Source organism: Pseudomonas sp. PSB11 (assembly GCF_014596605.1).
Classification (GTDB): Bacteria; Pseudomonadota; Gammaproteobacteria; order Pseudomonadales; family Pseudomonadaceae; genus Aquipseudomonas; species Aquipseudomonas umsongensis.
Genome location: NZ_NOIO01000038.1, coordinates 1 through 44539 on the forward strand (window position 1 = coordinate 1; position 44539 = coordinate 44539).

Below are 44539 nucleotides of genomic sequence, written 5' to 3' on the forward strand. Positions count from 1 at the left end.
GACTACATCCACTATTACAATCACCAACGCATCAAACTGAAGCTAAACGGACTGAGCCCTGTTGAATACAGGGCTCGATCTGTTCAGGTATAGATTTACGATCGTCCAACATTTCGGGGTCAGTCCACACCGCGTGGGAACGATCAATTTACTGCCTCTTCGCGAGCAAGCCCGCTTCCACATTCGACCGCGATCTCATGTTGAAACCGGTCTAATGTGGGAGCGGGCTTGCTCGCGAATAGGGCCTATGGGCGATACAAATGTGCATGCCCCGCACGATACAGCGACGACTCGCTGAAATGATCGCTACCCAGCACACGACCCACCAGAATCAGCGCTGTACGGCGAAACCCCTTCTCTGAAACCTTTTCAGCTATGTCTGCCAGCGTTCCCACCACCCAATCCTGATCCGGCCAGGTCGCCCGGTGAATCACCGCGATCGGGCAATCCTCGCCGTAATGCGGCAACAATTCAGCAAGGATTTTCTCCAAATGGTTGACTCCCAGGTGGATCGCCATGGTCGCCCCATGCTGCGCCAGGCTGCCCAGTTCTTCGCCCGCGGGCATCTCGGTCTTGTCGGCATAGCGGGTCAGGATCACGCTCTGCGACACGTCCGGTAAGGTCAGTTCCGCGCCCAGAAGCGCAGCGCAGGCGGCCGTGGCAGTCACGCCGGGGACTATTTCAAAAGGAATGCCGAGTTCTCGCAGGTGGCGTATCTGCTCGCCTATTGCGCCATACAGGCTTGGGTCACCGGAGTGCACGCGCGCCACGTCCTGGCCATGGGCATGGGCCGTCTTGATCAGTTCGATGATCTGTTCCAGGTGCAGTTCGGCGCTGTTGACCACCTGTTCGGCGCAGTGCCCTTCCAACACGGCGGCGGGCACCAGCGAGCCGGCATAGATGATCACAGGGCAGCTACGAACCAACCGCTGGCCTTTCACGGTGATCAGTTCGGGGTCGCCGGGACCTGCGCCAATGAAGTAGACCGTCATTAAGAATTCCTGTTGAAAAGAGACGCTGGGCAAGGCTTCAGATGAAGAATGCTCATGATCGAATGCGCAGATTATCGGGGATTTTACGCGGCGCCAGCCAATGCGAGGGTGGCCTGGGCATATTTTTGGCGCGGGATCAGCAATGTAGCCGGGCCATTGGCCAGTTGCTCGGCCAGTGCCAGGGCGGCACTTTCCGCTACGCCATAGCACCCGGTACGCTCAAAGGCGATGTCCGAATGATGGCTCAGTCGGGGTTGATAGCTCGCCAGTTGTTCACTGCTGAAATACATCATCTGTAACCCAAGCTGTTCGGCCAGCTCGTTCAGCGCCGGTTCGTCGCGCTTCAAGTCGATGCTGGCCAGGGCCTTGATCCGATGCAGTTCGATCTGGTGCGCCTGCAGCGCCTGGTCAAGCAGTGCCCGCAACGTGCTGACGGGGCAGCCACGTTGGCAGCCCAGGCCGACCACCAGGGTCGGCGCTGCGCTGAGGCCTGTCATGCGGGGTATTGACCATCGCTTTTGCGGCGGAACAACCAGGCACTGATCAGGCCCAGGGCCAGCCAGAACGCCACGTTGGTCAGCTGCGAAGCGATCTTGAACTGAGTTTCCAGCGCCTCTGGAGCGAGCATCGAGTGCACTTGCGGTTGCGGAGCGCCAATCACATGAGGCACCGCAAGGATCGCCACGCCAAGGACTTTCATCAGCCAGTGACGGCTGAACACGATCAGCGCGATACCGACAGCGGTGGAGGCGGCAGTGCCGATCCACCAGAGTTGGCGTTGCGCCAGATCGGCAGCCGCGGTGCCCGGCAACTCAGGTGGCAGGCCAAGCGTCGGCGCCAGCACGAATGTCGCGTAGCCAGCCAGGCCCCAGAGCAGACCCTGGGAGGTTTTGGTCGGCGCGCGCAGGGTGTAGAGACCGGCGAGCATCAGGGCAAAACCGACCGCCACTACCAGGTTACCGCCAGTGGTCGACAGCACGCGCTGCCAGCCGTCTTCCGGTTCCCAGGCTTCGGCATCGTGGGTATGAGCGGCAACACCAGCGGCGTGTTCGTGAACCTCAACTGCTGCTGGTCCTGATTGTTCGTAGGTTTCGGCCTGCAAAATCAGCGGTGAAACCCACAGGCTTTGCAGCAGGGTCAGCAGCAGGGCGGCCAGCAACCCGGTGAAACCTGCGGTTTGCGCAATACGCTTGATCATGTCGGCAGGTCTCAATGGCACGGGAACGCGGAACTGTGGCGTGTATCGTGCGCAGCGTTGTGAACGGCTTCGATGTGCGAGAAACCGGCGAAGTACACCAGGCTGGCGCCGAGGATCGACGCAAAAATCGCAGCGCTCAGGCGTTGGGACAGGGTAGTGGTGCTGCTGGCGGCATTGCTGTGGCCGGTGCTGCTGATAATCGACATGGCGCTTCCCTCTGTTCGGTCAGCGGGGAATAAGAGCGCAAGCAGAGCTCTGCACGACCGAGCGCGCAGAAGTCCGAACAGCGCCCGCCCACCGCGGGTTTGTTGATTGAAGTGATGGTGATGGTCACTTTGTGTTGCGGGCCGGTCTCCGGGCTCACGAGGGGCGCAGGCGTTAGCCTGGACCTTCCAGCGTCACCTTCCCATGCCGCATTGGCACAGTGGATCTGACACCTCACTCGCTTACCGTTGCGGGGGCAGCACCGGACTGACATGGCCTGAAGTAAAGCACATGATTCACCGGTTTCCCGTTTCACCCTGTGAAGGGCACCCGTAACAAGATGCGTAGGAGAGCATGGGCGGGGGGCGGGCGTCAATTGGCAAGGGTTCTCGTTTGAACATCGAGTCGTTCCCTTCGCGAGCAAGCCCGCTCCCACATTTGACCGAGTTCCTTCAGGGCAGATCCGGTCGAGCGTGGGAGCGGGCTTGCTCGCGAAGGGCGCACCGCAGGAATCATGTGAACATTGACCGGCCCCGATACCATGCGTAGCCTTGCGCTTTCGAGGTTCTTCGGCGTTTGTCGAAGCTAAGAAGGGAACGCGGTCAATGCCGCGGCTGCCCCCGCAACTGTGAACGGTTCAGTTTCTGCCATGCCACTGCATGCGCCAGCCATGGCGCGCGCGGGAAGGCGCAGCAACCGCCAGTCCAACGACTGGCCAGCCGTCAGCCAGGAGACCTGCCTCGATACAGATTCTCACTACAACCGGGCGGGGTGATCCGGTGGCGAACGCTTCCTGCGCGCGTGTGCGTTGCCGGTTCTCGTCCCGTATGCCCGCCACCTTGCCAAAGGGCATCCGATGAAAACACTGGCCAAACTCCCCGTCACCATCGTCACCGGCTTCCTCGGCTCGGGCAAAACCACCTTGCTGCGGCACATGCTCGACAACGCCCAGGGTCGCCGCATCGCGGTGATCGTCAACGAGTTCGGCGAGCTGGGCATTGACGGCGAAATCCTCAAGCAGTGCTCCATCGGTTGCACCGAAGAAGAGGCCAACGGACGCGTCTACGAACTGGCCAACGGCTGCCTGTGCTGCACCGTACAGGAAGAGTTCTTCCCGGTAATGCGCGAACTGGTGGCCCGTCGTGGCGACCTCGACCACATCCTGATCGAAACGTCCGGCCTGGCCCTGCCAAAACCTTTGGTCCAGGCCTTCCAGTGGCCGGAAATTCGCAGTGCCTGCACCGTTGACGCGGTGATCACCGTGGTCGATAGCCCGGCCGTCGCGGCTGGCACGTTCGCCGCGTTCCCGGATCAAGTCGACGCCATGCGCAAACTCGACCCGAACCTGGATCACGAATCGCCTTTGCACGAGCTGTTCGCCGACCAGTTGGCCAGCGCCGACCTGGTGATCCTCAACAAGGCCGACCTGATCAGCCCTGAAGACCTGGCCCGCGTACGCCTGGAAGTCGCCGAGGAACTGCCGCCAGCGGTGAAAGTCATCGAAGCCAGTAGCGGGCGCCTGCCGCTGGACGTGCTGATCGGCCTCGGTGCCGGGTCCGAAGAACACATCGACAGCCGTCACAGCCATCACGATCACCACCATGAAGGCGAAGACGATCACGACCACGATGCCTTCGATTCGATCTCCATCGAACTGCCGGCATCCGACGAAAGCCTGTTGATGGATGCGCTGACCCAACTGGTGGTGCAGCACGGCATCCTGCGCGTCAAAGGGTTCGCCGCGGTCCCGAACAAACCGATGCGCTTGCTGATCCAGGGCGTGGGCACCCGATTCGACAAGCATTTCGACCGAAAGTGGAGCGCTGAAGAAGCACGCACCACCCGTCTGGTGTTGATTGGCCAGGCGCTGGACGCCACGACGCTCGAAGCGCAATTGCGCGCCGCGCTTAGCGTGTAACCCATGCACCTGCTCAGGACCCAGCCCGGCGGATTCGTGTCGGATGACAACATTGCCGACCTGGGGCAAACCCCCGCCGAGCTGGTTATCCTGTGCAGCGGCGACTCCAGCCTGGCGCTGCTTGCCGAGGCGGCGCAGCAGTTGCCCGACGACTACCCAAGCGTGCGCCTGGCCAACCCGATGCAGGTGCAGAACCATGCATCAGTTGATCTGTATGTCGACGAAGTCCTGCGCCACGCCAAGGTCATCCTGATTTCGCTGCACGGCGGCATTGCCTATTGGCGCTATGGCGTCGAGCGGCTGGTGGAGTTGTCGCAGCGGGGTGTGCGGTTGATCCTGGTGCCGGGCGATGATCGACCGGACCCGGAGCTCAGTGATCTGAGCACCGTGGACGCTGGGGATCGCGACCGGCTGTGGCAATTCCTGCGTCAGGGTGGCATGGGCAATGCCCTCGACTTTTTCCGTTGCCTGGCCAATCGTTGGCTCGATCGCGACTACGCCTGGGCAGAGCCGCACACCTTGCCGCGTACGGCGATTTACCACCCACAAAAAAGCCCTGCAACGCTGGGCGACTGGCGGGCCCAATGGCAGAGCGGTCAGCCAGTGGCGGCGGTGCTGTTCTATCGCTCGCATTTGCAAGCGGCGAATACCGCTTTCATTGATGTTTTCTGTCAGCGCTTGCAGGCGGCGGGGCTTAACCCGTTGCCAATTGCGCTGGCCAGCCTGAAAGAGCCGGGCTGCCTTGCCGTGGTCGAGGACTGGCTGGATGAAGTCGAGGCGGGGGTGATTCTCAACACCACCGGTTTCGCCCAATCCAGCCCGGAAGCGCCGCACTTGCGGCCATTTCGCCGCAATATCCCGGTGATCCAGGCCATTTGCGCCCAAGACAACGAACCGGGTTGGCGAGCCAGCGAACAAGGCCTCGGCCCCCGCGATCTGGCGATGCACATTGCGCTGCCGGAACTGGACGGGCGCATCATCAGCCGGCCGATCAGCTTCAAGGACCTGGCCTGGCGCAGCGAGCGCAGTCAGTCCGACGTGGTCTGCTATCGCGCTCAGCCGGAACGCATGGACTTTGTCGCACAGCTGGCGCGGCGCTGGATCGATCTGGCGCGGTTGCCCAATGGCGAAAAACGCATAGCGCTGATTCTGGCAAATTACCCGACCCGTGATGGTCGGATAGGCAACGGCGTCGGGCTCGATACACCGGCCGCGGCTTTGAATATCCTGCGTGCGCTGCATAAAGAAGGCTATCCGCTGCCAGCCGATCTGCCTGCCAGCGGCACGGCGTTGATTCAGCAATTGTTGGGCGGTGTCAGCAACGACCTCGATACCCTCGATCAACGCCCGTGCCAGCAAAGCCTGGCCATGGACGATTACCTGCTGATGTTCAACGCGTTGCCGCAAGTCAATCGCCAGGCCGTTCTGGAGCGCTGGGGCGCGCCCGACAGTGATCCGATGTGTCGTGGCGGGCGGATGATGATCGCCGGGTTGCGCTTTGGCCTGACCTTCGTTGGCATCCAGCCGGCGCGGGGTTACCAGGTCGATCCAAGTGCGGTGTATCACGACCCGGACCTGGTGCCGCCCCATGGCTACCTGGCGTTCTATTTCTGGTTGCGCAATACCTACGGCGCCCACGGCGTGATCCATGTGGGCAAGCACGGCAACCTGGAATGGCTGCCGGGCAAGGGCGTAGGGTTGTCGGAGCACTGCTGGCCGGATGCGCTGCTCGGGCCGTTGCCGAACATCTATCCGTTCATCGTCAACGACCCGGGCGAAGGCGCCCAGGCCAAGCGCCGCACGCAAGCGGTGATCATCGACCACCTGATGCCGCCACTGACCCGCGCCGAGACCTACGGCCCGCTGCGTAATCTCGAGTTGCTGGCCGACGAATACTACGATGCGCAATTGCTCGATCCACGGCGTGCGCGGGAACTGCAGCGCGACATCCTGCAATTGGTCCGGGACACCCACATCGACCGCGAGCTGCAACTGGACGATCAGCTCGACAGCGATGCCGATGCGGCGATCTGGCTACCGCGCCTGGACACTTACCTGTGCGACTTGAAAGAGTCGCAGATCCGCGATGGCTTGCACGTGTTTGGCGAGTCACCGGCCGGAAGGCTGCGCATCGATACGTTGCTGGCGCTGCTGCGCATTCCCCGGGGCGATGGCCGTGGCGCGCAATCGAGTGTGCTGCGAGCCTTGGCCAAGGCGTTCGCGCTGGGCTTCGACCCACTGGATTGCGCGTTGGCCGAGCCGTGGAGCGGACCGCGTCCCGGCGAATTATTGTCGATCAGCGGTGAACCCTGGCGCACCACGGGCGATACCCGTGAACGCCTCGAACTGTTCGCCGCACAGCTTATTTCTCAGGTGTTGAATGCCCCCTGTGAGAACCTCCCACAGGACGCGTGCTGGTCTGAAGTGAACGCTATCCTCGAGCATTTGCGCGAAGTGGTCGCACCCAGGCTGGATGCCTGTGGGCCCGCAGAAATGCGCGGCCTGCTCGACGCCCTCGGCGGCCGGTTCGTCCCGGCAGGCCCCAGTGGCGCGCCGAGTCGCGGTCGCCTGGACGTGCTGCCCACCGGGCGCAACTTCTATTCGGTGGACGTACGCAACCTGCCCACCACCACCGCGTGGCGCATCGGTTTCCAGTCCGCCAACCTGATTCTTGAACGACACCTGCAAGACCATGGTGATCATTTGCGCCAGCTCGGCCTGTCGGTCTGGGGCACCGCGACCATGCGCACCGGCGGCGACGATATCGCCCAGGCCATGGCGTTGATGGGCGTGCGGCCGGTTTGGGCCACCGGCAGTCAACGGGTGGACGACTTTGAAATTCTGCCGCTGAGCCTGCTCGATCGTCCGCGGGTGGACGTGACCTTGCGTGTATCGGGTTTCTTCCGCGATGCCTTCGCCAACCTCATCCGCCTGTTCGATGCGGCCGTGCAAGCGGTCGCCGCGCTCGATGAGCCGGATGACTTGAATCCGCTGGCAGCCAAGGTGCGCGCCGAGCGTGAAGCGTTGTTGCAATCGGGACTGGATGAAGACGCGGCGCGGCGGCAGGCCGGCTGGCGCATTTTCGGTGCCAAGCCCGGCGCGTATGGCGCAGGCGTGCAGGGCGCCATTGATGGTCGCCTGTGGCAAAGCCGCGAGGACCTGGCCGAGGTTTACCTGAATTGGGGTGGCTACGCGTACGGCGGGTCGGATGAAGGCACCGTGGCCCGTGAACAGTTTTCCCAGCGCCTGAGCCAGGTACAGGCGGTGCTGCAAAACCAGGATAACCGTGAGCACGACCTGCTCGATTCCAATGATTACTACCAATTCCAGGGTGGCATGCTGGCTGCCGTGGAAAGCCTGAGTGGCGAGGCGGCGGCCAGTTATCACGGCGATCACAGCCAGCCGGACCTGCCGAAGATCCGCACCCTGAAGGAAGAACTGAACCGGGTGATCCGCTCCCGGGCAGCCAATCCAAAGTGGATCGACGGGGTCAAGCGGCACGGCTACAAAGGCGCATTCGAAATGGCCGCGACGGTGGACAATCTGTTCGCCTTCGACGCCACCACCCGCTTGATCGACGATCACCAGTACGCATTGCTGGCCGATGCCTATCTACTTGACCCGGGTACTCGGGATTTCGTGCGCGAGCATAACCCCCATGCCTTGCGCGACATGACCGAGCGTATGCTCGAAGCGCAACAGCGGGGGATGTGGAAAGAACCGGGTTCGTATCGCGAAGCCTTGGAAAATTTGCTGCTGGATATAGAAGAAGACAGCTAGTGCAATACCCCTGTGGGAGCGAGCCTGCTCGCGAAGAGGCCAGCACAATCAACATCATCGTTGACTGACAAACCGCTTTCGCGAGCAGACTCGCTCCCACAGGGGAACGATCATTGACCCCGACCATGACCGAGTACTGATGATGACCGACACCCCCCATTTCCCGCTTTCCGCCGTGGTCGGCGCCGACGATTTGAAACTCGCGCTGTACCTGACCGCCATCGACCCGAAGATCGGTGGTGTGCTGATCGAAGGCCCGCGCGGCATGGCCAAGTCGACCCTGGCCCGTGGTCTTGCGGACCTGCTGGCCAGCGGCCAATTCGTCACCTTGCCCCTGGGGGCAACAGAAGAGCGCCTGGTCGGCACCCTCGACCTCGACGCGGCCCTGAGTGAAGGTCGGGCGCAATTTTCCCCCGGCGTGCTGGCCAAGGCTGACGGCGGCGTGCTCTATGTCGATGAAGTGAATCTACTGCCCGATCACCTCGTCGATCTGCTGCTCGACGTGGCCGCCAGCGGCACCAATCTGGTTGAGCGTGACGGTATTTCCCATCGGCATTCGGCGAAGTTCGTGCTGATCGGCACCATGAATCCGGAAGAGGGCGAGTTGCGTCCGCAACTGCTCGATCGCTTTGGCTTGAACGTCGCCCTCAGTGGTCATACCGCACCAACCGAACGTGGACAAATCATTCGTCGACGCCTCGATTTCGACAGTGATCCGCAACAGTTCTGCGCCGAGTGGGAGAGCCAGCAGCAGTCGTTGCGTGAGCGTTGCCAAACAGCACGCAGTGCATTGGCGAGCATTCCCCTCGACGACGACGCGTTGGCGCAGATCACCGAGCGTTGCTTTGCCGCCGGTGTCGATGGCTTGCGCGCCGATTTGGTCTGGTTGCGCGCGGCGCGTGCCCATGCTGCCTGGCGCGGTGCAACAGCCATTGGCGAAGAGGATATCGACGCGGTCGCCGAGTTTGCCTTGCGCCATCGTCGTCGCGAGCACACGCCATCGGCACCACAATCCAACAATTCCCCATCCAGCCAACAGCCCAATCCGAGCGAAGGCCAGGGCCAGTGGGGCGAGATGCCCGCCCAAGCGTTGCCGGTCGGCGCGCGGCGAGAGGTGCCGACCTGGCCAAAAAAGCCCTAGGCATTCGCCCTCGATCGGACGCGGGGGCGAATGCCAGACCTCGTGCAGGACGCCTCGATCACGGTAAACAGGGTAAACGTCACGCGTCCCATGGCGGCTCGATCAATTGGCCAGGCACGTTACTCAACGGACGGCCACGCCAGCGCCAGGATGTGTTGTTCCAGCAGCGCACGCGCGCGGCGCATGAGCTGTGGCTGGTGATTGTCGACGCGTCGGCTTCGACCCGCCGCCACCAGGCATTGAGTGATGCCAAGGGCCTGTTGGCGCAGTTGTTCGACGATGCCTACCGCCAGCGCGCACGCCTGGCATTGCTGACGGCCAGCGGTGCAGTGCCGAAGTGGCAGGTGCAGGGACTGAAGGCATCCAGCGGTTTGCGCCATTGGCTCGACGAACTTGGTGCGGGCGGCGGCACGCCGTTGCTGGCGGCGCTGGGTGATGCGGCACTGTGGCTTGCCGCGCGGCAAAAGCGCTTGCCGGCCGAACAGCAGCGCTTGCTGGTGATAACCGATGGCCGCTTGAAAGAGTGGCCGTCGTTGCCCGCCCTCGAGTGTCCAGGATTGGTGATCGACATCGAACGCGGGCCGATTCGCCTTGGGCGCAGCAAGGTGTTGGCGGCGCAGTTGCAAACCGGGTATCGGCATATCGACGAGCTGTGAGCCATGAGTTGCCTGTGCTGGCCTATTCGCGAGCAGGCTCGCTCCCACAGGTGAAATCTGTGCCTCACCGGGATCATTGTGGGAGCGAGCCTGCTCGCGAAGGCGGCTGTCCATTCAAAGATGAAATCGCCAGTTACGCATCATTCAACCGCCAAGGCAGTGCGGGGTGCTGGAATCGGATTGCGCATCAGTGTCCCGACCACCAGTGCGCCCAGCAACCCCGCCAGGCCCGCGACCCAAAGCAACAAACTGAACCCACCCACGAACGCCTGTCGCGCCAGCGGCTCCACCAGCGGCCGCGCAGCTTCCGGCAACAGGCTTAGCGCCGCCGGCATGTCACCGGCCACCACCCGCGAGGCGACACCCTGGCTGTGTTCGAGCCATTGACCGCCCTGTGCCGCCAGATGATCGTGCAGCAGCCGTTCGCTGTGTCCCGACAGCAATGCTCCATACACGCCGATCGCCAGCATTACCGCGCTGAAGCGCATGGTCGTACTCATGCCCGAGGCCATGCCGGTACGCTCCCGAGGCACACAGGCCATGATGTTTTTTTGCGTATCGCCGTTGAGCAGCCCGGCGCCGGCACCCGTGACTGCAATCGCCAGGGCGAAGGGCAGGTATCCGCCGCTGTTGACCGCCCAGGCGCTGAGCAAATTACCGCTGCCCACCAGGGTAAGTCCGATGGCCATCATGTTCGCCGGTGTAACGCGTCCCGCCAGGCGTGCCCCGATGCGCGGGAAAACCAGCATGGTCACGGCAAACGGCAGCATGCCCAGCCCTGCGCAGATGGCGGTGAAACCCAGGCCGTTCTGCAAGTAGAACGGCAGCAAGGTCATCATCACTTGGGCGCACGCTGCGTAGGAAAACATGCCGAGCAACGCGCCGATGAAACGTGGGTGACGAAACAGTTGCAGGTCGATCATCGGCCGCTGTTGCAGGCGCTCGATCACCACGAACAAGCCAAGCAACAGGGCGCCACCCACCAGGCGGGCGTAAGTGACGGGGTTGTTCCAGCCGACGCGGTTGGCTTCGATCAGGCCCCAGATCAGGCACAGCAAACTGGCGCTGAAGGCGAGACTGCCCCACGGATCGAGACGCGCGGCCTGGGCGTCGCGAGACTCAGGCACCGCGCGCCAGACCATGAGCATCAGGAACAGGCCGATCGGCAGGTTGAGGTAGAAAATCCAGCGCCAACCCACGTACTCGGTGATCAACCCGCCCAGAGTCGGCGCCGCCGTCATGGCCACGCCCATGCAACCGCCCCAGAACGCCCAGGCCTTGGCGCGTTCGGCTTCGTCGTGGAAGGTATGGCCGATGGAAGCGAGTGCCGAGGTCAACAGCAGCGCCGCGCCGACGCCCTTGATCGCGCGCGCGATGTCGAGAAACAGCGCGTTAGGGGCGGCGCCGCAGCCGATCGAGGCCAGGATGAATATGCCCAGGCCCCACATCAGGGTTTTTTGCCGGCCAAAACGGTCCGCCAGGCTGCCCGCGGGCAACAGCAACGCGGCGAAGGCCAGCATGTAGGCACTGACTACCCACTCAATGTCAGCGAAATTCGCCCCAAGGTCCCGAGCGATGCTGGGCAAGGTAACGGCGACGATGTTGGTGTCCAGCACGATCAACGAGCACACCGCCGACGCGGTTAGCAAGGTCAGGCGCGGGTTCACCTGGGGTTTGACGGACATGGCAGGGGTTCTCTACTGTGAGGTTCCGTGCAGCTTATCGCCGGCTGGCGACGCTTTTGTTAGGCGCGCCGCGTCACTTCATTACCTTTGAGCTAATGCACCGATGGATATTCGCCACTTTCGCTACTTCCTTGCTGTCGCCCGGCATCGCAACTTCACCCGCGCCGCCGAGCAGTTGGGCATCGCGCCACCCACCTTGACCCGGCAAATCCAGGACATGGAAGCGGAGCTGGGCGCACGCCTGTTTCTGCGCCAGGTGCGGGACGTCAGCCTGACCGAGGCCGGAGCGGCGCTGGTGATCGAAGCTGAGGCCACAGTGCGCCAGTTCGAATCGGCGCAGCGCAACGCACAGCGTGCCGGGCGTGGTGATATCGGTCACATCGAACTGGGTTATGTCGCGTCGGCGGTGTATTCGGGGTTGCTGCAAAAGCAGGTGCAGGGTTTTGCAAGCCAGTACCCGGATGTCAGCCTCAATGTGCGGGAAAGTCCAATGGCGAGCCTGCCGAACATGATCCTTGAGGGACGGTTCGATCTGGGCTACATCCGTTGCCCGTTGACGTTGCCCGAGGGTGTCGAGAGTGTGCGCCTGAGTGATGAGGGCTTTGTTTTGGCACTGTCGGTGGACTCATGGCTCAATCGCTTGCCGGTCATCAACTCGGCGCATTTGCACAACGAAAACTTCATTCTTCCCGAGCAAGTCGTCGGTACGTTGCAAGTCGCCGCCCAGGGCGCGTTCGTGCCGAAGCTGGGGGCGCAACCGGGTGGGTTGGTGGCAGTGATCGCCTTGGTTTCCCTGGGTCAGGGCGTGGCGGTGGTACCCGAGTCGGTGGTCGGCCATGTCAGTTTACCGAGTGTGGTCTATCGCCAGATCAACGACTGCAACGCGTCGTCGTGGCTGGCGTTGATTCATCGCCGGTTCGAGAAATCCCCGGCAGTTGTGCGGTACATCGAGCGTGTGAAGAACCGTTGAAAGCAAAGCCAGCAAGCTTGTTCCTGCAGGCAGCGGCGGCAATTCACAGACCTGCTACAGATCTTGAAATAATTTCGAGCTGTAGGAATTGTCCATATCGACTGTACGATTCAAGTCCTTTTTCCTTTTCAGGACTTGCATGAACGCCCTTACGGAGCCCCCCAGTTATCCTTTCCCCTCGCGCCAACGCGCGATCTTGCTGTACGCGAAACATCCGGTCTTCTGGCACCCCGATCTCCCTGTCATTGCATTTACCCGGCCTCTGCGCCGCACCTTGCCGTGCCTGGCATTCTGAATTCACTGAATAGATCGAGACATTTACATGGAATGGTTAGCTGACCCCACCGCGTGGCTGGGCTTGTTGACGTTGATTGTGCTGGAGCTGGTACTGGGTATCGACAACCTGGTGTTCATTGCGATTTTGGCGGACAAATTGCCGCCGGAACAGCGCGATCGCGCGCGAATCATCGGCCTGTCCCTGGCGTTGTTGATGCGCCTGGGCCTGCTGGCGAGCATTTCCTGGTTGGTGACCCTGACCCAGCCGCTGTTCGAGGTGTTCGACAAGAGCTTCTCGGGTCGAGACCTGATCATGCTGTTTGGTGGTGTGTTCCTTTTGTTCAAGGCGACCATGGAGCTGCACGAACGGCTCGAAGGCCATGTCGGCGAGCGCACTTCCAATACGGCTTACGCGTTGTTCTGGCCCATCGTGGCGCAAATCGTGGTGCTCGACGCGGTGTTCTCCCTTGACGCGGTGATTACCGCGGTGGGCATGGTCGATGAATTGTCGGTGATGATGATTGCCGTGATCATTTCGATCGGCCTGATGATCGTCGCCAGCAAGCCGTTGACTCGCTTCGTCAACGCGCACCCTACGGTGATCATGCTGTGCCTGGGCTTTTTGATGATGATCGGTTTTGCCTTGACCGCCGAAGGCCTGGGCTTCCACATTCCCAAGGGCTACTTGTATGCAGCCATCGGCTTCTCGATCCTGATCGAAGTGTTCAACCAGATCGCCCGGGCGCGCCGCAAACGCTCGATGCAGGGCCTGCGACCGATGCGTGAACGCACCGCGCACGCGGTGATGCGCATGCTCGGCGGGCGCAAACTGGCGGCGGAAGAAGTCGGTGAAGAAATCGCCGACATGCTGGACGACGGCGAAGCGCAGAGCGAAGTACTGTTCGACCGTCGTGAGCGGGTGATGATCAGCGGGGTATTGCAACTGGCCGAGCGGCCTATCCGCAGCTTGATGACCGTGCGTGCCGACGTCGACTACATCGACCTGGCCGACGACCCGCAGACCATTCGCACGCGTTTGATGCATTCGTCCTACTCCCGCCTGCCGCTGATTCGCGACGGCGCGGTGGATGAACCGCTGGGTTTCGTGCACAAGAAGGAGCTGCTGAAGGATTTCCTGGCCGGTAACCAGCCTGATCTTGCCCACCTGGCGCGCCAGGCCGTCAACCTGCTGGACAGCTACTCGATCCTCAATGCCCTGGAGCAAATGCGCAAGGCCTCGACCCACATCGCGTTCGTGGTCAACGAATTCGGTGACTTCGTCGGCGTGCTGACCATGACCGACATCCTCGAGTCGATTGCCGGTGAGCTGCCCGACGCCAGCGAAATCGAAGGCCCGGACGTGATCGAGGAGAAGGACGGATTCGTGGTCAGTGGCGCGTTGAACCTGGCGCGAGTGCGTCAACGCACCGGTTTCGCGGCACAACCGACTGAAGACTATCAAACCCTGGCAGGTCTGGTGGTAAGCCTGCTGGACCGACTGCCGATGATCGGTGACAGCCACGAGTGGGAAGGCTGGCGATTGACCGTCATGTCGGTTGAAGAGCGGCGGGTGACGCGGGTGTTCCTGGCGCGCACGTGTAATTGATTTTACCTCCAGCCTGAGGGCGCCTCGCGAGCAGGGAATCGCATCCCGACAGGGAGCGGACCTGCTCGCGAAGCGGCGGGCATGGGTTTTCTGATTTAGAACACTTTTCAATCTCCCCCTACTATTTCCTTCACGACCTGTGGCACACTTTCTGCCGCTTATTCCGTTATTGCAAACCGTATTCCGGTATAGCGGAATCATTTGACTTGCGAGGTCTCGGAGAAGATCGCTGATCCTTCGGTTTTCAGTTCAGGAGAAACACCCATGAGCATTACTCGTTACGGCACCGGCAGCACCGCGGCGGGTGGCCAGCCGCGTCCTTTTGCCCGCGCCGTTGAAGCCGATGGCTGGCTGCACGTCTCGGGGCAGGTGCCGGCGGTGGAGGGCGAGATCATTGTTGGCGGCATCGTCGAGCAGACGCACCAGACCATGAAGAACCTGATCGCGATTCTCCAAGAGGCAGGCTATGGCCTGGAAGACGTGGTGCGTGTCGGCGTATGGCTGGATGATCCGCGGGATTTCACCAGTTTCAACAAGGTTTTCTCCGAGTACTTCAAGCCTGAACACGCACCGGCCCGGGCCTGTGTGCAGGCGAACATGATGGTCGACTGCAAGGTCGAGATCGACTGCATCGCATACAAGAAAAAGGCCTGAACTTGACACTGATCGTTCCCAGCGTGGGAACGATCCCCCCCGGCGAATTTGAATGGGAACCACTGACATGAGCGAAGACACCATCAAGCGCCGGGCACGCGGTCTGGACCGGGCGTTCGATATCCTCGATTTCCTCAAGGAGATCGGCCAGCCCCTGCGCCCGAACGATATCGCCAACGGCATCGGCAGTCCGAAATCCACGGTCTATGAGCTGGTGGCCTCGTTGCTGGAACGGCGCATCCTGGAACCGGTGGGCAAGGACGGTCACGTCTATCTCGGCCGCCAGCTGTACTTCCTTGGCCAAGCGCACCTGCGCCATTTTGACCTGACCCGCGAAGCCGATCGGGCCCTGCAGGACATCGTCAACCAGACTCACGAAACGGCGCAGATGTGCCTGCTCAATGGGCGCAAATACACCGTGGCGCTGATGAAGGAGGGCCAGCGGCATTTTCGCATTTCCTCGGACATCGGCGAAAACGCGCCCATTCCCTGGACAGCGTCCGGACGCCTGTTGCTGGCGCACCTGAGTGACAAGGAAATCGTCGACCTGATCGACCACGACGACTTCGTCCTGCCCAATGGCGAACGTTTGCCGCTGGAACAGTTTCTCAAGGAAATCCGCCAGGCTGGCATCGACGGCTTTTTCTCCTTCGACAGCGTGGCCGACACCTTTACCCATTGCTTCGCCGCCCCGGTCAAAGGCTCCGATGGCGTGGCCATAGCCACCCTGTGCATCGTCGCCCCACGGGCCGATGCCAAGACCCATTACAGCGATTACCGCCGGGTGCTGATCGATAGCGCCAACAACCTGGCCCGTCGCATCAACGATTAACAGCGGCTGCCCGCGGCCGCGACTGTGAGGAGTTCGACCATGTCTTCTGCCAAGAATATTGCCGCCGTGGAAAAGGGCTTTGCCCACACTGGCGCCCACCTGGTGCGTGACGTCAGCCTGCCCGCGCTGGTGCTGCATCGCGAAGCGCTTGAACACAACATCCGTTGGATGCAGGCCTTTGTCAGTGACAGCGGCGCCGAGCTTGCGCCCCACGGCAAGACCAGCATGACCCCGGCGCTGTTCCGCCGGCAACTGGACGCCGGTGCCTGGGGCATTACCCTGGCCAGCGCCACGCAAACCCGCGCGGCCTATGCCCACGGCGTGCGCCGGGTGTTGATGGCCAACCAACTGGTCGGCACCCCGAACATGGCGTTGATAGCCGATCTTCTGGCTGATCCGGGCTTCGACTTCTATTGCATGGTCGATCACCCGGACAACGTCGCCGACCTCGGCGCCTATTTCGCTTCACGGGGTGTGCGCCTGAACGTGATGATCGAGTACGGCGTGGTCGGCGGTCGTTGCGGTTGCCGCAGCGAACAGCAAGTGCTGGACCTGGCCAAGGCCATCGCCGCACAACCGGCCTTGGCGCTGACCGGCATCGAAGGGTATGAAGGGGTGATCCACGGCGATCACGCGGTGAGTGGCATCCGTGCATTCGCCGGCTCCCTGGTGCGTCTGGCCGTGCAGTTGCAGGACAGCGGCGCCTTCGCGATTGCCAAGCCGATCATCACCGCTTCAGGTTCGGCCTGGTATGACTTGATCGCCGAAGAGTTCGAGGCGCAGAACGCTGGTGGGCGTTTCCTCAGCGTCTTGCGCCCCGGCAGCTATGTGGCGCACGACCATGGTATCTACAAGGAAGCGCAATGCTGCGTGCTCGACCGTCGCAGCGATCTGCATGAGGGCTTGCGTGCGGCGCTGGAGGTCTGGGCACATGTGCAGTCATTGCCGGAACCAGGCTTTGCGGTGATTGCCCTGGGCAAGCGCGACGTGGCTTATGACGCTGGCCTGCCGGTGCCGTTGCTGCGCTACCGGGCCGGTGTCATCCCGGCCAAGGGCGATGATGTGAGCACTTGCAAGGTAACCGCCGTGATGGACCAGCACGCCTTCATGACCGTGCCGCCGGGGGTCGATTTGCGGGTGGGCGACATCATTTCGTTTGGCACCTCACACCCGTGCCTGACATTCGACAAGTGGCGGGTGGGTTGCCTGGTGGATGAGCAATTGAACGTTATCGAGACCATGGAAACCTGTTTCTAAGTCCAGTGCCGAGGTGCGGCCTTCGCGAGCAAGCCCGCTCCCACATTTGGAATGCGTTCCCCTGTGGGAGCGGGCTTGCTCGCGAAGGGGCCCGATCAGACAACACGGCAACACCAGAGACCCCACAACATGAACACCTTCAACACCCTGGGCCCCCACACCCCGCGCATCGCCCTGATCGGCGAATGCATGATCGAATTGCAACACCGCGCCGACGGCAGCCTGCAACAAAGCTTCGGCGGCGATACCTTGAACACGGCGGTCTACCTGTCCCGCGAACTGGGCACGGCGGGTTCGGTGGATTACGTCACGGCCCTGGGCGATGACAGTTTCAGCGATGCCATGTGCCAGAGCTGGGCCGCCGAAAACATTGGCCTGAGCAAGGTCCAGCGCTTGTCCGGTCGCTTGCCGGGGCTGTATTGCATCCAGACTGACGCCGCCGGCGAGCGACGTTTTCTCTATTGGCGCAATGAAGCAGCGGTGCGCGATTGCTTCACCACCCCGGCCGCCGCGCCGATCCTGACCGCGCTGCCGGATTACGACGTGCTGTATTTCAGCGGTATCACCCTCGCGGTATTGGGCGAGGGGCGGGAAAAATTGCTGGAAGTCTTGATCGAGGCCCGCCAGCGCAATACGCGGATCGTCTTCGACAACAACTACCGACCGCGTTTGTGGGCCTCGGTGGAGGAAGCGCGAGTGGCGTACCGCAAGGTGTTGCCCTATGTCGACCTGGCTCTGCTGACCGTCGATGACGAACAGGCGCTGTTCCATTTCGCCGATTGTCAGGCGGTGTTTGCAGCGTACGAGCAGATCGGCACGCCTGAAGTGGTGCTCAAGCGCGGCGCCGAGGCCTGCCTGATTCGTTGTGGCGGCGAGTCATTCGAGGTGCCGGCGCAGAAAGTCGAGCGAGTGGTGGACACCACCGCGGCCGGGGATTCGTTCAGTGCGGCGTACCTGGCTGCGCGGCTCAAGGGTGCGAGCCCGGCCGAGGCGGCCGAGGCGGGGCATCGGTTGGCGAGCCGGGTGATTCAGGCGCCGGGGGCACTCATCCCCTTGGTTTGAACAAGAACGCTGTGTAGGAGCTGCCGCAGGCTGCGATCTTTTGATTTGCTTTTAAAAACAAGATCAAAAGATCGCAGCCTGCGGCAGCTCCTACAGGTGGAGATCAATCCCGGTAAAATACCTGCACCAGGTGATACCCGAACTTGCTCTTGATCGGCCCGTGCACCACCCGCAGCGGTTTCTTGAAGATCACCGCATCGATTGCACCGACCATCTGGCCCGGGCGCACTTCACCCAGGTCGCCGCCGCGTTTGCCGGAAGGGCAGGTGGAGTACTTCTTGGCCAGCACATCGAAGGCTTCGCCCTTGGCGATACGTTGCTTGAGTTGCTCGGCTTCTTCCGAGGTTTTCACCAGGATATGGCGGGCTTGAGCTTTCATGGGGCAGATACCTTGTTGCGGTCGTGACAGCCAGGGGGCGCGATTATGCCCCAACTCACTGCGGTTGACCGATCATCGTGCGAATCTTGTTGGCCAGCAGATCGATGGAAAACGGCTTGGCCACCATGTCCATGCCTTCTTCGAGAAAGCCCTGGCGTTCGGCGGCGTTTTGCGCGTAACCGGTCATGAACAATACCTTCAGTTGCGGGCGATGCTGGCGCGCGATTTCCGCCAGTTGTCGCCCGTTCATCCCGGGCAGCCCGACGTCGGTGACCAGCAGGTCGACGCGCAAGTCGGATTCGAGCAAGGGCAGGGCGGTCTTCGCGTCTTCGGCTTCATAGGCGTGATAACCCAACTCCTTGAGCAGATCGGTCACCAGCATGCGCACCGCCGGATCGTCTTCCACCAGCACCACCGTTTCGCCGGCAATCGCTGACGGTGCTTCGCTGACCACGGGCGACAGCACATCCTGTGGTTCGTTGCCTCGTAGTCGCGGCAGGTACAGGCGCACGCTGGTGCCGTGGCCCGGCAGGCTGGACAGGGTCACATGGCCGCCGGACTGCTGGGCGAAACCGTAGATCATCGACAACCCCAGCCCGGTGCCCTGGCCGATGGGCTTGGTGGTGAAGAACGGATCGAAGGCCTTGGCCAATACCTTGGGGGTCATGCCGGTGCCATTGTCACTGACGGCGATCATCAGGTAATCCCCGGCCTTGACCGGTTCAAGCGTGGTGATATCGCTGCCGTCGAGATAGACGTTGGCGGTTTCGATGCACAACTGGCCACCCTCGGGCATGGCGTCGCGGGCGTTGATCACCAGGTTGAGCAGGGCGTTTTCCAGTTGACTGACGTCGGTGCTGACCGGCCAGGCATCTTCGGTCAGTAGCAGCTTGAGTTCGATGTGGTCGCCTTTGGTACGGCTGAGCAAGTCTTCCAGGGAGTGGATCAGGTCGTTGGCGTTCAGCGTCTTGCGATCCAGCGACTGACGCCTGGAGAACGCCAGCAACCGATGGGTGAGGGCGGCGGCGCGGTTGGCCGAGGAAACCGCAGCCTCGGAGAAACGGTTGATTTCGGCGGCGCGGCCGTCGGCAATGTAGCGTTGCATCAAGTCCAGGCTGCCGATGATGCCAGTGAGCATGTTGTTGAAGTCATGGGCAATGCCGCCGGTGAGCTGGCCGAGTGCTTCCATCTTCTGCGCATGCCGCAGGGCTTCTTCGGCGCGCTCGCGTTCGAACATCTCGCTGAGCAGTTTTTCATTGGCCTCGGCCAATTGCCGGGTGCGCGCGCTCACCCGTTCTTCGAGGGTTTCGTTGAGGTTGCGCAGGGCTTCTTCGGTCTGTTTACGCTCGGTTTCGTCGATGACGAAAATATAGAAACCATTCACCGCGCCATCCGGGCCGTGACGCGGCAGGTAATTCATGAGCGCCTGGCGGATGCTGCCGTCGCGGTGCGCCGTGCCGATGCTGAAGCAACAAGCCTTGCCGCTCAGGGCCTGGGCGATGTGCTCTGCGCGCAATGCGTAGGCCTCATCGCCCAGCACTTCGCGAATGGTTCGGCCGTAGAGTTCCTGGGGCGTCAAGCCATACCAGTCCAGGTAGGCGGCGTTGTTCAAGCGAAAGCGTTCCTCGCGGTCGACGTAGCTGATCAGGATCGGCATGGCGTTGATGATCAACTGCAGCTCGGTCTGACTCTGGCGCAAGGCGTGCTCGGTGTTTTTGCGATCGGTCAGGTCAAGGGCGGCGCCGAGGAAACGGATCGGCCGCCCATGGTGATCCTTGTAGCAGCGTCCGCGAGCAAACACCCAGCGCAACTGGCCATCGGGTTGCAGCAGGCGGTATTCCTCGGCGTACTCGGTGCCGTGAGTGATGCAGTGCTTGATGCTGCGGGCGATCAGGGTGCGGTCTTCGGGGTGGACGCCGTGCAGGTATTCGCTGATCGGCAATTGGCCAGACAGGGCCGGGTCGACGCCGTGCAATTGGGCGAAGTGAGCGTCGGCGATGAAGCGGTCCTCACTGATGTCCCAGTCCCAGGTGCCGACCGCGTCGGTGGCGGCGAGGGCCAGTTGTAGGCGTTCTTCGGTGTCTTGCTGAGCCTTGAGGCTCGCAGCGGAGCGCTGCTCCAGTTCGAGGGCGATGCGCCGGCGCTCGTTGGTTTCGATGGCGGTGACCAGGATTCCGGCAACCTGGGCATTTTCGTCGCGGATGGGGCTGTAGGTCAGGTCAAGCCAGAAATCGGAATCAGTACCGTCGCGCTGCAGGGTGAAGCGCTGTTCGCTGTAGGTTCGCACCTGTCCTTGTAGGACCGCGCTGTAAATTGGGTCAGTAAAGTCCTTTAATTCGGGCCAGATCAGGTGGGTTGGCTGTCCGAAAGCGTGCGGATGCTTGCTGCCGGCCAGCAGCGCGAAGCCGTCGTTGTAGATCTGCGTCAGCTGCGGCCCCCAGAGCAACAGCATCGGCATTGGAGAATGAATCACGATGTCCACGGCGGTTCGCAGGCTCTGTGGCCAGGTGCCAGCAGCGCCCAGGGGGCTGTTCGCCCAATCGAGTCTGGCAATCAGGGCCTGGGCATCGCTGCCGGTGGGTGATGCGTTCATCAAGATGTCCTGCACAAAAGTCGGTGTGGCGGCGTCAACTATCCTTGCAGGGCAGTAGACGCTGGATGACCTGCTTCAGGTCATTTTTTAACATTGAATGCTTCGTCGATGCTTTTGGCCATGGAAATCGACGCGTTGTTAAGGCGCTTGGCCAGCCAGGATGGCTCCGATCTTTACCTGTCCACGGGTGCGCCTGCGAGTGCGCGGTTCAACGGTGTGCTTACCGCCCTGGCCGATCAACCGATCAAGCCGGGAGCAATCGCGACGATTGCGGCGTCCATCATGGACGCCGAACAGCGCCTTGAGTTCGATCGGGAACTAGAAATGAACCTGGCGATCTCCCAGGCGGGGATTGGACGCTTTCGAGTGAACATTTTCAAACAGCGTAACGATGTGTCAATGGTCGTGCGCAACGTCAAGCAAGCTCGCTCGCGATGGTCGTCAACGATGTCGCTGGATGCCTGACACCCCGCGGCGTTCTCGGGTTCATCGTCGGAACGCCGCCCGGAGCATGCTCGCTCCTGCTGGAGGCGATATTCAATCCTGGAGTTCGGGGCGATCGCGGAATTGCTCGAGCGCCTCGGGGTTGGCCAGCGCGTCGGTATTCTTCACCTTCTGCCCATGCACTACATTACGCACCGCCAATTCGACGATTTTGCCGCTGATGGTGCGGGGAATGTCGGTCACCGCGACAATCTTCGCCGGCACATGACGTGGTGTGGTGTTGGCGCGAATGACCTGGCGGATCTGCTGCTGCAGCGCGTCATCCAGTTCCACGCCCTCGCGCAAGCGCACGAACAGCACCACCCGCACGTCGCCCTGCCATTGCTGACCGATGGCCACGCTGTCGAGCACCTGCGGGACTTTCTCCACTTGCCGATAGATTTCCGCCGTGCCGATACGCACGCCACCGGGATTGAGCACCGCGTCGGAGCGCCCATGGATCATCATCGCGCCGTGGGGCAGTTGTTCGGCGTAGTCGCCCTGGGCCCAGACACCGGGAAATTGGCTGAAGTAGGAGGCCTTGAGCTTTTCGCCATCGGGGTCGTTCCACAGGCCGATCGGCATCGCCGGGAAGTGCCGCGTGCACACCAGTTCGCCCTTTTCGCCGATGACCGCCCGGCCCTCGTCGTTCCACACTTGCACGGCCATGCCCAGGCTCTTGCCCTGGATTTCGCCACGGCGCACCGGCTGCCAGGGGTTGCCGTTGACAAAACACGAGACGATGTCGGTGCCTCCCGACATCGAGGCCAGGCACAGGTCGGCCTTGAAGTCGCGATAGACATAGTCGTAGCTCTGCGGCGACAGCGCAGAACCGGTGCAGAGCAAGGTCTTGAGGCTGCCCAGGTCATGGCTTTGCCCAGGCCTCACGCCGCTGCTTTGCAGGGTGGCGAGGTACTTGGGGCTGGTGCCGAATACGGTGATGCGCTCGTCGTCGATCAGGTCGATCAAGCGTTCGGCATTCGGATGGAATGGCGAGCCATCGTACAGCACCACGGCACTGCCTACCGCCAGGGCCGAGACCAGCCAGTTCCACATCATCCAGCCGCAGGTGGTGTAGTAGAACAAGCGATCGCCCGGGCCGAGGTCGCAGTGCAGGCCGTGTTCCTTGACGTGTTGCAGCAGCACGCCGCCGGTGCTGTGAATGATGCACTTGGGCACGCCGGTGGTGCCGCTGGAGTAGAGGATGTACAGCGGATGGTCGAAGGGCACGGCGACGAAATCCGGATCGCCACCCGGGTCATAAAAATCATCCCAGAGCGTCACATTGGCCTGGGTACGGAAATCTTCGATGCGTGTTCCGGGGCGTGCGTAAGGCACGATCACCAGTTGCTGCAATGACGGCAGGCGTTCGAGGATTTCGTTGACCTTGGCGTGCTGGTCGATCTCCTTGCCGGCATAACGATAGCCAGCGCAGGTGACCAGCACTTTCGGTTCGATCTGGCCGAAGCGGTCGATCACCCCTTGGGTGCCGAAGTCGGGCGACGAACAGGACCAGATTGCCCCCAGGCTGGTGGTGGCGAGCATGGCCACCAGGGTTTGCCAGGTGTTGGGCATGCAGGCCGCCACCCGGTCGCCAAGGCCGACACCGGCCGCCATCAAGCCCTTCTGAAATCCTGCGACATGCTCCGCCAATTCGGCCCAGGTCAAGTGTTCACGCTGGCCGTTTTCAGCCACGGCCACGACGGCTACGGCATCGTCGCGTCGACTGAGCAGGTGTTCAGCGAAATTCAGGGTGGCGCCGGGGAACCACTGGGCGCTGGGCATTTGTGGGCCTTCCAGTAGCACCGCGTCGGGTTGCTCATGGAAGCGGATGTCGAAGAAGTCGACGATGGCCTGCCAGAAATCCGGGCGCTGGTCGATCGACCATTGATGCAAGGCGGGGTAGTCGTCGATGTGCAGGTGGTGCCGTTGATTGACGAAGCGCCGAAAGGCTTCCATGCGAGTCTTGCCGATGCGTTCGGCGCTGGGTTGCCAGAGAATGTCGGACATGATTTGCCTCTTCTTCTAGTTTCAGATCCATTCGCGAGCAGGCTCGCTCCCACATTGAAATGCGATCCCCTGTGGGAGCGAGCCTGCTCGCGAAGAACGATGACGCGGTTTAACATCAGATCACTGCGCCAACCACCCACCATCGATATTCCACGCCGCACCGCGCACCTGGGTGCCAGCCTCGCTGCACAGGAACAGCACCAGTTCACCCAACTGTGGCGGCGTCACGAACTCCAGCGACGGCTGTTTCTCGGCCAGCAGGTCATGCTGCGCCTGCTGTGGGTCGATGCCCTTGGCGGCGCGATCGTCGATCTGCTTTTGCACCAGTGGTGTCAGCACCCAGCCCGGGCAAATTGCGTTGCAAGTGATGTTGCTGGTGGCCGTTTCCAGGGCGACCACTTTGGTCAGGCCGATCACGCCATGCTTGGCGGCGACATAAGCGGCTTTGCCCGTCGAACCCACCAGGCCATGCACCGAGGCGATGTTGATCACTCGGCCCCAGCCTTTGGCGCGCATCCCCGGCAGGCTCAGGCGGGTGCTGTGAAACACCGATGACAAATTGATCGCGATGATCGAGTCCCAGCGTTCCACCGGAAACTCGTCTACCGGCGCCACATGCTGAATGCCGGCGTTGTTGACCAGAATATCGACGCCGCCGAATTCGCGCTCGGCGTAGGCGATCATGTCGGCGATCTGCGCCGGGTCGCTGACGTCGGCGGGATGATGGCCAACCTTGCCGCCGAACTGTTCAACCTCGGCAATCACTTTGGATGCATCGCCAAATCCGTTGAGGATCAGATTGGCGCCAGCCTTGGCCAGGCTCAGGGCAATGCCTAGGCCAATGCCGCTGGTGGAACCGGTAACCAGTGCGGTCTTGCCTGAAAGAGTCGTCATCAATACCTCACACAATGCCAGTGGCGTAGAAAGTGCCGATCACTACGAAAACCGCCAGGGTCTTGATCAGCGTAATACAGAAAATGTCTTTGTAGGCTTCGCGGTGGGTCAGGCCGGTGACCGCCAGCAAGGTAATCACCGCGCCGTTGTGCGGCAGGGTATCCATGCCCCCACTGGCCATGGCCGCCACCCGGTGCAGGACTTCCAGTGGGATGTTGGCGGCATGGGCCGCTGCGATGAAGTCATTGGCCATGGCCGCCAGCGCAATGCTCATGCCGCCGGACGCCGAACCCGTGATGCCCGCCAGCAGGGTCACGGTGATCGCTTCGTTGACCAGCGGGTTAGGGATGCTTTTGAGCCAGTCGGCCAGGACCAGAAAGCCTGGCAGCGACGCTATTACCGCACCAAAACCGTATTCAGACGCGGTGTTCATTGCTGCCAGTAATGAACCGCTGACTGCACTTCTGCTGCCTTCGGCCAACTTGCCGCGAATCGCCTGGAAACCGAACACCAGCACCATGATGATGCCGACCAGCAGTGCAGCCTGAACGGCCCAGATCGCGGTGAGCTTGGCGATTTCGGTGGTCACTGGCGCAGCCATGCCCGGCAGCGCGAGACTGTGGGTCTTGCCGTACCACTGTGGAATCCACTGGGTAAACAGCAGGTTCATGATGCCCACGGCCAGCAGTGGCGACAGGGCGATCCACGGATTGGGGAGTTTGATGTCGGCAGCGGTTTCCGGCTCATTGCGCAGGTCGGTGCCGTAGCCTTCGCCGCTAAGCTGAGCCTTGTTACGTTGGCGCTGCAGAAACAGCATGCCGGCGCAGACCACGAAGATCGACCCGATCAAACCCAGCCATGGCGCGGCCCAGGCGGTGGTGTTGAAGAAGGTGCTGGGGATGATGTTCTGGATTTGCGGGGTGCCGGGCAGGGCGTCCATGGTGAACGAAAAGGCGCCGAGGGCGATGGTCGCCGGGATCAGGCGTTTGGGAATGTTGCTCTGGCGGAACATTTCCGCGGCAAACGGATAGACCGCGAACACCACCACGAACAGCGAGACGCCGCCGTACGTCAGCAGGGCGCAGACCAGCACGATCACGAGCATCGCCTGGCGGGTGCCGAGCAAGCGAATCGCCGCCGCGACGATCGAGCGCGAGAAGCCGGATAACTCGATGAGTTTGCCGAACACCGCGCCGAGCAGGAACACCGGGAAATACAGTTTGATGAAACCGACCATTTTTTCCATGAACACCCCGGTGAAGGCGGGGGCGACGGCGGAAGGATCGGTGAGCAGGACGGCGCCGAGTGCGGCAATCGGGGCAAATAGGATGACGCTGTAGCCACGGTAAGCAGCCAGCATCAGCAGCGAGAGGGCTGCCAAGGCAATGATCACACTCATGGTGTGTCTCCTGGATTGTTATTTTTGTGAGGGTGAAACTTTGTAGGAGACGTCTTTAGCGAATTTCATGCCATCCGGCTAAGTCTTTGAAATATATGGATATATTCTATTAATTTGAGTGAGGCTTATCGAATTTGTCTCTATTTCGAGACTTTCGTCGTCAGTGCTGGCCGTTTCGCGGGCAAGCCCGCTCCCACAGGTTCTTCGAAGTGCCTGGAAAAACGTGGTCACTGTGGGAGAGGGCTTGCCCCGAAGAGGCCGTATCTATTAATAGAGATTTATGTCTCATTATTGAGACTCTGCAATCCCCAACGCCACCATCTTCTTGTACAAGGTCGACCTTCCCAGCCCTAACCGCGCCGCCGCCTCGATCACCTTGCCCCCGCATTGCGCCAGGGCCGCTTCAATCAATTGCCGGTCAAAGCGCTCGCGCGCCGCACTGAACGTTTCATGCTCCAGCGGTTCGATGGGCAACGGCGCCACGCGCTGCACTGGGGTAAAAGTTCCGATCGCCGCGCGGATATCTGCCTCCGTCAGGCGCAGGTCGTCACTGAGCAATGCCGCCCGCTCCAGTACGTTGCGCAGTTCGCGAATGTTCCCCGGCCAGGCGTGTTGGCCCAGGAGCGCCAGCGCATCGCTGTTCAGTTCGTGCTGGCTGCGCAGTTCTTCAAGGATCGCTTCACTCAGGGCAGGCAGGTCGTCGAGGCGCTCGCGTAGCGGTGGCACCTGGATCGGCAGGACGTTGAGGCGGTAGTAGAGGTCGGCGCGAAACTCACCACGCTTGATCGCCGCTTCCAGATCGGTCGAAGTCGCGGCGATCACCCGCACATCGCTCTGGATCACTTCGTTGGAACCGACCGGTTCAAATTCCTTTTCCTGCAGCACCCGCAATAACTTGCTTTGCAGGGGCAACGGCATATCGCCGATTTCATCGAGAAACAGGGTGCCGCCCTGGGCGATCTGCAGTTTGCCGGCGCGGCCTTTGCGGTCGGCGCCGGTATAGGCGCCAGGCGCAGTGCCGAAGAATTCGGCTTCGAGCAGTGCTTCGGGGATCGCCGCACTGTTGATGCTGACGAACGCCTTGAGGGCTCGCGGCGATGCATTGTGGATCGCCTGTGCCAGCAATTCCTTGCCGGTGCCGGTCTCGCCGAGCAGCAACACCGGTGAGTCGGTGCTGGCGCTGCGCCGGGCGCGGCGCTTGACTTCCAGGCTGGCGGCGCTGGTGCCGATGAAGTGGGCGAAGTTGTAGCGGGTCTGTCGCGCCCGCAGCAGCGAGCGCGTAGAAGCAAGCTCTTGCTGCATGCTCATGTAGCGCTTGAGCATCGGCGACAGGCTGCGCAATTCGTCGAACAAGGCGAAGCCGATGGCACCGATCACCTCGCCGGCATCGTCATGAATCGGCAGGCGCATGACCACCAGGGGTTCCTTGGGGGTGTCCTGCATGTCGAGCAGAATCGGTCGACCGGTGCGCACCACCTCGCGCAACAGGCTGCCGGGGATGACGCTTTCGCAAGCCTTGCCAATGGCGTCTTCAGCCGATGGCAGGCCGAAACGCTTGGCATAGCGTTCGTTCATCCAGACGATGTTGGCGTCGCTGTCGACGATCACCGTGCCTTCACTGGACTGCTCGATGATCTCGAACAGCGAGCGGATCGCCAGCAGGCGCACGCGCTGGTAGTCCTTGAGGCTTTCGGTGGTGTTCATGAGGGCTGATCCTGATTGTGTGTTGCCTGTGCCGGCCCCTTCGCGAGCAGGCTCGCTCCCACACTTGGTCTGTGTGTTTCACAAATCCCCTGTGGGAGCGAGCCTGCTCGCGAAGGCCGCGACGCGGTCTGGCCGGATTATGCCTGCCCCACATGCGCCGCCGCCAACAGCTCTTTGGTGTAGGGATGCTGCGGTGATTCGAACACGTCGTGGCTGGCGCCGCTTTCGACCACCTTGCCGTCCTTGATCACGATCATGTCGTGGGCCAGGGCGCGCACCACCGCCAGGTCATGGCTGATGAACAGGTAGGTCAGCCCGTGCTTTTCCTGAAGTTGACGCAGCAAGGCGACCACCTGCTTTTGCACGGTGCGATCCAGCGCCGAGGTGGGTTCGTCCAACAGGATCAGCGCGGGCTTGAGCACCAGCGCCCGGGCGATGGCGATGCGCTGGCGCTGGCCGCCGGAGAATTCGTGGGGGTAGCGATGCCGGCTTTGTGGGTCCAGCCCGACTTCCTGCAGCGCCCGGATCACCTCGGCGTTGCATTGCTCGGTGCTCAACTGGCTATGCACTTCCAGTCCTTCGCTGATGATCTGTGCCACGGACATGCGCGGGCTGAGACTGCCAAACGGATCCTGGAACACCACCTGCATTTTCTTGCGCCATGGCCGCAACTGCTTCTGCGTCAGGCCATCGAGTGCCTGGCCCTGGAAGCGGATAGCGCCCTCGGAGTCCAGCAGGCGCAGGATCGCCTGGCCGAGCGTGGACTTGCCGGAGCCCGACTCGCCGACGATGCCCAGGGTCTTGCCGCGCTGGATGCTCAGGCTGATGCCGTCCACGGCCTTGAGGTAAGTCTTGCGTTGGAACAATCCGCCACCGACGGCAAATTGCACCCGCAGGTCGTGCACTTCCAGGACTTTTTCGCGTTCGTCCCGGGGCAGGGCTTCGCCTTCGGGCTCGGCGTTGAGCAACAGGCAGCTGTAAGGGTGTTTCGGTGCGGTGAACATCGTCTCGCAGCTGGCTTGCTCGACAATTTCCCCGGCTTTCATCACGCAGACGCGCTGGGCGATGCTGCGCACCAGATTGAGATCGTGGCTGATCAGCAGCAGCGACATGCCCAGTCGCTGTTGCAGCGACTTGAGCAACAACAGGATCTTGCGCTGCACTGTCACGTCCAGCGCCGTGGTCGGCTCATCGGCGATCAACAATTCCGGTTCGCAGGCCAGGGCCATGGCAATCATCACCCGCTGGCGCTGGCCACCGGACAGCTGATGGGGGTAAGACTTGAGTCGCTCCTGGGGCTTCTGGATGCCCACCAGATGCAGCAACTCGAGTATCCGCGCTTGCGCCGCTTTACCGGCCAGGCCCTTGTGCACCAGCAGGGTTTCGCCGATCTGCTTCTCGATGCTGTGCAACGGGTTCAGGGAGGTCATCGGCTCCTGGAAGATCATCGCGATGCGATTGCCCCGCAGTTCGCGCAATTTGCGGGCATCGGCGCCCACCAGTTCCTGGCCACGATAGCGGATGCTGCCGGTCGTCTCGGTGCCGCATTCGGGCAGCAACTGCAGGATCGAGTGAGCCGTCACCGACTTGCCCGAACCCGACTCTCCCACCAGTGCCAGGCATTCACCGGGGCGGATGTCCAGGCACAGGTCGCGTACCACCGTCTGGCCGTTGAAGGCGACGCTGAGGTCACGGATTTCGATCAGGTTGGTCATGGCAACAGTCCGCTTCACGAACGAGGGTCAAAGGCGTCGCGCAAGGCTTCGCCGATGAACACCAGTAGAGAAAGAATCAACGCCAGGGTGAAAAACGCCGTCAGCCCCAGCCACGGTGCCTGCAGGTTCTGTTTGCCCTGGCCGATCAGCTCGCCCAGGGAGGCACTGCCGGCCGGCATGCCGAAACCGAGGAAATCCAGCGCGGTGAGGGTCGAGATGGCCCCGGTCAGAATGAACGGCAGGTAGCTCAAGGTCGCGTTCATGGCGTTGGGCAGGATATGCCGCACGATCACTTTGCGGTCGGTGAGCCCCAGCGCCCGGGCCGCCTTGACGTATTCCAGGTTGCGCCCGCGCAGGAATTCGGCCCGCACCACGTCCACCAGGGCCAGCCAGGAAAACAGCGCCATGATTCCCAGCAACCACCAGAAATTCGGCTCGACGAACCCCGAGAGGATGATCAGCAGGTACAGCACCGGCAGCCCGGACCAGACCTCCAGCAGCCGCTGGCCGAGCAAGTCGACCCAGCCACCGTAATAGCCTTGCAGGGCACCTGCGGCGATGCCGATCAGCGCGCTGACGAAGGTCAGCATCAAGGCGAACAGGATCGATACCCGCGCGCCGAAAATCACCCGCGCCAACACGTCCCGCGCCTGATCGTCAGTGCCCAGCCAATTGACCCCTGAAGGCGGGCTCGGGGCCGGTTTGTTCAGGTCGTAGTTGGGTGTGTCGTCGCTGAAGGGGATCGGTGGAAACAGCAACCAGCCACCGTCCTTCTTGATCAGGTCCTGCACATATTCGCTGCGGTAATCGGCCTGGAACGGCAGTTGCCCGCCGAATTGCTGCTCGGTGTAGCGCTTGAACACCGGGAAATACAACGAGCCCTGGTAGCTGACGACCAGCGGTTTGTCATTGGCGATCAGCTCGCCACCCAGGGTCAGCAGGAACAGCCCGACGAACAACCACAGCGACCACCAGCCGCGGCGGTTTTTCTTGAAACGCTCGAAGCGGCGTCGGCCTAATGGCGAAAGCTGCAGCATCAGGCGTTCCTCGCAGCGAAGTCGATCCGCGGATCGACCAGGGTGTAGCACAGGTCGCCGACGAGTTTTATCAGCAGGCCGAACAGCGTGAAGATGAAGAGTGAACCGAACACTACCGGATAGTCGCGTGACACGGCCGCCTCGTAGCTCATGCGCCCCAGGCCGTCGAGGGAGAAGATCACTTCGATCAACAGGGAGCCGGCAAAAAACACGCTGATGAAGGCCTGGGGAATTCCCGATACCACCAGCAGCATGGCGTTGCGGAACACGTGACCGTACAGCACCCGGCGTTCGCTCAAGCCTTTGGCACGGGCGGTGACCACGTACTGGCGGGTGATTTCGTTGAGGAACGAGTTCTTGGTCAGGATGGTCAGGGTCGCGAAACCGCCAATCACCAATGCGGTCACCGGCAGTACCAGGTGCCAGAAGTAATCGACGACCTTGCCCAGGGTCGACAGCGATTCGAAATTGTCCGAGACCAGCCCGCGTACCGGGAACCAGTTCAACGAGGTGCCACCGGCGAACACCACGATCAGGAACATGGCGAACAGGAAGGCCGGCATGGCATAGCCGATGATGATCGCCGTGCTGCTCCAGACATCGAAATGGCTGCCGTGGTGCACGGCCTTGCGAATCCCCAGGGGAATCGACACCAGGTAGGTGATCAACGTCGCCCAGAGCCCCAGGGAGATGGTGACCGGCATTTTTTCCAGGATCAGGTCAGTGACGGTGGCACCGCGAAAGAAGCTCTTGCCGAAATCCAGGCGCGCGTAACTGGTGAGCATCAACCACAGGCGTTGCGGTGCCGGTTTGTCGAAACCGTATTGTTTTTCGATGTCCTTGATCAGCTGCGGGTCGAGACCGCGGCTGGCCCGGGAATGGCCCATGGTTTCGCTCGAACCACCACCGACACTGGCTCCGCCGATGCCCTGCAAGTGCGCGATGGCCTGTTCCACCGGGCCACCTGGCGCGGCCTGGACGATGACGAAGTTGACCAGGAGAATGATCACCAGTGTCGGGATGATCAGCAGCAGGCGCCGCACGATATAAGCCCACATCAATGCGGTCCTCCGGGTCTGCCACGACGGATGCGCTCGGCGGTCATCTGCTGGTTGGTCAGCGGCGTGGTGCTCATTTCCCACCAGCTCTCGATGGCTTCGTCATTGCTCGCCTGCACGTTCGGTATGCCGAAACGATTCCACCACACGGTGGAGCTGCCCGGCGGGTAATAGTTGGGAATCCAGTAATAGTTCCATTGCAGCACCCGGTCGAGCGCATGGGCATAGTGCAACATGTCGGCCTTGGTGCTGGCGCGCAACAGGCCGTTGATCAGCGTATCCACCGCCGGGTTCTGCAAGGCCATGTAGTTGTTGGCGCCGGGATCCAGGGCCGCCGCCGAGCCGAAGTAATTGAGCAGTTCGCCGCCGGGAGAGGTGGTGACCGGATAGCCGGTGACAATCATGTCGTAGTCACGGCTCATCAGGCGGTTGACGTACTGGGACGAATCGATGCGGCGGATGTTCATGTCGATGCCGATCTGTTTCAGGGTGCGCTTGTAGGGCAGGAGCAAACGGTCCATGCCGTTCTGGCTGACCAGGAAGGTGAAACTCAGCGGCTCGCCGTCGGCGTTCACCAGTTGATCGCCCTGGGGTTTCCACCCGGCCTGCTCGAGCAGGCCCAGGGCTTGCAATTGCTTGTCGCGAATCACACCGCTGCCATCGGTTTTCGGTGGTTCGAACACTTGGCTGAAGACTTCATCGGGGATCTGTCCGCGCAAGGGCTCCAGAATCGCCAGCTCACCGGCATCAGGCAACTGCCGGGCCGCCAGTTCGGTATTGGAAAAGTAGCTCTGTTGGCGGATGTACAGGTTGCGCATCATCTGCCGGTTGCTCCATTCAAAATCCCAGAGCATCGCCAGTGCCTGGCGCACCCGGCGGTCCTGGAACATCGGCTTTTGCAGGTTGAACACGAAACCCTGGGCCGATTGCGGCGCTTCGGTGGCCAGGTGGGCCTTTTGCAGGCGACCGTCGCTCAGGGCCGGGCTGTCGTAGCCGATGGAGTAGCCGGTGGCGGAAAACTCGCGGTTGTAGTCGTAGGCGCCGCCGCGCAATACCTGGCGCGCGACATCGGTATCGCCAAAGTACTCAATGCTGAAATGATCGAAATTGTACAGCCCGCGGCTGACCGGCAAATCCTTGCCCCACCAGTCGGGGTTGCGCTCGAAAGTGATGCTGCGCCCCGAATCGACCTTGCCGACTTTGTACGGTCCGCTGCCCAATGGCGGCTCGTAACCGCCGCCATTGGCAAAGTCACGGTTCTTCCACCAGTGCTCGGGAAACACCGGCAAGGTGGCGATGTCCAGCGGCAGGGTGCGGTTTTCGTTGTTCTTGAAATCGAAGCGCACGGTCAATGGCGACTCGACTTCCACGCCCTTGACGTCGGCGAACTGAGTGCGATAGCGCAGGCTGCCCTGGGTCATCAGCAGGTCGAAGGTGTAGCGCACGTCCTGGGCGGTGATCGGCGTGCCATCGGCAAACTGCGCCTTGGGGTTGAGGTAGAAACGCAGGGACAGGCCATCGTCGGAGCGCTCCATCTGCTGCGCCACCAGGCCGTACACCGTGTAAGGCTCATCCAGCGAGCGCTGCGCCAGGGGGGAGTAGAGCAGGCCATCGATCTGCGTCACGCCGATGCCCTTGTCTATATAAGGCAGGACGTGATCGAAATGCCCGATCTCGATTGCGGAACGGCGCATCGTCCCGCCCTTGGGCGCTTGCGGGTTGGTGTAGGCAAAATGACTGAAGCCGGCAGGGTACTTGGCGGGCTCGCCGTATACGGTCAACGCATGTTGCGGTGCGGCATTCACACCGGCGGCACCCAGGAGCAGGGCCACGGCAGTGAACAATAAAGTCGGGAAAGCCAGTCGCATTGTCAGCCTTAGAGCCGGGTGGTCGTTAACCACAATTTGTACGCTAGCGGCGCGTCCCTCGCCAGCCGAATTACGTATCTGAAACACGACGGCCCACCGGAAGGCGGGCCGTTGCACAGCCAATCCAGGGTGTGATCAGTCCTGGCGGCTGGTCACTTCCAGCAGGTGGTAGCCGAACTGGGTCTTGACCGGACCTTGCACCACGTTGATCGGTGCGCTGAAGACCACGGTGTCGAATTCCTTGACCATCTGGCCTGGACCGAACGAGCCCAGGTCGCCGCCCTGGCGGCTGGAAGGGCACGAGGAATTGGCTTTGGCGACTTCGGCGAAGTCTGCACCCGCCTCGATTTGGGCCTTGAGTTCGTTGCACTTGGCTTCGCTGGCAACAAGGATGTGACGGGCAGTGGCTTTGGCCATGGGAAAACTCTCCATTCAATGTACGGTAAAGTGCTGAGCCTACCGGATTCAGTGGGGTATTTCTCCTCAAAGTTCCGTTGCCAGCGCTCTGGACGGCAGGTTTGGTTTAAAGTCCGGCTTTTTCCAGGCGCTCGGCGTGCTGTACGTAAAGATCTATCGGGTCGATGCGCCTTTCACTTTGACCGCTTCCCTGGCGAAGGGTGCCCAGATGGTCCAGCGGATAATCGGAGCGGATGACGGTGCCCAGATGGGAGCTGTAGCGCCCGACCATGCCATCGTTCTGCAAGGGCTCGGTGGTGAAATAACGTGACAGCGCCCGCAGCAGGCCGTGGGACGGGTCCAGTTCGGCATCCTGCCGCTTTCCCTGCAGGACGCCACTCCAGGAATAGTAGCGGACACCATTGACCTGCTCGGGCCCCTTGCCTCCCCAAGTCTGCGGCAAGCCCTGCGGGTACTTCTGGTTGAACGCGCCCACACCTTGCGTAGTCAGCGCATTCAGCGCGGCGATAGCATTTTGCGGCATCCGGCGCTGACCGCTGAGCAATGACAGGAGGTCGGCGAACAAGGTGGCAACGATTTCGGCCAGCGTTTCCGGCAGGTGGCCTGGTGTCAGCGCACTGCGTAACAAGTCGGCCAATTCCGACCCGTGGTTCGGCCCGCTGACGGACGTCACCGAGGCCACCTTGCCTGGCGCAGTCGCGGCGGCATAACGTGCGGCCAATGCGCCTTGACTGTGGCCGATCAGATTCACCTTGGGGGCGCCGGTCCCCTGCAGTACCCGCCGGATTTGCGCCAGAAGCTGTTCGCCGCGGACCTCATTGCTATGGGTGGCGGACAGTTGCGCGACGAAAACGCTTGCCCCCGCGTCCCGCAGGGCCTGCTTGACCTCGTGGAAGAGTTGCACACTGCCGATCCGCTCGAAGCCGAAAAGCCCGTGCACCAGCAGGATTGGATAATGAGTCTTTGCATTCCGTTGCATGTTCATTCCTTTTTCCAGGGTTCGAGAAAGTGATTTCCGAACTCACTTTAAAGACTCCAATGCCGGCGCGATGCATGAAATAGCCGCGGTGGTTGGGGGAAAAAGGCATAGGTACGGTACGAATGCGCGGAGGTGGAGGTGGCTTCCTGGACTGCCCCCGTGGCGCATTGACACCTCGACTATAGGAGCGAGCATGCTCGCGAAAAACCCGAGAGCACCGCGGGGTGTCAGGCTCCCCGCGTCATCGTTGACCTCCATCGCCAGCATGCTCGCTCCTACAGGCGTTATTCCTGTGCCCGCAGCCGATCTGCCGCCTGGCGCAACAGCTGTTCTGTCGCGCTCCAGCCCAGGCAGCCGTCGGTGACCGAAACACCGTACTTCAGCGACGGCCCCAGCGGTTGGCAGCCCTCGAACAAATGACTTTCGATCATCATGCCGATCAGCGAGCGATCACCCGCAAGGCGTTGTTCCAGTACATCGTTGAACACGGCGGGTTGGCGCAGTGGATCTTTACCGCTGTTGGCGTGGCTGCAGTCGACCATGACCCGGGCCGGGATCTTCAGGCGGGTCAAGTCGGCGTGCACGCGGGCGATGCTGGCGCGATCGTAGTTCGGGCCGTGATGACCGCCGCGCAGCACCAGGTGGGTGTCTGCATTGCCCGGCGTCTGGATGATCGCGGGATGGCCCTGGCTGTCGACACCGAAATGGCGATGTGGATGGGCGGCCGAGCGCATGGCGTCACAGGCCACGCCGACACCGCCGTCGGTGCCGTTCTTGAAGCCTACCGGCATGCCCAGGCCGCTGGCCATCTCCCGATGGATCTGCGATTCGGTGGTGCGGGCGCCAATGGCCACCCAGCTCAGCAGGTCATCGAAGTAGCCGGCGGCCATCGGTTGCAACAGTTCAGTGGCCACCGGCAAGCCGAGCATGATCATTTCACGCATCAGCTCGCGGGACAGGGCCAGGCCGCCGGCCATGTCATCGCTGCCATCGAGGTGCGGGTCGTAGGCCAGGCCTTTCCAGCCGACCGTGGTGCGAGGTTTTTCGACGTAGGCGCGCATTACCAGGAGCATCTGGTCGCTGACGTCGGCGGCCAGGCGAGCCAGGTTCTCGGCATATTCGAGCGCTGATTTCGGGTCGTGGATCGAGCAGGGGCCGACGATGACCAACAGGCGCGAGTCTTTCCCGTCGAGGATCGCGCGAACCGCCTGGCGGTGAGCGGCGACTTGGAGGGCGAGGGCGTTGCTCAGTGGCAATTGCTGTTTGAGTTGCAGCGAGCTTGGCAGGCGCAGGGTCAGCGCTTCGTTGGCAGGGTTGAGGATCGACAGTGGCAGAGCAGAGACGGACGAGTTCATGTTCAGGCTTCCTGGGCGGCGGCGGGTTGTTCCCGCGCGCTCGGCCCTACTGGGGTGTTCGACAATTGGCCGGATTGGCTGCGTGTGAGTGCTTGCCACCTGTGGGTGACCGATCGGAGGCGGCAGGCTGTCCCGAGCGGAGGGTGGTAAATCGCCAGGCGCTAAAACTGTCGTGACGGTAATAAGTGGCGTAGTTCATTTCGTGAATCCTCTTGATGGCGGTGTGTCGCTAAATAAGTGGCGGGCCCAAAAAACAAAACCCCCGGTCGGGAGGCCGACCGGGGGTTGAAAATTCTCTGGTGGCGACCCGTTTGAAGTGGGCGCCGTGTGGGTATCAGGCGCGCCAGTGGCTAAACCAATACCCAAAATAAAAGCTTGCCGGAGCGCACGCGTCGTTCACCCGGGCAGACGCAACCGAGCGCGGGGCGCTGGCGGTACGAAGCGGTGGGTGGGCATTGAACATGGTCGATCTCCGATGAGTGCACCGAGCTTACTAGAGGCCGGTGCGAGGTTTCAATCAGAAAATGCTATCGATCATCAAAGGCGATTTCTATCGCTTGAGTGCCCATGCGCTTGTGGCACACACTCCCTGTTTATGAAAACAACCACCCTCCCGGGATCGAGCATGACGCCATTACCTGATGTTCGCCGCGGCTTGCCGGATCTCGACTGGCGCCGGGCAATGGACTGCGACCTCGATTTCGCCCGGGACCTGACGTGCGTCAACATGCTGCGCTATTACATCCAGCACGATCTGGTGTGGCTGGACGAAGCGTTCGATGTCGCCTGGGCCGGGCGCGACAACCGGGTAATGGTGCACGGCGAACGTCAATTGGGGTTCGTCAGCCTCAGTCGGGATGCCAGGGCGTTGTACATCCGCGAACTGCATGTTGGCCCGGCGTTTCGAGGGCAGGGGGTCGGTTCCTGGGCAATCGATCAAGTAGTGGCACTGGCGCGCAGGGAGGGACGCCAGCGCTTGCGCCTGACCGTTTTCGAAAATAATCCGGCGCGGGCCTTGTACGAACGCAAGGGCTTGAAGGTGGTGGGCAAAGACGAGTGTTTCCTGCGCATGGAGCGTGAAGTCTGCTTTGCGACATGCTGAAACACGCTGCCGACAAGCGCTGCAAGACGAATGGAAACTTTTTATATAGCGCTTGGCGCTAGGTCTGCCACTTGCTTTTTGCTAAGGTGGCGGGCATTCCAAATAAGATCATATCGCGAGGTGTCTGCTTGATTAGGGTGCTAGTAGTCGATGACCATGATCTCGTTCGCACAGGCATTACGCGAATGTTGGCTGACATCGATGGCCTGCAAGTAGTCGGCCAGGCAGAGTCCGGGGAAGAGTCCCTGCTCAAGGCGCGTGAGTTGAAACCCGATGTGGTCTTGATGGACGTCAAGATGCCGGGGATCGGCGGTCTTGAAGCCACTCGCAAATTGTTGCGCAGCCATCCCGACATCAAGGTCGTTGCGGTGACCGTGTGCGAGGAAGATCCGTTTCCCACGCGGCTGTTGCAAGCCGGGGCGGCGGGCTACCTGACCAAGGGCGCCGGGTTGCCGGAAATGGTCCAGGCCATCCGCCTGGTGTTTGCCGGGCAGCGCTACATCAGCCCGCAAATTGCCCAGCAACTGGCGATCAAGTCTTTCCAGCCGACCAACGATTCACCCTTTGATGCCCTGTCGGAGCGGGAAATCCAGATCGCCTTGATGATCGTCGGCTGCCAGAAAGTCCAGATCATTTCCGACAAGTTGTGCCTGTCGCCGAAAACCGTGAACACCTACCGATACCGCATTTTCGAAAAGCTTTCGATCAGCAGCGATGTCGAGTTGACGCTGTTGGCGGTGCGACACGGCATGGTTGATGCCAGCCTCTGAAAATGACTGAAACCTTCGATCCAAGCGCGTTCCTGTCAACGGTCAGCGGGCGCCCCGGTGTCTATCGCATGTTCGACAGCGATGCGCGCCTGCTCTACGTCGGCAAGGCCAAGAACCTCAAGAATCGCCTGTCGAGCTACTTTCGCAAAACCGGCCTGGCGCCCAAGACCGCTGCGCTGGTCGCGCGTATCGCCCAGGTCGAAACGACCATCACGGCCAATGAAACCGAGGCCTTGCTGCTCGAGCAGACGCTGATCAAGGAGTGGCGTCCGCCGTACAACATCCTGCTGCGCGACGACAAATCCTACCCTTATGTCTTTCTCTCCGATGGCCAGTTTCCGCGCTTGAGCATCCACCGCGGGGCGAAGAAGGCCAAGGGCAAATATTTTGGTCCCTATCCGAGCGCTGGTGCGATTCGCGAAAGCCTGAGCCTGTTGCAAAAGACCTTTTTCGTTCGCCAGTGCGAAGACAGCTATTACAAGAACCGCACGCGGCCTTGCCTGCAGTACCAGATCAAGCGCTGCAAGGCGCCTTGTGTCGGCTTGGTCGACCCACAGGTATATGCCGAAGACGTGCGACATTCGGTGATGTTCCTCGAAGGTCGCAGCAATGCGTTGAGCGACGAGTTGTCCGCGGCCATGGAAGAGGCGGCGATCAACCTTGAGTTCGAACGAGCCGCCGAACTGCGCGACCAGATTTCGCTGCTGCGCCGGGTCCAGGATCAACAAAGCATGGAAGGCGGTACGGGCGACGTCGATGTCATCGCCGCGTTCGTCAACCCGGGCGGCGCCTGTGTTCACCTGATCAGCGTGCGCGGCGGGCGAGTACTGGGCAGCAAGAACTTCTTCCCGCAGGTGGGCATTGAAGAAGACGTGTCTGAGGTCATGGCGGCGTTTCTTGGCCAGTACTACGTCAGCAGTCCCGAACGCGACTTGCCGAGCGAGCTGATCGTCAATGTGGTCCACGAAGATTTTCCGACACTGATTGCGGCCATTGACGAGCTGCGCGGTCGCGAACTGACCATCAGCCACCGAGTGCGCGGTACGCGTGCGCGCTGGCAGCAATTGGCGGTGACCAACGCCGAGCAGGCCCTGGGCGCGCGCCTGGCCAACCGACAACACGTTGCCGCGCGGTTCGAGGCCCTGGCCGAAGTGCTCAAGCTGGACGAGCCGCCCCAGCGCCTCGAGTGCTATGACATCAGTCACTCCAGCGGGGAGGCGACCGTGGCCTCGTGCGTGGTGTTCGGCCCCGAAGGCCCGATCAAGTCCGATTACCGGCGCTACAACATCGAAGGTGTCACGGCGGGCGATGACTATGCCGCCATGCACCAGGCGCTGACCCGGCGCTTCAGCAAGCTCAAGGACGGGGAGGGCAAGTTGCCGGACATCCTGCTGGTCGATGGCGGCAAGGGCCAGCTATCGATGGCCCGTGACGTGCTCGACGAACTGGCGGTCCCCGACCTGATCCTGCTCGGCGTCGCCAAGGGTGCGACGCGCAAGGCCGGTTTCGAAACCCTGTACCTCAACGACGCCGCCCACGAATTCACCTTGCGCGGCGATTCCCCCGCGCTGCACCTGATCCAGCAGATTCGCGACGAAGCCCACCGTTTTGCGATTACCGGGCACCGTGCACGACGCGGCAAAACCCGCCGCACCTCGACGCTTGAAGGCGTTGCCGGGGTCGGGCCGACACGCCGGCGCGATTTGCTCAAACATTTTGGTGGATTGCAGGAGCTGTCTCGTGCCAGCATCGAAGAAATCGCCAAAGCCCCCGGGATCAGTAAAAAGCTCGCAGAGTTGATTTATGCAAATCTGCACAGCGAGTAGAATGCCCCCTCACCTCGTAGCCAGTTGTGCCGATGAATATCCCTAATCTGATTACCGTTCTACGCGTCCTGCTCATACCGATCTTCATTTTGCTGTTCTACCTGCCTTACCAATGGAGTTACCTGGCGTCAGCCTCGGTCTTCGCCTTCGCCGCCGCCACTGACTGGCTGGACGGATACCTGGCCCGACGCCTGGAACAAAGCACGCCGTTCGGGGCTTTCCTCGACCCGGTGGCCGACAAGCTCATGGTCGCCGTCGCCCTGGTGTTGCTGGTCCAGGAACACGGCAACCTGTGGCTCACGCTGCCAGCCGCGGTGATCATCGGTCGCGAGATCGTGGTCTCGGCCTTGCGCGAATGGATGGCCGAGCTCGGCGCCCGTGCGCACGTGGCCGTATCGAACCTGGGCAAATGGAAAACCGCCGCGCAAATGCTGGCGCTGGTAATCCTGCTGGGCAATCCATCGGACTTCAGCTTCTGGGTCTTGATGGGTTACGCCTTGCTGATGGTCTCCGCCGGCCTGACATTGTGGTCGATGGTTCAGTACTTGCGGGCTGCCTGGCCGCATCTGAAGACTGACGTGCAAAAGAAATAAAACTTTTTTGAATCAAGGGGTTGACGGGGCTTCTGGATTCTATAGAATGCGCCACACCAAGACGCGGGAATAGCTCAGTTGGTAGAGCACGACCTTGCCAAGGTCGGGGTCGCGAGTTCGAGTCTCGTTTCCCGCTCCAAGTTTTACGCATTTGATGTCGCGCTACTGACAGCAGATGTTTTGAGGCCGAGTAGCAAAATGGTTATGCAGCGGATTGCAAATCCGCCTACGCCGGTTCGATTCCGACCTCGGCCTCCACTATAAATAGCCCCGTAGATCAATGATCTACGGGGTTTTTTATTGCCCTCGGGAAAGTCAAGAATTCCGCACTTTTTGGCATGTGTTCCGCAACCCGTCAAAGCGGCCACACCTGAATGTCCCAAAAGGCGCGGTCATCAGCAAAGCGCCGACAGGGTTGTCGGCGCTTTGAAGACCAGGCGTATGACGCGCTACGCTTGAACGACGGGGATATGGCTGTTCACTGCCGCTTCACGGTACTCGGCGATTTGATCGAAGCTTAAGTAGCGGTAAACGTCGGCCGCCATGCTGTCGATGTTGTTCGCGTACTCCATGTACTCTTCGAAGGTTGGCAGCCTGCCCAGGATCGAGGCCACGGCAGCCAGCTCGGCCGAGGCCAGGTAGACGTTCGTGGCGTCGCCCAGTCGGTTCGGAAAGTTACGGGTCGACGTCGAGACCACGGTCGAGCCGGTCTGCACTCGCGCCTGGTTGCCCATGCACAGCGAGCAGCCTGGCATTTCCATGCGCGCACCGGCCTTGTCGTAAATGCCGTAGTAGCCTTCCTCGGTCAGTTGGTGAGCGTCCATCTTGGTTGGCGGGGCCAGCCATAGACGGGTAGGGATGCCACCCTTGACCTTTTCCAGCAGCTTGCCGGCAGCGCGGAAGTGACCGATGTTGGTCATGCAGGAGCCGATGAACACTTCGTCAATGACCTGGCCCTGTACGGTCGACAGCAGGCGCGCGTCGTCCGGGTCGTTCGGCGCGCAGAGTACCGGCTCCTTGATCTGCGCCAGGTCGATTTCGATGATCTCGGCGTATTCGGCGTCCTCGTCCGCTTGCAGCAGCTCAGGGTTGGCCAGCCAGGCTTCCATTGCTTGTGCACGACGCTCCAGGGTGCGTGCATCGCCGTAACCTGTGCTGATCATCCAGCGCAGCAAGGTGATGTTCGAGCGCAGGTATTCGGCAATGGCCTTTTCAGGCAGCTTGATGGTGCAGCCCGCGGCGGAGCGTTCAGCCGAGGCATCGGACAGTTCGAAGGCTTGTTCGACGGTCAGTTCGTCCAGGCCTTCGATTTCCAGGATGCGTCCGGAGAAGGCGTTGATCTTGCCTTTCTTCTCGACAGTCAGCAGACCTTGCTGGATGGCGTAATAGGGGATGGCATGCACCAGGTCACGCAGGGTGATACCTGGTTGCAGCTTACCCTTGAAGCGCACCAGCACCGACTCCGGCATGTCCAGCGGCATGACACCGGTGGCGGCGGCGAAGGCGACCAGCCCGGAGCCCGCCGGGAACGAGATGCCGATCGGGAAACGGGTGTGGGAGTCGCCACCGGTGCCGACGGTGTCCGGTAGCAGCATGCGGTTGAGCCAGCTGTGGATGATGCCGTCGCCAACTTTCAACGAAACGCCGCCGCGGGTGCGCATGAAGTCCGGCAAGGTGTGATGGGTTTTCACATCCACAGGCTTGGGGTACGCCGCGGTGTGGCAGAACGACTGCATCACCAGCTCAGCCGAGAAGCCCAGGCATGCCAGGTCTTTGAGTTCGTCACGGGTCATGGGACCGGTGGTGTCCTGGGAGCCGACGGTGGTCATTTTCGGTTCGCAGTAGGTGCCCGGGCGGATGCCGGTCACGCCACACGCCTTGCCGACCATTTTCTGCGCCAAGGTGAAACCCTTGGTGCTTTGAACCGGTGCTTCAGGCGTTTTAAACAGGTCCGAAGGAGGCAGGCCCAGCTCGGCGCGGGCTTTCTCGGTCAGGCCACGTCCGATGATCAGAGGGATACGGCCGCCAGCACGTACTTCGTCCAACAGCACCGGGGTCTTCAATTCGAAGGTGGTGATAACGTCTTGGGTGCCGTGCTTGCAGACTTTGCCGGCGTGCGGGTAGACGTCGATCACGTCGCCCATGTGCAGTTTCGAAACATCGAACTCGATCGGCAATGCGCCAGCGTCTTCCATGGTGTTGTAGAAGATCGGGGCAATCTTGTTACCGAAGCAGAATCCACCGGCGCGTTTGTTCGGTACGTACGGGATGTCGTCGCCGAAGAACCACAGCACGGAGTTGGTCGCCGATTTTCGCGAGGAGCCAGTACCCACCACGTCACCGACGTAGGCCACCGGGAAACCCTGGGCCTTGACGGCGTCGATCTGCTTGAGCGGGCCAATGGCGCCAGGCTCTTGCGGCACGATGCCGTCACGGGCCATTTTCAGCATGGCCCGGGCGTGCAACGGGATGTCCGGGCGCGACCAGGCGTCCGGGGCAGGGGACAGGTCGTCGGTGTTGGTTTCGCCTGGCACCTTGAACACGCTCAAGCTGTACTTTTCTTCGATGGCCGGGCGGGCGGTGAACCACTCGCCGTCAGCCCAGGATTGCACTACGGCTTGGGCATGCACGTTGCCGGCCTTGGCTTTTGCAGCGACGTCATGGAAGGCGTCGAACATCAGCAGGGTGTGCTTCAGTTGTTCGGCGGCAACGGCGGCCAGTTCTGCGTCTTCCAGCAGTTCGACCAAGGTGGCGATGTTGTAGCCACCTTGCATGGTGCCCAGCAGTTCTACAGCGCGCTGCTTGTCGATCAGGGGGGATCTGGCTTCGGCCTTGGCGATGGCGGACAGGAAGCCTGCCTTGACATAGGCCGCTTCATCCACGCCTGGCGGCACGCGATGGGTGATCAGGTCGACGAGGACTGCCTCTTTACCCACCGGGGGATTTTTCAGCAGCTCGACCAGGCCTGCGGTTTGTTCGGCGTTCAGCGCGAGGGGCGGCAAGCCTTCCTCGGCGCGCTCTTGTACGTGACGGTCATAGGCTTGGAGCACAGCGATCTCCTGCGGGGGTAATGGCACGCGAGGTGGGGTAGTGGGACAGTCCATTCCCGGGAAAAAAGCAAAAGCAGGGATTCGGTTTCCACCGAGGGTGACCACCCGTGGCTGCACCGAAAAGAACCTGCTCCTGCAAAACTATAAAATCATTGATTGTCGACACATTGCTATTGCGATGCGAAATCTAAAAGGATATTTCGCCTAATGCAACAAGATTGTCGACACATGGTTGATTTTTGTTCGTCAGAAGACCGCGGAGCGCCTGACGGACTCCATTCGAGAAGGTATTGAGGATTGCGAGGCCGCTTGATAGTCGGCCTCGTAGGAGCAAGCCTGCTCGCGATGGTCGTCAACGATGACGCTGGGCACCGGATACCTTCGGTGCTCTCAGGTTCATCGCCTTAGCCCGGGTGCCTTTGACGTACCGGGCCGATGACTTCTCAGGGCGTTTCAATAGCGCCGTGAATGACAGGCCTCGCCAATGATGTCGAGGAAGTCATCGTGGGACACTGGCTTGCTCACGTGGTAATTGAAACCCGATTGCCTGGTTTTTTTCTCGTCGCTGCTGGTGGCATAGCCCGTCAAGGCAATGGCCGGTGTGTGCTTGAGATGGGCGATCTGGCGAATGGCATGCATCAGTTCGTGGCCATTCATGAGCGGCATGCCGATGTCCGAGATGATCACGTCGTAGCTGCTGTCCCTGGCGGCTTTCAGGGCCTTGTGCGGATCGCTGAAGGCATCGACGTGAGCATCCTCCATTTCCAGCAACGTCTGCAGGACCTCCATGACGTCCAGGGAGTCTTCCACCAGCAGCACTTTCTGGCCGATCAGTCGCCCCGACGCACCCGGCCCATGCGGTTGCTCGTTGGCGTGCTGTGGCGCCTGGCACAGAGGCAACAGGACGGTAAACCTGCATCCGCGGCCCAGGCCTGCGGAATGTACATTCACCGAACCGCCGTGGGCTTCCACCAGTTGCCGCACCAACGACAGGCCAATGCCCAGGCCTTCGCGCTGATGACTGGCATGCTGGTTGTCCGCCTGGCTGAAGAGATCGAACACCTTGTGCAGATTGT

35 protein-coding genes, 2 tRNA genes, 1 pseudogene and 2 riboswitches are annotated in these 44539 nt (G+C 61.4%); of the genes and pseudogenes, 18 read left to right on the plus strand and 20 right to left on the minus strand.

The features are described 5' to 3' along the window. The coding region (locus CGA21_RS27720) for an IS3 family transposase (protein WP_188263828.1) at positions 1–93 on the plus strand (93 nt) is incomplete at its 5' end. A gap of 152 nt (positions 94–245) precedes the next feature. Here the strand turns inward: CGA21_RS27720 and cobM are convergent. The 4 genes from cobM to CGA21_RS27740 form a co-directional block, all read right to left on the minus strand. Further along, on the minus strand, positions 246–992 hold the full coding sequence (gene cobM / locus CGA21_RS27725; RefSeq protein WP_188265501.1) for a precorrin-4 C(11)-methyltransferase: 747 nt from the start codon (positions 990–992) through the stop codon (positions 246–248). An 83-nt stretch (positions 993–1075) separates the two neighbouring features. Then, the gene (locus CGA21_RS27730; RefSeq protein WP_020795442.1) at positions 1076–1489 is read right to left on the minus strand and encodes a cobalamin biosynthesis protein; all 414 of its coding nucleotides are present in this window, start codon (positions 1487–1489) and stop codon (positions 1076–1078) included. Next, positions 1486–2190, minus strand: a complete 705-nt coding sequence (locus CGA21_RS27735) for a CbtA family protein (protein ID WP_188265502.1) — start codon at positions 2188–2190, stop codon at positions 1486–1488. Before CGA21_RS27735 ends, CGA21_RS27730 begins: the two co-directional genes overlap by 4 nt. A gap of 11 nt (positions 2191–2201) precedes the next feature. Continuing rightward, positions 2202–2396 (minus strand): CbtB domain-containing protein, encoded by a 195-nt coding sequence (locus CGA21_RS27740; protein WP_188265503.1) that lies wholly within the window; start codon positions 2394–2396, stop codon positions 2202–2204. 121 nt (positions 2397–2517) lie between these two features. Continuing rightward, positions 2518–2743, minus strand: a riboswitch (cobalamin riboswitch). Between the two features lie 196 nt (positions 2744–2939). Next, positions 2940–3152: riboswitch (cobalamin riboswitch) on the plus strand. Positions 3153–3250: 98 nt separating this feature from the next. Here CGA21_RS27740 and cobW point away from each other — a divergent pair. The 4 genes from cobW (at position 3251) to CGA21_RS27760 (ending at position 9889) form a co-directional block, all read left to right on the plus strand. Next, complete coding sequence (gene cobW, locus CGA21_RS27745) at positions 3251–4312, plus strand: cobalamin biosynthesis protein CobW (RefSeq protein ID WP_110754464.1); 1062 nt, start codon at positions 3251–3253, stop codon at positions 4310–4312. 3 nt (positions 4313–4315) lie between these two features. After that, complete coding sequence (gene cobN, locus CGA21_RS27750; protein WP_188265504.1) at positions 4316–8092, plus strand: cobaltochelatase subunit CobN; 3777 nt, start codon at positions 4316–4318, stop codon at positions 8090–8092. A 142-nt stretch (positions 8093–8234) separates the two neighbouring features. Beyond that, positions 8235–9233, plus strand: coding sequence for an ATP-binding protein (locus CGA21_RS27755; RefSeq protein WP_188265505.1), 999 nt, complete (start codon positions 8235–8237; stop codon positions 9231–9233). Continuing rightward, complete coding sequence (locus CGA21_RS27760; RefSeq protein WP_411157096.1) at positions 9158–9889, plus strand: VWA domain-containing protein; 732 nt, start codon at positions 9158–9160, stop codon at positions 9887–9889. The genes CGA21_RS27755 and CGA21_RS27760 overlap by 76 nt, the downstream gene beginning before the upstream one ends. Positions 9890–10029: 140 nt before the next feature. Here the strand turns inward: CGA21_RS27760 and CGA21_RS27765 are convergent, their stop codons facing one another. Then, positions 10030–11574, minus strand: a complete 1545-nt coding sequence (locus CGA21_RS27765) for an MFS transporter (protein WP_110754460.1) — start codon at positions 11572–11574, stop codon at positions 10030–10032. A gap of 103 nt (positions 11575–11677) precedes the next feature. On the opposite strand from CGA21_RS27765, the gene CGA21_RS27770 reads away from it, so the two are divergent. From CGA21_RS27770 to CGA21_RS27795, 6 genes are all read left to right on the plus strand, one after another. Next, a complete protein-coding gene (locus tag CGA21_RS27770; protein WP_188265506.1) occupies positions 11678–12544 on the plus strand; it encodes a LysR family transcriptional regulator in 867 nt (288 codons plus the stop codon). A gap of 322 nt (positions 12545–12866) precedes the next feature. Beyond that, positions 12867–14426, plus strand: a complete 1560-nt coding sequence (locus CGA21_RS27775; RefSeq protein ID WP_110754456.1) for a TerC family protein — start codon at positions 12867–12869, stop codon at positions 14424–14426. 264 nt (positions 14427–14690) lie between these two features. Beyond that, entirely contained in the window at positions 14691–15080 is a 390-nt protein-coding gene (locus CGA21_RS27780; RefSeq protein ID WP_188265507.1) for a RidA family protein, read from the plus strand. 67 nt (positions 15081–15147) lie between these two features. Then, a complete protein-coding gene (locus tag CGA21_RS27785) occupies positions 15148–15912 on the plus strand; it encodes an IclR family transcriptional regulator (RefSeq protein ID WP_188265508.1) in 765 nt (254 codons plus the stop codon). 39 nt (positions 15913–15951) lie between these two features. After that, entirely contained in the window at positions 15952–17169 is a 1218-nt protein-coding gene (locus tag CGA21_RS27790; RefSeq protein ID WP_188265509.1) for an amino acid deaminase, read from the plus strand. A 129-nt stretch (positions 17170–17298) separates the two neighbouring features. Further along, positions 17299–18231, plus strand: a complete 933-nt coding sequence (locus CGA21_RS27795; RefSeq protein ID WP_188265510.1) for a sugar kinase — start codon at positions 17299–17301, stop codon at positions 18229–18231. 103 nt (positions 18232–18334) lie between these two features. Here the strand turns inward: CGA21_RS27795 and CGA21_RS27800 are convergent, their stop codons facing one another. Together CGA21_RS27800 and CGA21_RS27805 are read right to left on the minus strand one after the other, a co-directional pair. Then, on the minus strand, positions 18335–18610 hold the full coding sequence (locus tag CGA21_RS27800; RefSeq protein ID WP_007933743.1) for a peptidylprolyl isomerase: 276 nt from the start codon (positions 18608–18610) through the stop codon (positions 18335–18337). Between the two features lie 55 nt (positions 18611–18665). After that, entirely contained in the window at positions 18666–21203 is a 2538-nt protein-coding gene (locus CGA21_RS27805; protein WP_188265511.1) for a PAS domain-containing sensor histidine kinase, read from the minus strand. A gap of 120 nt (positions 21204–21323) precedes the next feature. On the opposite strand from CGA21_RS27805, the pseudogene CGA21_RS27810 reads away from it, so the two are divergent. Further along, a pseudogene (locus tag CGA21_RS27810) lies at positions 21324–21623 on the plus strand (type IV pili twitching motility protein PilT); the annotation flags it as partial. Between the two features lie 117 nt (positions 21624–21740). Here the strand turns inward: CGA21_RS27810 and CGA21_RS27815 are convergent. The 11 genes from CGA21_RS27815 to CGA21_RS27865 form a co-directional block, all read right to left on the minus strand. Next, positions 21741–23696 carry an acetoacetate--CoA ligase gene (locus tag CGA21_RS27815; RefSeq protein ID WP_188265512.1) on the minus strand — a complete coding sequence of 652 codons (1956 nt, stop codon included), beginning with the start codon at positions 23694–23696 and terminating at the stop codon, positions 21741–21743. A 120-nt stretch (positions 23697–23816) separates the two neighbouring features. Beyond that, on the minus strand, positions 23817–24590 hold the full coding sequence (hbdH, locus tag CGA21_RS27820; RefSeq protein ID WP_033045670.1) for a 3-hydroxybutyrate dehydrogenase: 774 nt from the start codon (positions 24588–24590) through the stop codon (positions 23817–23819). A gap of 7 nt (positions 24591–24597) precedes the next feature. Beyond that, on the minus strand, positions 24598–25989 hold the full coding sequence (locus CGA21_RS27825) for a GntP family permease (RefSeq protein ID WP_110754441.1): 1392 nt from the start codon (positions 25987–25989) through the stop codon (positions 24598–24600). 288 nt (positions 25990–26277) lie between these two features. Further along, positions 26278–27693, minus strand: a complete 1416-nt coding sequence (locus CGA21_RS27830) for a sigma-54 interaction domain-containing protein (protein WP_188265513.1) — start codon at positions 27691–27693, stop codon at positions 26278–26280. A gap of 137 nt (positions 27694–27830) precedes the next feature. Next, on the minus strand, positions 27831–29408 hold the full coding sequence (locus tag CGA21_RS27835; protein WP_110754437.1) for an ABC transporter ATP-binding protein: 1578 nt from the start codon (positions 29406–29408) through the stop codon (positions 27831–27833). A 14-nt stretch (positions 29409–29422) separates the two neighbouring features. Further along, positions 29423–30445 carry an ABC transporter permease gene (locus tag CGA21_RS27840; RefSeq protein ID WP_110754435.1) on the minus strand — a complete coding sequence of 341 codons (1023 nt, stop codon included), beginning with the start codon at positions 30443–30445 and terminating at the stop codon, positions 29423–29425. Next, positions 30445–31503, minus strand: a complete 1059-nt coding sequence (locus CGA21_RS27845) for a microcin C ABC transporter permease YejB (protein WP_020795419.1) — start codon at positions 31501–31503, stop codon at positions 30445–30447. Before CGA21_RS27845 ends, CGA21_RS27840 begins: the two co-directional genes overlap by 1 nt. Continuing rightward, positions 31503–33371: an extracellular solute-binding protein gene (locus tag CGA21_RS27850; protein ID WP_188265514.1), complete on the minus strand. Its 1869-nt coding sequence runs from the start codon at positions 33369–33371 to the stop codon at positions 31503–31505. The genes CGA21_RS27845 and CGA21_RS27850 overlap by 1 nt, the downstream gene beginning before the upstream one ends. A gap of 135 nt (positions 33372–33506) precedes the next feature. Further along, positions 33507–33788, minus strand: coding sequence for a peptidylprolyl isomerase (locus CGA21_RS27855; protein WP_110754431.1), 282 nt, complete (start codon positions 33786–33788; stop codon positions 33507–33509). Positions 33789–33894: 106 nt separating this feature from the next. Next, on the minus strand, positions 33895–34767 hold the full coding sequence (locus CGA21_RS27860; RefSeq protein ID WP_188265515.1) for an esterase/lipase family protein: 873 nt from the start codon (positions 34765–34767) through the stop codon (positions 33895–33897). Positions 34768–35051: 284 nt separating this feature from the next. After that, on the minus strand, positions 35052–36122 hold the full coding sequence (locus CGA21_RS27865; protein WP_188265516.1) for a 3-deoxy-7-phosphoheptulonate synthase: 1071 nt from the start codon (positions 36120–36122) through the stop codon (positions 35052–35054). A 625-nt stretch (positions 36123–36747) separates the two neighbouring features. Between CGA21_RS27865 and CGA21_RS27870 the strand changes: the two genes are divergently transcribed. From CGA21_RS27870 to CGA21_RS27895, 6 genes are all read left to right on the plus strand, one after another. Further along, positions 36748–37224, plus strand: coding sequence for a GNAT family N-acetyltransferase (locus CGA21_RS27870; protein WP_223194284.1), 477 nt, complete (start codon positions 36748–36750; stop codon positions 37222–37224). A gap of 128 nt (positions 37225–37352) precedes the next feature. Beyond that, positions 37353–37994 (plus strand): UvrY/SirA/GacA family response regulator transcription factor, encoded by a 642-nt coding sequence (gene uvrY, locus CGA21_RS27875; protein ID WP_008015884.1) that lies wholly within the window; start codon positions 37353–37355, stop codon positions 37992–37994. 2 nt (positions 37995–37996) lie between these two features. Continuing rightward, positions 37997–39820 (plus strand): excinuclease ABC subunit UvrC, encoded by a 1824-nt coding sequence (gene uvrC, locus CGA21_RS27880; protein WP_020798849.1) that lies wholly within the window; start codon positions 37997–37999, stop codon positions 39818–39820. A 32-nt stretch (positions 39821–39852) separates the two neighbouring features. Further along, complete coding sequence (gene pgsA, locus CGA21_RS27885) at positions 39853–40413, plus strand: CDP-diacylglycerol--glycerol-3-phosphate 3-phosphatidyltransferase (protein ID WP_110754424.1); 561 nt, start codon at positions 39853–39855, stop codon at positions 40411–40413. A gap of 63 nt (positions 40414–40476) precedes the next feature. Then, positions 40477–40552, plus strand: a tRNA-Gly gene (locus tag CGA21_RS27890). Between the two features lie 45 nt (positions 40553–40597). After that, positions 40598–40671: transfer RNA gene (locus tag CGA21_RS27895), tRNA-Cys, on the plus strand. Between the two features lie 191 nt (positions 40672–40862). Here the strand turns inward: CGA21_RS27895 and acnB are convergent. Together acnB and CGA21_RS27905 are read right to left on the minus strand one after the other, a co-directional pair. Continuing rightward, on the minus strand, positions 40863–43463 hold the full coding sequence (gene acnB, locus CGA21_RS27900) for a bifunctional aconitate hydratase 2/2-methylisocitrate dehydratase (protein WP_188265517.1): 2601 nt from the start codon (positions 43461–43463) through the stop codon (positions 40863–40865). A 453-nt stretch (positions 43464–43916) separates the two neighbouring features. Continuing rightward, on the minus strand, positions 43917–44539 hold a 623-nt coding region (locus CGA21_RS27905), incomplete at its 5' end, for a response regulator (RefSeq protein WP_223194286.1).

What these genes read in the sequence shown, in the direction of transcription:
- cobW (WP_110754464.1), top strand. Translation starts at nt 3,251, where the DNA reads ATGAAAACACTGGCCAAACTCCCCGTCACCATCGTCACCGGCTTCCTC.
- CGA21_RS27730 (WP_020795442.1), bottom strand. Translation starts at nt 1,489, where the DNA reads ATGACAGGCCTCAGCGCAGCGCCGACCCTGGTGGTCGGCCTGGGCTGC.
- CGA21_RS27795 (WP_188265510.1), top strand. Translation starts at nt 17,299, where the DNA reads ATGAACACCTTCAACACCCTGGGCCCCCACACCCCGCGCATCGCCCTG.
- CGA21_RS27840 (WP_110754435.1), bottom strand. Translation starts at nt 30,445, where the DNA reads ATGCTGCAGCTTTCGCCATTAGGCCGACGCCGCTTCGAGCGTTTCAAG.
- CGA21_RS27865 (WP_188265516.1), bottom strand. Translation starts at nt 36,122, where the DNA reads ATGAACTCGTCCGTCTCTGCTCTGCCACTGTCGATCCTCAACCCTGCC.
- CGA21_RS27775 (WP_110754456.1), top strand. Translation starts at nt 12,867, where the DNA reads ATGGAATGGTTAGCTGACCCCACCGCGTGGCTGGGCTTGTTGACGTTG.
- cobM (WP_188265501.1), bottom strand. Translation starts at nt 992, where the DNA reads ATGACGGTCTACTTCATTGGCGCAGGTCCCGGCGACCCCGAACTGATC.
- CGA21_RS27860 (WP_188265515.1), bottom strand. Translation starts at nt 34,767, where the DNA reads ATGCAACGGAATGCAAAGACTCATTATCCAATCCTGCTGGTGCACGGG.
- CGA21_RS27805 (WP_188265511.1), bottom strand. Translation starts at nt 21,203, where the DNA reads ATGAACGCATCACCCACCGGCAGCGATGCCCAGGCCCTGATTGCCAGA.
- CGA21_RS27765 (WP_110754460.1), bottom strand. Translation starts at nt 11,574, where the DNA reads ATGTCCGTCAAACCCCAGGTGAACCCGCGCCTGACCTTGCTAACCGCG.
- CGA21_RS27850 (WP_188265514.1), bottom strand. Translation starts at nt 33,371, where the DNA reads ATGCGACTGGCTTTCCCGACTTTATTGTTCACTGCCGTGGCCCTGCTC.
- pgsA (WP_110754424.1), top strand. Translation starts at nt 39,853, where the DNA reads ATGAATATCCCTAATCTGATTACCGTTCTACGCGTCCTGCTCATACCG.
- CGA21_RS27845 (WP_020795419.1), bottom strand. Translation starts at nt 31,503, where the DNA reads ATGTGGGCTTATATCGTGCGGCGCCTGCTGCTGATCATCCCGACACTG.
- uvrC (WP_020798849.1), top strand. Translation starts at nt 37,997, where the DNA reads ATGACTGAAACCTTCGATCCAAGCGCGTTCCTGTCAACGGTCAGCGGG.
- CGA21_RS27790 (WP_188265509.1), top strand. Translation starts at nt 15,952, where the DNA reads ATGTCTTCTGCCAAGAATATTGCCGCCGTGGAAAAGGGCTTTGCCCAC.
- CGA21_RS27770 (WP_188265506.1), top strand. Translation starts at nt 11,678, where the DNA reads ATGGATATTCGCCACTTTCGCTACTTCCTTGCTGTCGCCCGGCATCGC.
- CGA21_RS27855 (WP_110754431.1), bottom strand. Translation starts at nt 33,788, where the DNA reads ATGGCCAAAGCCACTGCCCGTCACATCCTTGTTGCCAGCGAAGCCAAG.
- CGA21_RS27780 (WP_188265507.1), top strand. Translation starts at nt 14,691, where the DNA reads ATGAGCATTACTCGTTACGGCACCGGCAGCACCGCGGCGGGTGGCCAG.
- CGA21_RS27735 (WP_188265502.1), bottom strand. Translation starts at nt 2,190, where the DNA reads ATGATCAAGCGTATTGCGCAAACCGCAGGTTTCACCGGGTTGCTGGCC.
- CGA21_RS27740 (WP_188265503.1), bottom strand. Translation starts at nt 2,396, where the DNA reads ATGTCGATTATCAGCAGCACCGGCCACAGCAATGCCGCCAGCAGCACC.
- CGA21_RS27785 (WP_188265508.1), top strand. Translation starts at nt 15,148, where the DNA reads ATGAGCGAAGACACCATCAAGCGCCGGGCACGCGGTCTGGACCGGGCG.
- CGA21_RS27825 (WP_110754441.1), bottom strand. Translation starts at nt 25,989, where the DNA reads ATGAGTGTGATCATTGCCTTGGCAGCCCTCTCGCTGCTGATGCTGGCT.
- cobN (WP_188265504.1), top strand. Translation starts at nt 4,316, where the DNA reads ATGCACCTGCTCAGGACCCAGCCCGGCGGATTCGTGTCGGATGACAAC.
- CGA21_RS27830 (WP_188265513.1), bottom strand. Translation starts at nt 27,693, where the DNA reads ATGAACACCACCGAAAGCCTCAAGGACTACCAGCGCGTGCGCCTGCTG.
- CGA21_RS27870 (WP_223194284.1), top strand. Translation starts at nt 36,748, where the DNA reads ATGACGCCATTACCTGATGTTCGCCGCGGCTTGCCGGATCTCGACTGG.
- CGA21_RS27755 (WP_188265505.1), top strand. Translation starts at nt 8,235, where the DNA reads ATGACCGACACCCCCCATTTCCCGCTTTCCGCCGTGGTCGGCGCCGAC.
- CGA21_RS27815 (WP_188265512.1), bottom strand. Translation starts at nt 23,696, where the DNA reads ATGTCCGACATTCTCTGGCAACCCAGCGCCGAACGCATCGGCAAGACT.
- hbdH (WP_033045670.1), bottom strand. Translation starts at nt 24,590, where the DNA reads ATGACGACTCTTTCAGGCAAGACCGCACTGGTTACCGGTTCCACCAGC.
- CGA21_RS27835 (WP_110754437.1), bottom strand. Translation starts at nt 29,408, where the DNA reads ATGACCAACCTGATCGAAATCCGTGACCTCAGCGTCGCCTTCAACGGC.
- CGA21_RS27800 (WP_007933743.1), bottom strand. Translation starts at nt 18,610, where the DNA reads ATGAAAGCTCAAGCCCGCCATATCCTGGTGAAAACCTCGGAAGAAGCC.